At 48.1% G+C, this 57,470-nt stretch carries 55 protein-coding genes and 3 pseudogenes (2 of these 58 cut by a window edge); 31 read left to right on the top strand and 27 right to left on the bottom strand.

Features of this window, described 5'->3' with window-relative positions; all coding sequences use genetic code 11:
• The 3 genes in view from traI to ACQUTD_RS17750 are tightly spaced (at most 50 nt apart) and all read left to right on the top strand, a layout consistent with a single transcriptional unit that may run on beyond the window.
• Positions 1-2,311: the final stretch of a conjugative transfer relaxase/helicase TraI gene (gene traI, locus ACQUTD_RS17760; RefSeq protein ID WP_473277389.1), read on the top strand. 3,182 nt of this gene lie to the left of the window's left edge; 2,311 of the gene's 5,493 nt are visible here — the last part of the coding sequence; its start codon lies beyond the left edge, outside the window; its stop codon occupies positions 2,309-2,311.
• 15 nt (positions 2,312-2,326) lie between these two features.
• Positions 2,327-3,112 (top strand): thioredoxin domain-containing protein, encoded by a 786-nt coding sequence (locus ACQUTD_RS17755; RefSeq protein WP_088222280.1) that lies wholly within the window; start codon positions 2,327-2,329, stop codon positions 3,110-3,112.
• Positions 3,113-3,162: 50 nt separating this feature from the next.
• A complete protein-coding gene (locus ACQUTD_RS17750; RefSeq protein ID WP_140419640.1) occupies positions 3,163-3,417 on the top strand; it encodes a hypothetical protein in 255 nt (84 codons plus the stop codon).
• A 54-nt stretch (positions 3,418-3,471) separates the two neighbouring features.
• On the opposite strand, the gene ACQUTD_RS17745 is transcribed toward ACQUTD_RS17750, so the two are convergent.
• Positions 3,472-4,467 carry a tyrosine-type recombinase/integrase gene (locus ACQUTD_RS17745; RefSeq protein WP_212817371.1) on the bottom strand — a complete coding sequence of 332 codons (996 nt, stop codon included), beginning with the start codon at positions 4,465-4,467 and terminating at the stop codon, positions 3,472-3,474.
• A gap of 223 nt (positions 4,468-4,690) precedes the next feature.
• Between ACQUTD_RS17745 and ACQUTD_RS17740 the strand changes: the two genes are divergently transcribed.
• Positions 4,691-5,811, top strand: a protein-coding gene (locus ACQUTD_RS17740; RefSeq protein ID WP_088222278.1) for an IS3 family transposase whose coding sequence is annotated in 2 segments (ribosomal slippage) — positions 4,691-4,949 and positions 4,949-5,811 — 1,122 coding nt in all. Because the reading frame shifts where the segments join, the coding sequence is not laid out codon by codon here.
• Between the two features lie 745 nt (positions 5,812-6,556).
• Here the strand turns inward: ACQUTD_RS17740 and ACQUTD_RS17735 are convergent.
• The 3 genes and pseudogenes from ACQUTD_RS17735 to ACQUTD_RS17725 all read right to left on the bottom strand — a co-directional run bounded on the left by ACQUTD_RS17735 (position 6,557) and on the right by ACQUTD_RS17725 (position 10,441).
• Positions 6,557-6,988 (bottom strand): annotated as a pseudogene (locus ACQUTD_RS17735) (DUF488 domain-containing protein).
• A 203-nt stretch (positions 6,989-7,191) separates the two neighbouring features.
• Positions 7,192-9,843: an excinuclease ABC subunit UvrA gene (locus tag ACQUTD_RS17730; protein WP_212817374.1), complete on the bottom strand. Its 2,652-nt coding sequence runs from the start codon at positions 9,841-9,843 to the stop codon at positions 7,192-7,194.
• A 169-nt stretch (positions 9,844-10,012) separates the two neighbouring features.
• Positions 10,013-10,441 carry an NAD(P)/FAD-dependent oxidoreductase gene (locus ACQUTD_RS17725; RefSeq protein ID WP_254915065.1) on the bottom strand — a complete coding sequence of 143 codons (429 nt, stop codon included), beginning with the start codon at positions 10,439-10,441 and terminating at the stop codon, positions 10,013-10,015.
• A gap of 122 nt (positions 10,442-10,563) precedes the next feature.
• Between ACQUTD_RS17725 and ACQUTD_RS17720 the strand changes: the two are divergent.
• A pseudogene (locus ACQUTD_RS17720) lies at positions 10,564-11,234 on the top strand (IS3 family transposase); the annotation flags it as partial.
• Between the two features lie 149 nt (positions 11,235-11,383).
• On the opposite strand, the gene ACQUTD_RS17715 reads toward ACQUTD_RS17720, so the two are convergent.
• Both ACQUTD_RS17715 and ACQUTD_RS17710 read right to left on the bottom strand, forming a co-directional pair.
• Entirely contained in the window at positions 11,384-12,517 is a 1,134-nt protein-coding gene (locus ACQUTD_RS17715) for a glutathione-independent formaldehyde dehydrogenase (RefSeq protein WP_088222276.1), read from the bottom strand.
• 369 nt (positions 12,518-12,886) lie between these two features.
• Positions 12,887-14,034 (bottom strand): IS3 family transposase gene (locus ACQUTD_RS17710; protein ID WP_473385720.1). Its coding sequence is split into 2 segments (ribosomal slippage): positions 12,887-13,797 and positions 13,797-14,034, totalling 1,149 coding nucleotides; the frame shifts between segments, so codons are not numbered across the junction.
• Between the two features lie 812 nt (positions 14,035-14,846).
• On the opposite strand from ACQUTD_RS17710, the gene ACQUTD_RS17705 reads away from it, so the two are divergent.
• The 16 genes and pseudogenes from ACQUTD_RS17705 to ACQUTD_RS17630 all read left to right on the top strand — a co-directional run.
• Complete coding sequence (locus ACQUTD_RS17705) at positions 14,847-15,962, top strand: tyrosine-type recombinase/integrase (RefSeq protein WP_106672367.1); 1,116 nt, start codon at positions 14,847-14,849, stop codon at positions 15,960-15,962.
• Between the two features lie 13 nt (positions 15,963-15,975).
• Positions 15,976-16,395, top strand: coding sequence for a type IV pilus biogenesis protein PilM (gene pilM, locus ACQUTD_RS17700; protein ID WP_473277375.1), 420 nt, complete (start codon positions 15,976-15,978; stop codon positions 16,393-16,395).
• Between the two features lie 3 nt (positions 16,396-16,398).
• Positions 16,399-17,013, top strand: coding sequence for a prepilin peptidase (locus tag ACQUTD_RS17695; protein WP_106672364.1), 615 nt, complete (start codon positions 16,399-16,401; stop codon positions 17,011-17,013).
• Entirely contained in the window at positions 16,989-17,477 is a 489-nt protein-coding gene (locus ACQUTD_RS17690) for a lytic transglycosylase domain-containing protein (RefSeq protein ID WP_106672362.1), read from the top strand. The genes ACQUTD_RS17695 and ACQUTD_RS17690 overlap by 25 nt, the downstream gene beginning before the upstream one ends.
• Positions 17,478-17,486: 9 nt before the next feature.
• On the top strand, positions 17,487-17,954 hold the full coding sequence (locus ACQUTD_RS17685; RefSeq protein WP_106672360.1) for a thermonuclease family protein: 468 nt from the start codon (positions 17,487-17,489) through the stop codon (positions 17,952-17,954).
• A gap of 85 nt (positions 17,955-18,039) precedes the next feature.
• On the top strand, positions 18,040-18,456 hold the full coding sequence (locus ACQUTD_RS17680) for a hypothetical protein (protein WP_106672358.1): 417 nt from the start codon (positions 18,040-18,042) through the stop codon (positions 18,454-18,456).
• 5 nt (positions 18,457-18,461) lie between these two features.
• Complete coding sequence (locus ACQUTD_RS17675; RefSeq protein WP_106672356.1) at positions 18,462-19,049, top strand: DUF6012 family protein; 588 nt, start codon at positions 18,462-18,464, stop codon at positions 19,047-19,049.
• Between the two features lie 9 nt (positions 19,050-19,058).
• Positions 19,059-19,439, top strand: coding sequence for a hypothetical protein (locus tag ACQUTD_RS17670; protein ID WP_473277374.1), 381 nt, complete (start codon positions 19,059-19,061; stop codon positions 19,437-19,439).
• Positions 19,440-19,534: 95 nt separating this feature from the next.
• On the top strand, positions 19,535-19,840 hold the full coding sequence (locus ACQUTD_RS17665) for a hypothetical protein (protein ID WP_473277373.1): 306 nt from the start codon (positions 19,535-19,537) through the stop codon (positions 19,838-19,840).
• A 328-nt stretch (positions 19,841-20,168) separates the two neighbouring features.
• Positions 20,169-20,597, top strand: coding sequence for a translesion error-prone DNA polymerase V autoproteolytic subunit (gene umuD, locus ACQUTD_RS17660; protein WP_106672351.1), 429 nt, complete (start codon positions 20,169-20,171; stop codon positions 20,595-20,597).
• Positions 20,597-21,868 carry a Y-family DNA polymerase gene (locus tag ACQUTD_RS17655; protein ID WP_106672349.1) on the top strand — a complete coding sequence of 424 codons (1,272 nt, stop codon included), beginning with the start codon at positions 20,597-20,599 and terminating at the stop codon, positions 21,866-21,868. The genes umuD and ACQUTD_RS17655 overlap by 1 nt, the downstream gene beginning before the upstream one ends.
• Positions 21,869-22,195: 327 nt before the next feature.
• The gene (locus tag ACQUTD_RS17650) at positions 22,196-24,112 is read left to right on the top strand and encodes a ParB/RepB/Spo0J family partition protein (protein ID WP_106672348.1); all 1,917 of its coding nucleotides are present in this window, start codon (positions 22,196-22,198) and stop codon (positions 24,110-24,112) included.
• Between the two features lie 120 nt (positions 24,113-24,232).
• A complete protein-coding gene (locus ACQUTD_RS17645) occupies positions 24,233-24,679 on the top strand; it encodes a hypothetical protein (protein WP_045336810.1) in 447 nt (148 codons plus the stop codon).
• Positions 24,680-24,768: 89 nt separating this feature from the next.
• Positions 24,769-25,101, top strand: coding sequence for a type II toxin-antitoxin system RelE/ParE family toxin (locus tag ACQUTD_RS17640; RefSeq protein WP_045336808.1), 333 nt, complete (start codon positions 24,769-24,771; stop codon positions 25,099-25,101).
• On the top strand, positions 25,098-25,454 hold the full coding sequence (locus ACQUTD_RS17635; protein WP_106672346.1) for a helix-turn-helix domain-containing transcriptional regulator: 357 nt from the start codon (positions 25,098-25,100) through the stop codon (positions 25,452-25,454). Before ACQUTD_RS17640 ends, ACQUTD_RS17635 begins: the two co-directional genes overlap by 4 nt.
• A gap of 63 nt (positions 25,455-25,517) precedes the next feature.
• Positions 25,518-25,733, top strand: a pseudogene (locus ACQUTD_RS17630) (hypothetical protein); the annotation flags it as partial.
• Positions 25,734-25,773: 40 nt separating this feature from the next.
• On the opposite strand, the gene tnpC reads toward ACQUTD_RS17630, so the two are convergent.
• The 18 genes from tnpC to ACQUTD_RS17540 all read right to left on the bottom strand — a co-directional run bounded on the left by tnpC (position 25,774) and on the right by ACQUTD_RS17540 (position 44,851).
• Positions 25,774-27,309 (bottom strand): IS66 family transposase, encoded by a 1,536-nt coding sequence (gene tnpC / locus ACQUTD_RS17625; protein WP_001000409.1) that lies wholly within the window; start codon positions 27,307-27,309, stop codon positions 25,774-25,776.
• Positions 27,310-27,358: 49 nt separating this feature from the next.
• Positions 27,359-27,706 (bottom strand): IS66 family insertion sequence element accessory protein TnpB, encoded by a 348-nt coding sequence (gene tnpB, locus ACQUTD_RS17620; RefSeq protein WP_000609174.1) that lies wholly within the window; start codon positions 27,704-27,706, stop codon positions 27,359-27,361.
• Positions 27,703-28,035, bottom strand: coding sequence for a transposase (locus ACQUTD_RS17615; protein WP_050586387.1), 333 nt, complete (start codon positions 28,033-28,035; stop codon positions 27,703-27,705). The genes tnpB and ACQUTD_RS17615 overlap by 4 nt, the downstream gene beginning before the upstream one ends.
• 337 nt (positions 28,036-28,372) lie before the next feature.
• On the bottom strand, positions 28,373-29,053 hold the full coding sequence (locus ACQUTD_RS17610) for an SOS response-associated peptidase family protein (RefSeq protein WP_447840856.1): 681 nt from the start codon (positions 29,051-29,053) through the stop codon (positions 28,373-28,375).
• 74 nt (positions 29,054-29,127) lie between these two features.
• On the bottom strand, positions 29,128-30,198 hold the full coding sequence (locus ACQUTD_RS17605; RefSeq protein WP_473277372.1) for a hypothetical protein: 1,071 nt from the start codon (positions 30,196-30,198) through the stop codon (positions 29,128-29,130).
• 345 nt (positions 30,199-30,543) lie between these two features.
• Positions 30,544-30,942, bottom strand: coding sequence for a hypothetical protein (locus tag ACQUTD_RS17600; RefSeq protein WP_473277371.1), 399 nt, complete (start codon positions 30,940-30,942; stop codon positions 30,544-30,546).
• 204 nt (positions 30,943-31,146) lie between these two features.
• Complete coding sequence (locus ACQUTD_RS17595) at positions 31,147-31,734, bottom strand: hypothetical protein (protein WP_045336795.1); 588 nt, start codon at positions 31,732-31,734, stop codon at positions 31,147-31,149.
• Between the two features lie 82 nt (positions 31,735-31,816).
• Entirely contained in the window at positions 31,817-34,555 is a 2,739-nt protein-coding gene (locus ACQUTD_RS17590) for a DotA/TraY family protein (RefSeq protein WP_473277370.1), read from the bottom strand.
• 2 nt (positions 34,556-34,557) lie between these two features.
• Complete coding sequence (traW, locus tag ACQUTD_RS17585; RefSeq protein WP_045409097.1) at positions 34,558-35,772, bottom strand: conjugal transfer protein TraW; 1,215 nt, start codon at positions 35,770-35,772, stop codon at positions 34,558-34,560.
• Position 35,773: 1 nt separating this feature from the next.
• Positions 35,774-38,806: a hypothetical protein gene (locus tag ACQUTD_RS17580; protein ID WP_045409095.1), complete on the bottom strand. Its 3,033-nt coding sequence runs from the start codon at positions 38,804-38,806 to the stop codon at positions 35,774-35,776.
• Position 38,807: 1 nt separating this feature from the next.
• Positions 38,808-39,236, bottom strand: coding sequence for a hypothetical protein (locus ACQUTD_RS17575; protein ID WP_106672342.1), 429 nt, complete (start codon positions 39,234-39,236; stop codon positions 38,808-38,810).
• 43 nt (positions 39,237-39,279) lie between these two features.
• The gene (locus ACQUTD_RS17570; protein WP_106672340.1) at positions 39,280-39,639 is read right to left on the bottom strand and encodes a hypothetical protein; all 360 of its coding nucleotides are present in this window, start codon (positions 39,637-39,639) and stop codon (positions 39,280-39,282) included.
• Positions 39,640-39,660: 21 nt separating this feature from the next.
• Positions 39,661-40,176, bottom strand: coding sequence for a conjugal transfer protein TraQ (traQ, locus tag ACQUTD_RS17565; protein ID WP_106672339.1), 516 nt, complete (start codon positions 40,174-40,176; stop codon positions 39,661-39,663).
• Positions 40,176-40,889: a hypothetical protein gene (locus ACQUTD_RS17560; protein WP_473277369.1), complete on the bottom strand. Its 714-nt coding sequence runs from the start codon at positions 40,887-40,889 to the stop codon at positions 40,176-40,178. The genes traQ and ACQUTD_RS17560 overlap by 1 nt, the downstream gene beginning before the upstream one ends.
• A 43-nt stretch (positions 40,890-40,932) precedes the next feature.
• Positions 40,933-42,243, bottom strand: coding sequence for a DotG/IcmE/VirB10 family type IV secretion system protein (locus tag ACQUTD_RS17555; protein WP_106672336.1), 1,311 nt, complete (start codon positions 42,241-42,243; stop codon positions 40,933-40,935).
• Between the two features lie 3 nt (positions 42,244-42,246).
• Entirely contained in the window at positions 42,247-43,365 is a 1,119-nt protein-coding gene (locus ACQUTD_RS17550; protein WP_106672335.1) for a DotH/IcmK family type IV secretion protein, read from the bottom strand.
• Positions 43,366-43,389: 24 nt separating this feature from the next.
• A complete protein-coding gene (locus ACQUTD_RS17545; protein ID WP_047722390.1) occupies positions 43,390-44,103 on the bottom strand; it encodes a DotI/IcmL/TraM family protein in 714 nt (237 codons plus the stop codon).
• A gap of 352 nt (positions 44,104-44,455) precedes the next feature.
• Entirely contained in the window at positions 44,456-44,851 is a 396-nt protein-coding gene (locus tag ACQUTD_RS17540; protein WP_106672333.1) for a hypothetical protein, read from the bottom strand.
• A 118-nt stretch (positions 44,852-44,969) separates the two neighbouring features.
• Here ACQUTD_RS17540 and ACQUTD_RS17535 point away from each other — a divergent pair, with 118 nt between their 5' ends.
• From ACQUTD_RS17535 to ACQUTD_RS17525, 3 genes are all read left to right on the top strand, one after another.
• Entirely contained in the window at positions 44,970-45,233 is a 264-nt protein-coding gene (locus ACQUTD_RS17535; protein ID WP_045336782.1) for a hypothetical protein, read from the top strand.
• Between the two features lie 303 nt (positions 45,234-45,536).
• On the top strand, positions 45,537-46,760 hold the full coding sequence (locus ACQUTD_RS17530) for a replication initiation protein (RefSeq protein WP_106672331.1): 1,224 nt from the start codon (positions 45,537-45,539) through the stop codon (positions 46,758-46,760).
• A gap of 85 nt (positions 46,761-46,845) precedes the next feature.
• Positions 46,846-47,517 (top strand): hypothetical protein, encoded by a 672-nt coding sequence (locus ACQUTD_RS17525; protein WP_473277368.1) that lies wholly within the window; start codon positions 46,846-46,848, stop codon positions 47,515-47,517.
• Positions 47,518-49,651: 2,134 nt separating this feature from the next.
• On the opposite strand, the gene ACQUTD_RS17520 is transcribed toward ACQUTD_RS17525, so the two are convergent.
• The 3 genes from ACQUTD_RS17520 to ACQUTD_RS17510 all read right to left on the bottom strand — a co-directional run bounded on the left by ACQUTD_RS17520 (position 49,652) and on the right by ACQUTD_RS17510 (position 51,373).
• Positions 49,652-50,443, bottom strand: a complete 792-nt coding sequence (locus tag ACQUTD_RS17520; protein WP_106672328.1) for a tyrosine-type recombinase/integrase — start codon at positions 50,441-50,443, stop codon at positions 49,652-49,654.
• Between the two features lie 435 nt (positions 50,444-50,878).
• Positions 50,879-51,151, bottom strand: a complete 273-nt coding sequence (locus ACQUTD_RS17515; protein ID WP_045336777.1) for a hypothetical protein — start codon at positions 51,149-51,151, stop codon at positions 50,879-50,881.
• A 21-nt stretch (positions 51,152-51,172) separates the two neighbouring features.
• Positions 51,173-51,373: a hypothetical protein gene (locus ACQUTD_RS17510; RefSeq protein WP_045336775.1), complete on the bottom strand. Its 201-nt coding sequence runs from the start codon at positions 51,371-51,373 to the stop codon at positions 51,173-51,175.
• Positions 51,374-51,793: 420 nt separating this feature from the next.
• On the opposite strand from ACQUTD_RS17510, the gene ACQUTD_RS17505 reads away from it, so the two are divergent.
• From ACQUTD_RS17505 to ACQUTD_RS17475, 7 genes are all read left to right on the top strand, one after another.
• Positions 51,794-53,128: an FRG domain-containing protein gene (locus tag ACQUTD_RS17505; RefSeq protein WP_045336774.1), complete on the top strand. Its 1,335-nt coding sequence runs from the start codon at positions 51,794-51,796 to the stop codon at positions 53,126-53,128.
• A 12-nt stretch (positions 53,129-53,140) separates the two neighbouring features.
• Entirely contained in the window at positions 53,141-53,494 is a 354-nt protein-coding gene (locus ACQUTD_RS17500; protein WP_045336772.1) for a hypothetical protein, read from the top strand.
• Complete coding sequence (locus ACQUTD_RS17495) at positions 53,491-54,060, top strand: hypothetical protein (protein ID WP_473277367.1); 570 nt, start codon at positions 53,491-53,493, stop codon at positions 54,058-54,060. Before ACQUTD_RS17500 ends, ACQUTD_RS17495 begins: the two co-directional genes overlap by 4 nt.
• 346 nt (positions 54,061-54,406) lie before the next feature.
• A complete protein-coding gene (locus ACQUTD_RS17490; RefSeq protein WP_473277366.1) occupies positions 54,407-54,913 on the top strand; it encodes a hypothetical protein in 507 nt (168 codons plus the stop codon).
• Between the two features lie 21 nt (positions 54,914-54,934).
• Complete coding sequence (locus ACQUTD_RS17485; RefSeq protein ID WP_045336767.1) at positions 54,935-56,359, top strand: hypothetical protein; 1,425 nt, start codon at positions 54,935-54,937, stop codon at positions 56,357-56,359.
• A 263-nt stretch (positions 56,360-56,622) separates the two neighbouring features.
• Positions 56,623-57,057, top strand: coding sequence for an antirestriction protein (locus ACQUTD_RS17480; protein ID WP_191229395.1), 435 nt, complete (start codon positions 56,623-56,625; stop codon positions 57,055-57,057).
• A 72-nt stretch (positions 57,058-57,129) separates the two neighbouring features.
• Positions 57,130-57,470, top strand: partial view of a DGQHR domain-containing protein gene (locus ACQUTD_RS17475; protein WP_106672322.1) — the 5' portion only. 739 nt of this gene lie beyond the right edge of the window; the window shows 341 of its 1,080 coding nt (coding positions 1-341); its start codon is at positions 57,130-57,132; the stop codon falls past the right edge of the window.

Genomic DNA, 57,470 nt, shown 5'->3' with positions numbered 1-57,470 from the left:
CGCCATTGACAGCCTGCCCGCTGACGGGCGGCCGGTACTGAGCGGACTTGCGCCCACGCATCAGGCTGTAAAAGAGCTGAAGGACACGGGAATGCCGGCGCAGACGGTGAAGTCTTTTCTGGTAGAGCATGACCAGCAGGTTAACGCCGGCCAGAAACCTGACTACCGCGAACGCGTCTTTCTTATCGATGAATCCTCCATGATCGGCAACCAGGATACCGCTGCCGCGTACCTTGCGATTCAGGCCGGCGGCGGGCGCGCTGTCTCGATGGGGGATATTGCCCAGTTTGAGGCAGTGGACGCCGGCGCGCCCTTTAAACTGGTGCAGGAGCGCAGCCCGATGGATGTGGCCATTATGAAGGAGATCGTCCGTCAGAAAGATGTCCAGCTGAAAGGGGCGGTACACGACATCATTGATAACCGTATAGATGCTGCACTCAGGCGTATTGAGGCGCAGCCGGCCGGTAAAATCCCGCGTATGGCCGGGGCCACGCTTCCCGATTCCGGTATTGTCACCACAGAGGATGCCGTGGGCGACATTGTCCGCGACTGGACAGAGCGCACCCCGCAGGCCCGGCAGAATACGTTAATCATCACCCAACTTAACGCCGACCGGCAGGCCGTGAATGCCGGCATCCATGCGGTGTTAGCAGAGCGCGGGGAACTGGGAGAGAAAAGCATCACCGTCCCGGTGCTGGAAAAGATTTCCCACACCCGTCATGAGTTTAATAAAACAGCTGCGTGGCAGGCCGGCATGGTGGTGAAACGGGGCGACCGGTATCAGGATGTGGTTGCCGTGGACAAAAACGGCTCACTGGTCACGGTCAGGGATGAGGACGGCAGACTCGGTATGGTGTCCCCCCGCGAGCTTATTACCGGCGACGTGGAGCTGTTTACCCGCAGCACGATGACGGTAAACGCCGGCGATGAGCTTCGCTTTACCGCCACCGACCGGGAACGTGGCCAGACCGGTAATCAGCGGTTTACCGTACAGTCCGTGAACGATAACGGTGACATTGTCATGAAGGGCGCGGCCGGAACGAAGGTCATCAATCCCGCGCAGGTGCGTGCAGAGCAGCATATCGATTATGCCTGGGCGGTGACGGGCTACGGCGCACAGGGGGCAAGCAGCGAGTACGTGATCGCGCTGGAAGGCACGGAGGGCGGGCGTAAGTACCTCGCATCACAGCGGGCTTTCTACATTTCTGCCTCCCGTGCAAAAGAGCATGTGCAGATCTACACCGACGAAAGGAGCAAATGGGTGGCCGCCATGAAACAACCCGAAAAGGAGGTGAAAACCGCGCATGATGCCCTGCAGCCTGAGACACAGCGCCAGCAGGCTAAAGCCATCTGGGCGATGGGGCAGCCGGTCACAAAAACCGCCATCGGACGGGCCTGGGCACGCCATCAGTCAATGGCTGAACACAGCCTGACGGCCAGAATCATCCCGGCCACCCGGCGTTTTCCGGAGCCGGCGCTGGCATTACCGCTTTATGACAACAATGGCAAAGGGGCCGGACTGGCCCTGATCTCTCTGGTTGCCAGCCCTGAAGGGCGGATGACCCAGGGTGATATACGCATGGTGGCCACGGAAGGTGCCAGCGCGGCCGTACTCCAGCGCAGTCAGACCGGTAACACCCATGTTGTCAGGCATCTCAGCGACGCCCTGATGGCCGTGCGTGAGCATCCGAAAGACGGGGTGGTGTGGCAGACCGGTGAGGAAAAACCCTCTGCGCACCTGATGAAAGTCAGCCGGGGGGTACATCAGGAGGAGGATGCAGCCCGCATCAGAGCGGTGTCAGGCCTCTCAACGGACATCACGCTGCCCGTCACACGGGACAATCCGCAGCGTGAGGCGGATCAGCTGTCTGTGCTTCGGGCCGCAGAGGCGCTGCGCAGGGCGGCGGAACAGGAAAGAGCCGGCGCGGTTGTGGACCCAGAGAAGCTGCAGCATGCCGTTTATAAACCAGAGTCTGTCACGCTGCCCGCCGAAGAAAGCATTATCCTGCCGGCAGACCTGCCGCAGGCGGACACAAATCCGCTGTTCACGCCGGACAGCAGCACGCTGCGCAAACTCGCACATGACCTGACCGGCGGCACGGAGGCGCGGATCCCTGCCGGGATGACGCGCGGCGAGAACGGCACGGCACCGGAACGGGCAGCTGCTGAACGTGCCAGTGCCTCGAAGGTGGTGAATGACCTGGCGGCCGCCGAACGGGATATGGTACGCCAGCCTGTCGAAGGTGAACGGGGCCGTGCTATCGAGCATGAAGAATACGCCCATACCCGCACGATCCAGAAAGAACGTTAACAGGAGAATATCCACATGGTTTTAAGGCACAAAGTTCTGTCCTTACTAGTTACAACATGCATTTTATTTTCGGAAAACACGCTGTCTGCGACCCCGCCGGCTCCGTTCACAGCAGAACAGGAAGCCCGGATAGGACAGATCGCAGGCGAGTACCTGCTGGCTCACCCGGAAATACTGGTGCAGGTCAGCCAGAAGCTTCAGCAGCAACAGCATGCCCGCGCGCAGCTGCGCTTCGCCATCAAGGTTATGGAACACCAGGGCGAACTGCTTAACGATCCGGATACACCTTCAACGGGGCCTGACGACGCAGCTGTTGCGGTCGTTGAGTTCTTTGATTACCAGTGCATCATCTGCACGCAGCAGGCACCGGTGATAGAGCAGATTATGGGGGCCAGCCCGGATGTGCGTTTTATATTTAAGGAATGGCCCATCTTTGCTCAGAAATGGCCGGCATCAGAAAATGCTGCGTTGCAGGGGATCAGCATATGGAAAGAGCACGGCAGCAAAGCCTACATGGTCTATCACAACGGGCTGTACCGCACCGGTCACAATGAAGGGAAGCTGACGGCTGCGGATATTACTGCCGTTACAGCGTCTGCGGGGGTGAAGGTGCAATCCGCAGGTGATCATCATGATGTTCTGGTCAGGACAGATGCGCTGGCTCAGGCACTGGACCTGACCGGAACGCCCGGCATCATCGTCATGCCGGTAAAAAATGCGACGCCTGACCGCATTACGGTATTCCCCGGCATGGCAACAGCGGCGCAGCTGCAGGCTGCAATTGCAAAAGCCAGACAATAGCGTTCATTCTTGACACTATATGGACAGATTCACAAAACAAGATGTTGGCTATGAGTGAAAAGCGGAATTTAGTTGATGGCGCGCAACTTACCTTTACAGGCACATTGAAAAATTACGATACCAGGCGTATCAAAAGAATTGGCACTTTTGCCATTCAGTTAGGAATTGGAAGCATGGCGGACAGAAGACCACTCAATCCTGGCGTAGTCGTTCCTAAACCAGGCGGAGGCACACAGCCCCGCGATCGTAACAATGATGGAAGAGTTCGAGAGAAACGCTCGGATGCGGGTAAACCGCGCAAATAATGACCAGCCGCCTTCGGGCGGCTTTTTCTATAATGACCTCATTATCAGCTGCATTTACAGCTGATCCAGATTTAATTTGTCACGCGCCCTGCGCAGACGCTCCTCTCCCCGCCGGTCATATTTCTGGGTTGTGGTTACGCTGGCATGACCCATCGCGTCCTTGACCGTGATCAGATCCTCCCCATTTTCCAGCATGGCAGTGGCAAAAGTCCTTCTCAGGTCATGCGGCGCGCACTTATCAATGCCTGCCTGATGCTGACGCACCTGAAGGATATGATATACCGCCTGGTCAGTCAGGCGATCGCTCGTCACATCGTCATGCCGCCGTATCCGGGTGAAAAGCGCACCGGGTGATTCGCCACGTACCTGGTCTGTCCAGAGATAGAGTCGCTGCCAGGCCCCTTCCGGTACATAAGCCAGCCGTTCCTTATTACCTTTCCCGAGTACCCTCATGGCACGCTCCGCAGGCAGCAGATCCTCATAGCTCAGGGCTACGGCTTCCGAGCGGCGCAGACCGCAACCGAGAATGATGCCCAGCAGGGCGGCGTCACGCAGACCTGCGCTGCCCCTGTCACTGGCGCAGACATCAAAAAGCGCCCGGATCTCCTCCCGTCTCAGGGCCCGGCCACGCGGCAGTACACTCCCGCGAACCTGACGAACAGCGAGAATATGCTGGTAACTTTCCACATCCATCAGCCTGAGCATCCAGGCTTCCCGTGCAACCCCCTTTAATGCCGAAAGGTACGTGTTAACTGTGGCCACGGCCCGGCCAGCGTCACGCAGCAGTTCCAGCAGACCGATGATATGGTGCCGGCGCAGCGATCCCCAGCTGCAGTCCGTCAGTGAGCTGGCACCGAGCATACGGGCCACAATATCCAGGAAGGAAGCCATGGTCTGCCGGCTGCGCAGCGAATTAAGCGACAAAAGGTACGCCTGAGCCGGATTCACTGGAGTGACGTTGTCACTGGTGATCAGCCCGGTACGGCTTTCACCGGAAAATGAATGTCCCGACACCAGGGGTATCAGACTGTGGCCGTCATCTTGCTGCATGTATGCCTTTTCCGTCGTAAAGAGTCCCTGACGCGCTGTGTGAAAAACTCGTCCAGATGATGCCGACAAGCGTACAACGTAAGCTTTACTTTTTCAAAGGTACATTTTAATAAGTAGGGTAATAGAGATATAGGTTAGTAATAGTGACCTGCTGACCTGCTCCCCGTTGATTAATACACCGCGATGTTAGTAATGTCTTCATAAGCCACATGAGGACATCCCCATGAAGAAGCGTTTTTCCGAAGAACAGATCATCAGTATTCTCCGAGAGGCCGAAGCCGGGGTTTCTGCCCGTGAGCTCTGCCGCAAGCACGCCATTTCCGACGCCACCTTTTACACCTGGCGTAAGAAGTATGGCGGTATGGAGGTGCCCGAGGTTAAGCGCCTGAAGTCGCTTGAGGAAGAGAACGCCCGCCTCAAGAAGCTGCTCGCTGAAGCCATGCTGGATAAGGAGGCGCTTCAGGTGGCTCTGGGGCGAAAGTACTGACGACAGACCAGAAGCGGGAAGCTGTGGTGTTGATGTGTGATGCGACCGGTCTGTCGCAACGTCGTGCCTGCAGGCTTACAGGTTTGTCCCTGTCGACCTGCCGCTATGAGGCTCAGCGACCGGCTGCTGATGCGCATTTATCAGGGCGTATCACTGAGCTGGCACTGGAGCGCAGGCGTTTTGGCTACCGACGCATCTGGCAGTTACTGCGCCGTGAAGGCCTTCATGTTAATCACAAGCGCGTGTACCGCCTTTACCACCTTAACGGGCTGGGCGTAAAACGCAGACGACGTCGTAAAGGGCTGGCAACAGAACGTCTGCCGCTGCTCCGCCCGGAGGCGCCCAACCTGACCTGGTCGATGGATTTTGTCATGGACGCGCTGGCCACCGGTCGCAGGATCAAGTGCCTGACCTGCGTGGACGACTTCACGAAGGAGTGTCTGACGATTACCGCCGCATTCGGGATTTCAGGCGTTCAGGTCACGCGAATTCTGGACAGCATTGCACTGTTTCGCGGCTATCCGGCGACGATAAGAACGGACCAGGGGCCGGAGTTTACCTGCAGAGCACTTGACCAGTGGGCTTATGAGCATGGGGTGGAGCTGCGGCTTATCCAGCCGGGCAAGCCAACACAGAACGGATTTATTGAAAGTTTTAACGGACGATTCAGGGATGAGTGCCTCAATGAGCACTGGTTCAGCGATATAGTTCACGCCAGGAAAACGATTAATGACTGGCGGCAGGATTATAACGAGTGTCGTCCACATTCATCGCCGAACTACCAGACTCCGGCTGAATTTGCAGCGGACTGGCGAAACGGGAAATACGAAGAAAAACCAACCGACATTACTAACTGAAGGTTGTATCTAATCCTGGGGGCAGGTCACCGGTACTGAAGGAAAATGGCATTGCGTTAAGGGATTACTTATATAAAAGGATGTTACGGAATAATCCTGATTTACAGGAAGACTTTAATATGGGCAGTGGCGCGTTACTCTGGCTCCGGTCATTGAGCTGATTTGCCACAAACATGTGAGCCTGAATATTAAGGCCGCGAACTACAGTATTGTCGGTGACAATTTACTCCATTCCATTAGCAAAGTGCTTTCCGTCCCGATGAATAACTCACTCATCGGTGCCTATTTGTCGCGTACCAGCATCTGGACAACATATTTATCGGATCCGAGAAAAGGCTTTATGATGAGCGCCGTACCACGCCCGGCCGCTGGCTGGGCTGACGCGCTTTTAACGTCAGCAAAAAAATAAAAGAAAGCGAGGAGTTCACGTCTTTTTATCTGACGGTCGAAGCCGGACAGGCCCTGCCTGATTACCGATCGGAACAGTACGTGGCGCTCCGTGTCTTTGTCCCTGAACTGGGCTATAGCTTATCCGGCATGCCCGGGGCCGGTTACCTGTATATTTCCGTGAAACGCGAAGATACGCATGCGGAAGGACAGGATCCTAGTTATAGTTATGTCTCATCAACCCTCCATAATGTCGTCAGTGAAGGCGACACGGTAGACCTGAGCGCGCCGGCGGGTCACTTCTTTTTATTGAACCCCAAATAGTTAAAAAAAAACAGATACGTAAGTGCGAGCATTACTATAAATGGATGATACTGACATCAGACCATTTTCCTGCCAGATATTCTGCAACAAGTCTTCTGTAGCAGTGATGAGGCTTATGTTCACTGCATAGTAAACATGCATCAGAAAATTGCTTTTTGATGAGATGTTCAATCTGTCTTTGTGTTATCAAATTGATAAAATCAGCCGCATAGGTGTCGCAGCATCCATTGTTTAATTTATACTGCTCAAACATTTCCCGTGTCGGGGCAAGATCAGGCTAGTGTTCATAATCCATTCCACACAATGTACGGGCGAAGTATTTCAGATCGTCCCGTTTTGCGAAACCAGCCAGCTGAGAGCGATTAGTGAGGCGAACATCCATAATACGTTTCGCTCCTGAGTTTTTTAGTCGGGTAAAAAAGTGTTCCGCAGAAGATTGTGTGAAGCCAATGGTGAATATTCTCATCAGATTATCTTTTACCTGTTCACAACAGTGTTAATAAGCGCCGTATGAAAATCATGATCCCGGCACACTATTTTGTTATCCATTACTGACAAATTTCTCGTTAGTCCAAGTATCACAATAAATATAATATACCTGCGGGAGATTACTGATACAGAACACGCCGGGAATGTGCCGCCATTGACGCAATGACGACACAGCCCTTTTTAACCGTTCCGTGAGAGTTCCCTGGCAATATACTGTGCGGTACGGCTTTCTTTGACCTGCGATACCTGTTCGGGAGTTCCTGCGGCAACCAGGCGTCCTCCCTCATGTCCCGCTCCAGGACCGATGTCGATAACCTGGTCTGCCTGAGTAACCGCCCGCATATCGTGTTCAATCATTATCACCGTATTTTCTGCATCAACAAGCCGCTGCAGCTGCACAAGGAGGCGGTCGGCGTCTGAAGCATGCAGGCCGGTTGTCGGTTCATCTAGGATATACAACGTGTGGCCACGTTGGCTACGTTGTAGTTCGGTTGCCAGCTTGATCCTTTGCGCCTCCCCTCCGGATAACTCGGTTGCTGGTTGTCCCAGACGCAGGTAGCCCAGACCAATTTCACTCAGCAGACGGAGGGGACGAGCCACTGGTTCTTCATTCGCAAAGAACTGACTGGCTTCATCCACCGTCATATGCAGGACCTCCGCGATATTTTTGTCCTGCCAGCAGATCCTGAGAGTATCCCGGTTATACCGCGCGCCATGGCAGGTCGGGCACGGTGCATACACGCTCGGCATAAACAACAGCTCCACGCTGACGAATCCTTCACCTTCACAGGTTGCACAGCGGCCTTTTGCCACATTGAAAGAGAATTGACCCGCATCGTAATGATGGAGTTTGGCGTCAGTCGTTCCGGCAAAGAGCTTACGAACAGGATCAAACAACCCGGTATATGTCGCCAGGTTTGAACGGGGGGTCCTGCCTATCGGTTTCTGGTCAACCTGAACCAGACGCTTTACCAGTCCGGTATCACCGGTCAGGGTACCGTACGTTTTCTCCGTTACGGATGGCCCCTCAGCGTCGCTGGCTTCGGAAAGCACGTCTTCTGGCTCACCGCCAAGTGAAGAAAGCACCAGTTCCGGTAAGGCCTGGGCAATCAGACTGGATTTACCGGAGCCAGAGACTCCCGTCACGGCTGTCAGCACACCCAGAGGAATATCAACATCGATCCACTTAAGATTGTGGCGATGGATCCCCTGCAGTTTCAGCCACCCGGATGGGATACGGGCAAAAGATTGTGGTGGCCGGACTTCATCAAATAAATAACGCGCGGTACGAGATTGGGTGACGGCTTTCAGATCTTCAGGAATTCCACTGTAGAGAACATGTCCTCCCTGTTCACCAGCCGACGGTCCCACATCAACAAGCCATTGCGCCCGTCGCATCAGGTTAAGATCATGTTCAACGACAAACACCGAGTTGCCGGCATCACGAAGGTTCTCAAGCGCATCGTAAAGCGCTTTACTGTCTGAGGGGTGCAGACCCGCAGACGGTTCATCAAGAACATAGACCACACCAAACAGCATCGAACTGAGTTGCGTGGCAAGACGCAGTCGCTGAAGCTCTCCGGCAGATAGAGTTGGGGTTGCTCTGTCCAGCGTAAGATAACCCAGCCCCAGCTTCTGCAACTGATACAACCGGGCCATGACACCACCGGTCAGCCGTTGTGCCGCCAGTCGTTTCTCTTCCGATAACGCCGATGTCCGGCGGACATCGGGTGTCACGGAATGGACCGCTTTTCCGGATGCAGCACGCTCTGTCCGATCCCGACGGGTGATATCCCTGTCGGCATCTGCGCCGGCGTGGTTGGCACTGAAATCCCCCCGGGAGATTGGAAGGAGCAATTCCGCCAGCTGGTCTAAGGGCATCTGCATAAATTCACCAATGTCCACACCGGCAAAGGTGACGGACAATGATTCTGACTTCAGTCTTTTCCCGTGACAGACCGGACACAGCTTGCCTTCCATAAAACGGGAGACTCGTTTTCTCATCAACGCGCTTTGCGTGCTGGCGAAGGTATGTAGCACATAACGACGTGCCCCGGTGAAGGTCCCCATATAACCCGGCGTCATTTTTTTCCTGACGGCTTCGCGCGTATCTTCCGGACTCAGTCCCGGGAAAACCGGTACCGTGGGGGTGTCTTCGGTAAAAAGGATCCACTGACGGTCTTCCGCTGGCAGATTTTTCCAGGGAGTGTCGATGTCATACCCCAGCGTCACCAGAATATCCCGCAGATTCTGTCCGTGCCAGGCCGGGGGCCAGGAAGCAATAGCCCTTTCACGGATACTAAGTGAGGGATCGGGCACCATCAGTGTTTCAGTTACCTCATAGATATGGCCCAGACCATGGCAAGAAGGGCATGCCCCCTGCGGCGTGTTGGGAGAAAAATCCTCGGCATACAGCATCGGTTGTCCGGCAGGATAAGCGCCCGCCCGTGAGTACATCATTCGCACCAGACTGGATAAGGTGGTCACGCTGCCGACAGAGGAGCGCGCGTTACTGGCACCGCGTTGTTGCTGAAGCGCAACGGCTGGCGGCAGTCCGTCAATGGCATCCACATCCGGAACCCCGACCTGATCAATGAGGCGACGAGCGTAAGGGGCAACCGATTCAAAGTAGCGCCGTTGCGCCTCAGCATAAATGGTGCCAAAGGCCAGTGAAGACTTACCCGAGCCTGACACACCCGAAAAAACAACCAATGCGTTGCGCGGAATGGAAACATCCACGTCTTTAAGGTTGTTCTCGCGAGCACCGCGAATCACAACTGAATTGCTGTCGTCAGTAAGGATGGGATGATAACCGAAAAGTTTCTTTGCCATAGAATTTCCTGTGTTAGGTGTGTCCGCTCTTAATAAGGCCACCTCTTGTGACGGTATCTGGTGTGCCGGACCGCTCGATCAGAAAGCCCGTCGAAAAAAGCGTTTGTGTGACCGGAAACAGATTGCTGAAGCTGGGCCCGGTGGTACCATGTGGGACACCGCTGAAGTTTCAGCGGTACCCTGCGGATCCGCCTTCTGTATGAGAACTGGCTGGCGGCGTACCCGGGACCGGAGATTTGGCTCCCGTGATAATGCGGGCTCCCCGGTACGCGACGCTGTGGTTCCAGACCCAGCTGATGGAGACACTCAGGCGGTTTCGGGTACCAATTAAAAAATACAGATGAATAATCTTCCCGAACCACCACGCCAGTGCTCCCCGGAGTTTGAACCGTCCCATATCGACCACTGCCAGCCCGCGACCGATGGTGGCCAAGTTACCCTGATGCCGGTATCGGAAAGGTTTGATGGCAGCGTTGTCATTGTTTAAACGGGATCTAATCAGTTTCGCCACGTACTGACCTTCCTGTTTGGCGGCCGGCGCAATGCCGGGGATCACCTTACCGTCCTGACCGGTCACAGCGGCTGTATCACCAATCACAAAGATGTCCGGGTGTCGGGGGAGCGCGAGGTCAGCGCCCACAATAACCCGGCCGGCCCGATCTGGACTGACCCCGCCCCGGGAGACGATCCTGCCCTATAGTTTGAGTATAGGAGGAGCGTATGGGCACACCACGATTTACACCTGAATTTAAGGAAGAAGCCGTCCGTCAGATAACGGAACGCGGTTATTCCGTCGCCGAAGTATCTGACTGTCTGGGCGTCTCTGCACACAGCCTCTACAAGTGGCTACGGGCTATCAAACCTGATAACAGCGAGCAGCATGCCCGGGATTTACTGGAAGCTAAAAGCGAGATCCTGAAACTCCGGGCGCAGCTAAAACGCACCGAAGAAGAACGGGATATCCTGAAAAAGGCCGCGCGGTACTTTGCAAGGGAGCCCGACTGAAGTACCGCTTTATCAATGAACACCGAATTGTATGGGGTGTGATGACGATGTGTCGGGTACTGAATGTCGCCCGGGCCGGGTTCTATGCGTGGCTGCATAACCCTGTCTCGGCGCGTGATAAAGATAAGCAGCGCCTGCTGATGCTTATCCGCGACTCATATTCCCTGAGCGGAGGCGTATACGGTTACCGGCGGGTTCATGACGATCTGAACGAAATCGGGGAAACCTGTGGTAAAAACCGGGTGGGTCGGATCATGCAACTGAACCGGATTAAAGCTGTGCGCGGCTATAAAGCGCCACGTCGTATCGCTGGCAGGCCTTCAGTCGTTGCTCCTAATCGCGTGCAGCGGCAGTTCACCGTTGTCCGGGCCAACCCGGTCTGGGTCAAGATGTTTAAGCCTGGCAGTCATGGGTTGATGTTCAAGCGAAGCAGCGTTGAGGAGCCCAGCCTATGAAAAAGACTAAACGTGGGTGAGCCAACCGGTTAAGCCCTGAGCAATCGGCACAAGGCTTTCTGTAAGGGCTGTCCACGCCTTCAGGGTTTGAGGACCACTTTCGTCCAGCCGGGGGTACGGCTGTCGAAATTTTTATAGCCCTCAGGCGCTTCGTCCAGGCTCAGACGATGCGAAATAATCTGGCCAGGGCTGGCTTTGCCGTGGTGAATCAGTCGTGCAAGCTGTCGGTTGTAGGCCTTCACGTTTGCCTGTCCGGTGCGGATTGACTGGCCCTTGAACCAGAAACTGCCAAAATCGAAAGGCATCTTGCCTTCTTTAGCCAGATCGGTTGCAGCAGAAGGATCCTGCGGGACAAATACGCCAACCACGCCGATTCCGCCCGTGGCTTTAGTTGACGCGACAAGGCTGTTCATGGTTGCACTGTTATCTTCATGACCATGCTTATTACAGCACTGGTATCCCACGCATTCACACCCGCAGTCGGTGCCCCTGCCGTCGGTCAGATCCAGTATTTTCTGTACGGCCTCATCTCCGGCAGCATGAACGGGTGTTGCACCAAGTTGCTCGGCGAGGGCAAGACGGTCACTGTGGGTATCCACAACAAACACCTGCGATGCGCCTTTTATCAGCGCTGAGTGAGCCGCCATCAACCCAACCGGACCCGCCCCATAAATAGCGACGCTTTCGCCCGCTCGCAATCCCGCCAGTTCGGTCGCGTGCCAGCCTGTCGGAAAGATGTCCGAGAGCATCACATAATCTTCCTCTTTTTCTGAGGCATCCTCCGGCAGCACCAGACAATTGAAATCGGCAAAGGGGACCCGCAGCAGTTCTGCCTGCCCGCCGTCCCAGGGGCCCATTTCAGCAAAACCATAGGCGGCGCCAACGCTTCCCGGATTAGCCGTCAGGCAAAAACCGGTCAGGCCTTTTTCGCAATTTTCACAGAAGCCGCAGCCGACGTTAAACGGCATACAGACGCGGTCTCCCACCTTGACCCGCTCAACGCCTTTGCCGACTTCAACGACCTCTCCCATGTTTTCATGGCCGAAAATGCGCCCTTCTTCAAAACTGGTGCGGCCTTCGTACATGTGCAGATCCGAACCACAGATATTCGTGGTAGTGATGCGGATAAGCGCGTCACCGGGGCGCTCAATTTTTGCGTCAGGAACATTTTTTACCGTTACGTTAAACGGGCCGTTATAAATGATTGCTCTCATAATTACACCTCTGGATTGAATCGATTAATAATAATCATGCTGGTTTTAAATCTCGTTGCGCTTATTTTTTCCACGCAAGATAAGATCATTTTAAACATAGCATGAATTTTTAACATGGCTCACTTTATACCGATGCGCTTGCGTGTAATTTATTATGACCTACGATTAATAACGCAACTCGCACATGATGACTGATGTATCATGTTAATGATTACTCATGAAGAGGAAATATTATGACTCAGCATAGAGGCGGTTCAGGTAATTTCGCAGAAGACAAACAGAAAGCGGCTTTGTTGAATAAATCAGATTTCGGGTAAGTCTCACCGTAGCGGGTTGTGTTTTCAGGCAATATGAATCGCCACGGATAATCTAGACACTTACGAGCCGTTGATAATACTGGTTTTCATATTCTGTAGGTGACATCTGATCGCTGGAACCATGCCGACGTTTACTGTTATAAAACATTTCGATGTAATCAAAAATATCGCTGCGGGCTTCTTCCCGCGTTCCGTAGATCTTTTTCTTTATCCGTTCGCGTTGCAACAACTGGAAAAAGCTTTCTGCAACCGCATTATCATGGCAGTTACCGCGACGGCTCATGCTGCCCTCCAGGCCGTGTGATTTCAGGAACGACTGCCACTCATGGCTTGTGTACTGACTGCCCTGATCCGAATGAACCAGCACCTGTTTTTGGGGATTACGCCGCCATACAGCCATCAGCAGTGCGTTCAGGACAATGTCCTTTGTCATCCGGGATTGCATGGACCAGCCGATAATTTTGCGTGAGAACAGATCAACAACCACGGCAAGATACAGCCAGCCTTCGTGGGTCCTGATGTAGGTTATGTCCGTTACCCAACGCTCATCCGGAGCATCCGGATTGAACTGTCGCTGGAGCCTGTTGGGCGACACGATACTGGCCTCGCCTTTACGTGCCCTCGGGCTCCGGTATCCGACCTGAGCCTTTATCCCGACACGTTTCATCAGTCGCCAGACTCTGTTCACTCCGCACTGTTGCCCGCTGTCCCGCAGATCCAGATGGATTTTGCGATAACCATAGACGCATCCCGATTCCAGCCAGAACTGTTTAATCTGTCCTGTCAGTCTCAGGTCTGCCTGATGGCGTTGTGAATGCGGCTGCTGAAGCCAGGCGTAAAAACCACTGGGATGAACATCCAGCACCCGACAGAGCAGGCGAACAGGCCAGCAACAGGTGTTGTCACGGATAAAGGCGTACCTCAGTCGGACAGCTTTGCGAAGTACGCCGCGGCTTTTTTTAATATGTCCCGTTCGTCGGTAACCCGCTTCAGCTCTTTCTGGAGACGGCGGATCTCGGCCTGAGCATCTGACTGTTCTTTATTAGCGGAAGAATCCGGACCGTACTTCTTTATCCAGGCGTAAAGGCTGTGGGTGGTGATATCGAGACGTGTTGCAACGCTGGCAACAGAATAACCGCGATCAACAACCTGTTTGACTGCTTCAGTTTTAAACTCTTCGGGATAACGCTTACCGCTCATGGGCACCTCTCTTTAAGCCATCTTAAATGACTCTGAGGTGTCTGTTAAACCCGTGGCGATTCAGTATCAGGCCTGATGAGCGCCGGAGATAACGGAACATGTAAGATCAGGCCATCAGGAAATGACTGGTTTTTAGATATGGTAGGTTACAACGGTTCAAGTACCCAAACCTGCTGGGTGAGCTGTTTGGATTGATAAAACAGGCCTTGCAGCCGACATACGAGCAAGGCTTGTTATCTACCAATCTAAGCACATGATTGTCTCTGAGCCGTCTTTGACCGCGATCTGCCAACTGCCATCACCTAGCAACTGAACGCCTCTCCATGAATCATCCCGGTCGTTCTCGTTGCCATACTGTGAGGTGCAAAAATCATGAATACCAACGTTGCTGTAGTTAAAGGAACTACCATAGTGTGTAAGAGTAAAAGTCGATAACTTTGGCTTTCCTGCTGCCGCGCTCCACACACCGGATTGACAATTTTATTCTATAGCGCAGTTTACTATCGCTTGAAAGCAAGCTTGACCTTGAGAGTTGTTCGGTGTTGTAAGGTAAAAACGGTTCTGAGCAGGATCTAAAGCCATTGAGTCAGGCGAGTTATGATTAGATCCTTTTGACCATCCACGGAGGGCATAGGAGCCACCAATCGCCGTTTGACCAGCAGGACAATAGGCAAACACTGCCGTTGAATTGGCGCATGTTGTCTCTCCCAAAACAGTGTTCATTTTGATTTTTGCCGAACCTATCCAGACACCGGATTGACAATTTTGTAAACAGCTATAAAGTGCCTCCTTTTTTTAGGAAAATTTGGGAAATGTCTAAAAAAGGAGCGATTACTCTTAGTAGGGTGCTGGATAAATACATCAATATAGTGTCTTGCGAAAAGAAGGGATGGATGCAGGAGCTATATAGGGCTAATGTCATAAAAAAATATGAGTTGGCAAGTAAAAAGATGTGTGAAATAACTTCGGTCGATATATCTCATTATCGCGATGAGAGATTGGCAACATTCAATGAAAAAATGAAGAGGCAAATATCACCCAATACAGTTCGGTTAGAGCTTGCTTTATTGTCCTCTGTATTTAAATTAGCTCAGGTTGAATGGGGATACTGTAATAACAATCCTGTCCTTGCTGTAAGAAAACCAAAAATTGGGAAAGGCCGTGAAAGAAGATTGTCAAAGAAAGAAGAAAAAATAATATCAAATGATTTTGAAACATATGATTATGAACTTTATGTTATTTTTCATATCGCGATTGAATCCGCTATGAGGCAAGGTGAGATCCTTAGTCTGGATTGGAAAAATATAAATCTAAGCGTTGGTACCGCTCATCTGCCTGAAACCAAAAATGGTACATGGAGGGATGTGCCTCTTTCGAAGAAAGCTCGAGAGCTTTTACTAACTCTAGAACCTCAAGCCAGAGGTCGTGTCTTTAAATTCACTTCAAATTCATTAAAATCAAAATGGAGGAAGCGCATAAAGGAACTTGGAATTGTAGACTTAAGGTTTCATGATTTACGTCACGAAGCTATCAGCCGACTTGCTGAGCTCGGAACATTAAATCTACTTGAATTGGCATCAATTACCGGTCATAAATCACTTGCTATGCTTAAACGCTATACCCATCTACAGGCTTATCAGTTGGTGAAAAAAATTGACGCCAAAGGTAAAAGAGTTAATAGAATTGCGTCTTATTTTGTACCCTACCCCGCGCAAGTAATTAGCATATCAGAGGGGTATAAGGTCTCCTTTATTGATTTTGACGAAGTTGTGGCTCATGGGCAAAGTAAACAAGAGGCAATTTCAAACGCATCAATGTCATTGTTGAAAATTTTAGCTCTTGCAGCGCAGTCAGGAAGGAGGATACCGGGCCCTGGCCAGCTGGGGCGAATTGATGAAAGTGTAGTTCTAATTAATCCTTTAATGTGAAAGAGAGGACGAAATGAAAGCAATGCTAGTCGTGGCTTTTATGGTGTTACTGGTTTCTTTTTATCAAAATTCAAATACTTCAAATGAAAGTTTTAATGAGTCACTGCGAGCGAATGCTGCAAAATCCTTTTTAGTCTATACGGAAGCATTCGACAGCTACTATTCATCCAATAGTACTGGAAATGGGGATGTAACAGTTAAAGTTAGTTTGCCAGCCTGGACACCAGTCAATGGCGATATCAGAATGTATATTAATAATGGATATGGATACGTATTCATGCCATCTGAAGGTGGTGTTTTATCTGAGCTAAAGAAAGCTACTGATAATAGTGCGCTCCTGGGTGTGAGTGACGGGACATCCATAAAGACTAATGCTGGTACTCTTCCAAAACCAGCTTTTATACCTTCAGGATATATTGTTTATGTGAGATGAAACATGATTCATTATTTATTATTGATACCGCTAACTTCCTTTGTTGTTTGTGTTTGCTTTCCTTTCTCCTATACAAGAGCAAAACGAAAAGCGATAGAGAGTTGCACTGAGTTGCAAAATGACAAAGAAGAAATTACAAGTTTTCCTATTTTTGCATTAGGTTTATTCTCGATCGTCGGTTTAGTCTTTTATCTTTCATCTGATATTATTCTCCTTATATTTTCTGGACTCCTTGCAATAGCAGCTTACACTGATGTTTGTAAGCGATGGATTCCTGATTTAATCATTTATCTTTTAGTCATTGTTTCGGTATACTCGCTACACACTAAAGATGTATTTACCTCATTAATTGCTATGGCTTTTTATATGGCACCAGTTGTTATCTTAAGTTTGTATGGCTATATAGTGAAAAAAGAAACATGGATAGCTTCAGGTGATTATTATGTGTTTCCTTCTATAGGATTATTGCTTTCGCCTGAATACGCAGCGGTAATAATGTTAATTACGCTCTTCTTTATGTTGTTTTTCATGCAATGGGTTAAGCAGATACCCCTTGTGACTGTTGCTTACTTCACTTTTACAGGGTTTAACGTATGTTCACTATTAGGTTTTCTTTGATTGGTCTTTGTTTCATTTCCTTTTTAAGTTTTGCTGCTAATAGTCCTCCTGCATCTGGAGGATTCCATCATTGCTTTGTTAAGGCATCGGAACGCTTTCAGATAGATCACAGATTACTTATAGCGATTGCTGAAGTAGAGAGCAGTATGAATCCCAGGGCTATTGGTTTAAATAAACGTGGAGGAAAGGTTGTTAGTGAAGATGTGGGATTAATGCAAATAAATTCGTCCTGGTTTCCAACTTTGTCTGTTATGGGTATCACACGCAATGATTTAATGGATAACCCGTGTCAAAATATATATGTAGGAGCGTGGATTCTTGCAAAGAACATAGCATCTAACGGTGTGAACTGGGAATCTGTAGGCGCTTATAACGCGGGATTTAAAGGCGCTAATGCACCGTTCAGACTTAAATATGCTAAAAAGGTGTACGCGCGCTATCTCGTTTTAACCGGTGAAGGTTGATAATTTCAAATGAAACTATTTTTATTGTTTGTTTCACTTCTCTATATATATCCCCACGTATCAAGTGCGACTCAATTTGAGGGGAGTGTGGTCCGGGTGCTTGACGGGGACACAATCGAAGTCTTACGCGAGCAGAATCCTGTCAGAGTGAGGTTATTGAATATTGATGCACCTGAAAAGAAGCAGCCTTTTGGTCGCTGGTCAACGAATCAACTTAAGACACTTGTTGCAGGAAATCCCGTTAAGGTGACGTATCAAAATACCGATCGTTACGGGCGGGTTCTGGGTATGGTTGAAACAAAGTTTATCAATGTTAATCGCACTATGGTGATTTATGGTGCTGCATGGGTTTACGACAAGTACAACACAGATAAATCACTTCCAGACCTGCAAAAAGAAGCGCAGGAACAAAAGCGCGGCCTGTGGGCTGACAGTGATCCTCTTCCTCCGTGGGAATGGCGAATTAAAAACAACTGACGCGCTTTGCTTGTCCACCCCCTCCACTGCCTTAAATAAATTTAAGGTAGTGTCACGTTTAATAAGAAAATTGGAATTTTAAACTATGTTAACTGATAAAGAGAAACATGCCCTTAATAACTGTTTGCTTGATGATCATATCCTTCTTGAAGTTGAATTAAACGTTGTCACAGCAGAAAGCGCCGTACTTAGAGAACGATTCAATAGTGGTGGTAAGTTAACATTTTCTGAATTTACGGCGTTGCCATGTTCTGAGTCACTTGCTGTAAAGAAAATAACAGATATGAATGATATTCAGTGGCTAACAGCTTACGCTATTGTCAATGGGCGTGATTTACAACCTCTGTTTGAAACAGATGAATTTGAGTACCTAACTCTTTTCATTGATAGCGAGAATGTCACCTCTCAGTTTAAAGAATGGTTGATAGCTTATGATTTGATGGATGTCTTTCAGACAAGTAATGCAACGGGTGTCACCATTAGTTTTCCTGAGAGGCGATAAAGTTTATGTATATACATATAGTTCCGACTCTTTTTCACCTTATGTTAAACAAGTGTCACCTTGAATCAATAACTATTCCTGAACTGGATTTCAAACTTGAAGGCGATGCACTGTCGACTGGCCGGCCACACCCTAATAAAAATATTTGGGTAGGGATGATAAAAGGCAGAAAGGCTATCAATGGGCTTTTACTGAATACTGATAAACACCTCAAATCCTTTACCGCTGACTATCTGTGGGATATAGAAAACTTGGGGATGATTAAGCATCGAGTGACGACCTATATTGAAGATGATGAGTTTGATATGGTTTCACAAGATATAATGTTAAATGGTGGTTTTGATGAATGGAAAAGTCGAGTTCATTCCGCCTATGAAAATCTGGCTCCGGTAAGAATCCAGCCGAAGATGGAGTCCTTCTTAAATAAACCTGGTAAAGAAACACATGATGTGTGGAAGGAATACAGCTGGGGAGATTTTCTTTTGTCCAGAGAGGAAAGCCTGTTACTGCATACCATTCAATCAGAACGGTTGAATAGTGATTGCTCTATGTTCAGGCGACTGCCTTCGTCAGATCAGGCGATTATTATATAGGTGATTGTAATGGATTTCAGTAAAATTGATTTTACTCATGATTGTTTTGTTGATTTACACGTAGGTAATTACGGCTCTTTGTCTGGTCTGTTTTTTTCTGGTAAAACCGATTTAGCTACGCTTGAACAACTTTTTACTGATTCTCACGACTGGCAAAAATCTTTTCAGCGAGAAGGAAGACAATATGTGAAGGGTTTTGTTGATCCGGGTAACGTGCAATTCATTACTTTTATGCAGCATACTTTCGCAAAACAAAAAGAACTCGACGAAAAGTTTTTTCGTGAGCATGGTTTTTATGAACAATCGCATGACTTCTTTGATGTATGGTTTGATAACGATGTCAGTGATGTGCAAATAAGTTTCCCTTATTCAATCCAGGATGGAACTTGACCCACTAACAGACCTGACGCGTTTCTCTTGTCCAACCCCTCCACCACCTGAAATAAATGTCAGGTAGCAGAGGCGTTTACTCTAAACGGAAAATAATGATGAAAAAAGCACAGGCAAAACATGAGCTGGAAAATTTGCTTTCTAAAATTGAAAACCCTAAAAAGATTCTTGATGAATTAGAAACCGCACAGTGGCATTATATGGATCTGGTCGGTATTACTTCGAGCGGAATTTTCGATAGAAGAACTTTGGATCAAGAGCGAAATGAAAACCCTCACCTTCTTAAAGTAAACGATGGACTACCAGTTTTCGATGATGATCAATGTGCAGAGTTTATGTCGACTAAACATAATCTTTCATTACAGCTTTGCTTGGCATATGTATGGGGCCATAAATGGTGATAGCTAGTAAACGCCACAAAATGTAGCGCCTGAAGAGAGGTGTTAAGCGTTCGGAAATATCGCCTGAAGAGTTTGACCTGATATTGAAGAAATCATGTTTACACCATCACCTCATAGTCTTGCCGCTTTCACGGCAAGACTATAATGGCTACAGCCTCCACTCGTGCTTTGTCCCCCTTCCCTCACCTTCGACGATCCTCAACACCACTCAGTAATGCTTAAGCTGTTAAAAAACAGTCGATTAGGTAAAGTTCCAGATTCTACCCTTGCAAGAATTCCAAAAACTCCAATAATACTGGATATGTGTACAGTATTCTAAGGAGGGCTTATGCTCCAAATCCATTCAGCGGCATTCACACCAGAAAGACTTACACTCCCTCTTTTCCTGGAAAGATGCCAGGCTGGTTTCCCTTCGCCGGCAGCTGATTACACAGAGTCTGAGCTGGACCTGAATGAGTATTGCATACAGAGACGCAGCTCCACTTACTTTGTCCGGGCCATCGGCAACTCGATGCGAGACATTGGACTCCACAGCGGGGATCTGCTCATCGTGGACAAGGCCGAACGACCTCAGCACGGCGATATCGTAATAGCCGAAATCGACGGTGAGTTCACTGTAAAAAAACTGCTACTAACACCCCGACCGGGACTGCAGGCGATGAATCCCTCTTACCCTACTCTCTGGCCAGATCCTGATCATCTTCAGATTTTTGGGGTGGTGACAGCCTTCATCCACAAAACCCGGGGGCGAGACTGATGTTTGCTTTGGCCGACGTGAACAGCTTTTACGCGAGTTGCGAGAAGGTTTTCCGACCGGACCTGAGAAATAGACCTATTGTCGTTCTCAGCAACAATGATGGCTGCGTGATCGCACGCTCGAAAGAGGCAAAGCAGCTGGGGATTCGGATGGGTATTCCTTGGTTCCAGCTGAAAGCAATGCAGTTCCCAGAGCCCGTAATCACCTTCTCCAGCAACTACGAGCTTTACGCCAGCATGAGCAATCGGGTCATGGCACATCTTGAGGAACTTGCCCCTCGCGTCGAGCAATACAGTATCGACGAGATGTTTCTCGATATCCGCGGTATAGACAGCTGCATCGATTATGAGGATTTTGGCCGGCAGCTGCTCGAGCACGTCCGCTCCGGAACGGGGCTGACAATTGGCGTAGGGATGGGCCCGACCAAAACGCTGGCTAAAAGCGCGCAATGGGCGTCGAAAGAGTGGCCACAGTTTGGTGGCGTACTGGCCCTTACTCCCGGCAATCCAAGGAGAACGGAAAAACTACTCTCGCTGCAGCCGGTGGAGGAAATCTGGGGCGTCGGCCGCCGCATCGGAAAAAAACTGAATACGTATGGCGTTAAAACTGCGCTAGAACTGGCGCGCATGAACCCGACATTTGTACGCAAGAACTTTACCGTGGTGCTGGAGCGTACAGTGCGCGAGCTGAACGGTGAGGCCTGTATATCTCTTGAAGAGGCACCGCCCGCAAAGCAGCAGATAGTCTGCAGTCGCTCATTTGGAGAGCGCATCACGTCCTACGAATCGCTGCGGCAGGCTATTTGCCAATACGCCGAACGCGCGGCCGAAAAGCTGCGTGGAGAGAAACAGTTCTGCCGGCACGTATCGGTATTTATAAAAACCTCTCCTTTCGCAGTTAACGAGGTGTATTACGGCAATGTGGCCAGCGAAAAGCTTCTGCTGCCAACCCGCGATACCCGCGACATTATTAACGCTGCAGTGAAGGCCCTCGGCCGTATCTGGCTAGATGGACGTCGTTATGCAAAAGCAGGCGTGATGTTGAACGACTTCACTCCAAGTGGTGTGTCCCAGTTGAATCTTTTTGATGAGGTACAGCCACGGGAGCACAGCGACGCGCTGATGAAGGTTCTGGATGGGATCAACCATTCTGGGAAAGGCAAAGTCTGGTTTGCCGGGCGAGGCATTGCCCCAGAGTGGCAGATGAAGCGAGAAATGCTGTCACCAGCCTATACGACCAGATGGAACGAAATTCCGATTGCAAAGTTATAAAAGATTAAATCCGTCTGGTATGGGGGGGCCTCCCTGTGGGCGACCACCCCCAAAAAATAGGTTATTTCTAAAATCTCAGTAAACAACTAAATCGGAACCCAGAGGGTCCCCCGATTTAGTTATTGACTGAATAAAGGAATATATATAACTGCTCTGAATTATTCAGTGTGTTATTCCATTGAAATAAATATTAATTATTGTGCTGTATTTGGTTGTTTTTAATGTTTTATCCTGGCATAATATCATTATTGAAATGACAAATGAACGTCCATTGTGGATTCATTGTTGTTCACTTCCGGCACTGGCCATTCTCAAAGGAGAGCTAACATGTTAAATAATACCGCTTCCACTACCAGCAATATCAATACTGTTTCTTCTACTGTACCATATAAAAAACTGCGTCAGACATCACTTAATGCCCGCAAACATAATGTTGATACGTTAAATTTTAAACGCGGTATTATTAGTCTTGCGAGATCAATAGCAGCGCGTAATCTTTTACAAAACTTAATTGTGTTCAGCGATGACGAAGTTGAGCAGGACTGTTGGTTTGTCGCCGCAGGTCAGCGTAGACTTATGGCTCTTGATTACCTCCATCGTGTTGGTGCAATTGACGATGATTATCCTGTACGCGTTGATTTCATTGATAAAGCTGATGCGCTTGTAGTCTCAGTCTCCGAAAACAATGACCGCGTTGATATGCATCTGTCAGACCTGATCGTATCCGTCAACGAACTTGCTAATAATGGTGATTCAGTAGAAGTGATTGCTGCCAAGTTTGGCTATAAAGCCTACTATGTCAGGAAGTTGATGAAGCTAGCTAACATGGCTCCTGAGTTAATGCAGTTACTGAGGAATAATAAAATTTCATTAAATCAGTTAATTGCTTTGAGCATTACTGACGACCACGACCTCCAGTTAAAAGCATGGGAAAATTGTTCTTATGATAAGAGTCCGAAGGACTTGCGCCGTCTGGCTTTGAATGAAGAGGAACCTGTTAGCGATAACAAGTATATCAAAGTCGTTGGTATAGATGCTTACCGTGATGCAGGTGGTGAAATTAAACATGATCTCTTCACGCAGCATGAAAGTCATGGTGGTTATATTTTGAATCCGTCCCTTGTTCAGGAGCTGGCACTTAATAAATTGCAAGTGCTCGCTGAGCAAGTCGCTAATAATGAGGGATGGAGCTGGTACGGTAGTCAGGAGCGTCTTGAGAGTTGGGGGGATGATTCAAAACGTTATGAGTTCCCGCGACCTCAGCTTGAAGATTACGCATTTACTACAGAACAGCAGAATCAGTTAGATGCTATTTACGATAAGCTCGAAAATGTTAAATTTGCAATGGAAGAGGCCGAAGAACTCATAGGTGAAGAAAAATGGGAAGCCCTTCGTCCTTTATCAAAAGAGCGTAATGAGCTTGAACAGCAGAAGACCGAAATACTGGATGCGGCCGAGTTCACCCAGGAATACAAATCACAGCGTGGCGTCATTGTTTCAATTGGCTATCATGGCGATATTGTTTTTACGCGTGGGTTGATGAAGCTTGTTGATAAAGCCAGTAAAGAAAACAAAGCCGTAAAAGTAAACACTGATGGTACGGTCGTTCCTGTCACACAAGTTTCAGCTGCGCTGGCCAGATCACTGTCATGTGAACGCACTTTGGCAGTCCAGGCAGCTTTGCTACAAAAGCCGGAAATTGCATTGGCTCTGACCGTTCAGAAGCTTGCTCTGTCAGTTTTCAGCGCTGGTTATCATCAGAATCCAGCTTGCTTCACCATTCAGGAAACAACTCGCACGATGATCGAAGCCGCCCCTGGTTGCGAAGATGGTGAGGCAGTTAAACAGCTTAGAATGGCTAAGGCCAAGTGGTCCGAATCACTCCCTAAAGGTTGGGAGGACGATTTCACACTGTTGACGTCATTAGGAACAGACCAGTTACTCGAGCTACAGGCTTTCTGTGTCGCTGCTACGCTGGACGGTTCCGTATCTCAGTACGAACCCAAGAAGAAAAGTAATCTTCAAAAACTCGAATTTGCAATGAACTTCGATATTCATGAGTACTGGAAACCTTCAGCTCAAAACTTATGGAGTCGTCTCAAGAAAGAAGGAATGATCGACCAACTTACTCAGGCTGGCGTCAGCGTTAATAAAGACGAGTTTATGGCTTTCAAAAAAGGTGATGCAGCTAAGCGCGCTGAGCAACTGATCGAAGGAATTAAATGGGTTCCTGATTTTATGTGATTATCGAGGGGGGGGGGGCATGCATTTGCCGCCCTCTTTTCGCCGGGATTCACCAGCTGGGCCGATGATTGGCACGGTATAACGCTGGAAGATGGCATTGAAGTGGAGGAAGAATAGTTCATGCGAGATTTTTCAAAACTGGCTGCCAGTTTCCGCATGCAAATAGCAAAGCAGTGGTCAATCCGGTGCGGGTTATCACCGGCTCTAGCCATTGAGCAGGTTGTTAATGAGGCTGTTTGTGTCGGGTTACTTAATGAGCCTCGTATGCTCCCGGGAAACACGTTTACAGACTGGGCCAGTACAGGAAAGTCACCTGCATGGGCGGCACAAGCAATGCTGAATCTGCTTCTTAAGTCTGGCTGGGTTCCCGGAACTGAAAGTGAGTGGGCTGGCGTTGCAGCTATCCAGGTCCGTTCCGGGAAGTCATTGCCTGATGAAGGTTATGTTGAAAAGCTGTGTAAGCTCTCCCCTGCTTTGGATCGGCTGACTGCAGCTGGCTGGATACATGCCGCACTACTCGAGAACGAAATTTTCGTATACGAAAAAAAGGCGGGACCAAAGCGCTAAAAGAAAGTGACTCTTTTAAGTTACACTCACTTGATTTTATGTCTCTTATAAGTGACAATGGAGTGAATCAGGGAGTAAGGGGAAACGGGATGTATAAATCTCAGTTCTACCAGGATACAAATGGCGATAAACCATTTAGTGATTGGTTAACAAAGCTCAAGAAAAAAGACCGTATCGCTGCGTCGAAGATAGACACCAGAATTGACCGGGCCGAAGCGGGTAACTTTGGAGATCATAAATTTGAAAGGGATGGCGTCTGGGAGTTACGAATTGATTATGGCCCAGGCTACCGAGTTTACTACTCGATAGAAGACGGTGAAATCATCCTGTTATACGTCGGCGGAACGAAAAAAACGCAGGACGCCGATTTAGATAAAGCAGTTGAATACCTCAAAGACTTTAAAGCGAGGGCGAAAAAATGACAGCAGCGAGTAAAAAGGAGATCGCCAACAAGGCGGTCGCAATCGAACCGGCAGTAGACCGTGACAAACTCATGATTGAAGAGTTACGCGCCGATCCTGATTATGCTGAGCTCTACCTAAAGACCGCGCTCGAAGAGATCAACGAAGAAGGCGGTTTAGGCGGATTTCTCATTGCGTTACGCCGTGTGTTAGAAGCGCGAGGCGGTATAAGCGAAGCAGCCAAGAAGACAGGGTTAGCCCGGCAAAGTATATACCGTGCATTATCTGAAAAGGGCAATCCTACCATTACGACTTTAGCGCAACTCGCTTCTGTGGCAGGTTTAAAGCTGACCCTAAGTAAAGCCCCTCATTGAAATACTGTAAATTTTAATCGGTTAAGTTCCGCTGCCGTTACGGCGTCTATAGAAGGGCATCTGATGGAAAGCTTACGTGAATATTTTCCAGCACAAACAGTAATGATCCGGCAGTCGCTGGATATGTTTGGCGTCAAACGTAATGAGGACGGTACGCTTCTTTTTCCTCGTCACTCCGATAATAATTTCCCCATTGCGCGTATCCGCAAGCGGCTGGCTGCTTTCGGCTGGCGAGGAGAACGGCTGAACAATGAAGTAGCGCGTATAGTTGCAGGTCCGTAAGCGTGCAGTGAGAACCGTATTGACGAAGTGAAGCTGGTCAGGCAGGCAGAGTAACCCGCCACGGGAGCAGAGCACCCACCCGGTTCACAGGCCAGTCGGCGATGACATCAAGTACATAATGCAGATAGCGTTCCGGATCCACGCCGTTTAATTTGCACGTCCCGATAAGACTGTACAGTGACGCACCGCGCTCACCACCATGATCCGAGCCGAAGAACAGCCAGTTTTTTCTCCCCAGACTGACCCGTCGTAGGGCGTTTTCGGCAATGTTATTATCCACCTCCACCCAGCCATCTTCTGCATAGCGGATCAGCGCCGGCCACTGGTTCAGCGCATACCCGAACGCCTTCGCCAGTTCTGAGTGCCTTGAGAGGGTTTTCTGTTTCTCCCGCAGCCACCCCTCCAGTGACGCCAGCAGCGGCAGCACTTTTTGGTGCCGGACTGCCTGCCGTTCCTCTGCTCTTTTACCTCTGATCTCCGACTCGATGGCATACAGCTCGCCGATCCGTTTCAGCGCCTCCTCCGTCAGGACTGACGGGGTACGGACGTGAACATCGTGGATTTTTCGGCGGGCATGGGCCCAGCACGCGGCTTCCTTTATATGGCCGTCGCGGTAGAGCTCGTTGAACCCGGCGTAGGCATCAGCCTGCAGTACGCCACTGAAGCCTGCAAGATGGGTCTGAGGGTGGATACCTTTTCTGTCCGGGCTGTAAGCGAACCACACTGCGGGGGCCAGCGCTGATCCGGCGTTGCGGTCGTCTCGAACGTACGTCCATAAGCGCCCGGTCTTCGTCTTCTTATTGCCCGGCAACAGCACCGGGACAGGCGTATCGTCAGCATGGAGTTTGCCGTCGGTCAGGACATAGTGCTGAAGGGCTTCATCCAGCGGTGCCAGCAGACGACAACACGCATCCACCCAGCCCGACAGTACAGAACGACTCAACACTACACCCTGGCGGGCATAGATCTCCGACTGGCGATACAGCGGTGTGTGCTCTGCATACTTTGAGGTCAGCACTCGGGCCAGCAGCCCCGGTCCGGCGATCCCCCGTTCGATGGGGCGCGAAGGAGCCGGGGCCTGAACGATGCGATCGCACCGACGGCAGGCATGCTTTTCACGGACTGTCCGGATAACCCGGAAGGCGCTGCGCATCAGCTCCAGCTGTTCGGCGGCATCCTCACCCAGGTAACTCAGCGAACCACCGCACTCCGGGCAACACGGCTCAGTCGGCAGCAGCCGCTTCTCATCCCGTGGGAGTGACTCAGGGAACGGTTTGCGGGTGCGGGTCTGACGCAGCGGGCGCTGCACTGCCGGGTCATCCACCCGGCCGGTCAGCGTATCGCTTTCCTGCTGCAGCAGGTTCAGGTCAGCTTCCATTTGCGCGATACGGCGGGATACCTTTTCGGAACGACTGCCGAAGTTCATCCGGCGCAGCTTATCCAGTTGCGCCTGCAGATGGTCTATTTCGCGTTCCCGGTTGCTCAGCTTTTCCTGCAGGGCGTGGATCAACGCTTCCTGTTCGGCCAGGCGCTGTTTCAGCAGAAGGATGTCGTCAGAAGAGGTATCGTTCATAAGCCTGTATTTTACCAGGCTTATTCTGCGACAACCAGGATAAAGAGCGCTACAACATGGTCAGGGATGTCAGTAACCGCTTTGGCTGTCGCCAGTCGATACCTTCCATCAGCATCGCCAGTTGCGCCGGCGTCAGGAACACTTTGCCATCGCGGGCTGAGGGCCAGGCGAAGCGACCACGTTCCAGTCGCTTTGTCAGCAGGCACAGACCATCGCCGGTGGACCAGAGCAGTTTTACCTGACTGCCGCTGCGTCCCCGGAAGATGAAGACGTGGCCGGACATCGGGTCATCTTTCAGCGCGGTCTGCACCTTTGCGGCGAGGCCATTGAAGCCGTTGCGCATATCGGTGATACCGGCAACCAGCCAGATTTTTGTGCCTGCGGGAAGATTTATCATACCGGCCCCCGCATCAGTTCGCGCAGGACAGTGCTCATGAGTTCAGCAGAGGGATGAGTCAGTGTTATTTCTCCTCCCCGACATTTTATGTGGCAGGTAGCGGGAGGAGAGCAGGATGGTAGTTCGAAGGTTGGGAGAGAAGAGCCCGCCTGAAGCTGCACGGGTATCAGGGCAGGAAGCGACGATGAGTTTTTTCGGGGCCGACAGACCCGCCCTTCACGCTGCCAGAGCCTTATCCATTTAAAGAGCAGGTTATCATTGACGTCATGTTTCCGGGCCAGTGCGGCAATACTGCCTTCTTCTTCAAGAGCCAGCCTGACCAGTTCCATTTTGAATTCAGGGGAATAGTGTTTCCGGGGAAGTCTTTCTTTAGCGCGCATGAGGTGTCCACCTGCAAAATAAGTGGGTGCTTAAGTTACAGGATCCTGGATTCGGGACCAGACGGTACTCAGACGACGCTTACGCAGGTCCTGGTGACAAATCTATTCAAACAGGTAACCACATTATTTTCCCTTACGGATGGGAAAAGAAGCAACTGACACGGGAGATGCGGAGAATGTTTCCCCGTAAAAGTGGTCGCCGGGTGTTGATTATGCTTGATGAATTGCATCAGATGTTCAAATCGCGGGATTAGTTTGCATGCATCATCTGGAGGGGCTATCTACTTCAATTTGAGCTGGGGACTGGCTCGATCAGCTCACGCCCCTGGTTCTTAACATTACCCACGGCGCGTGAAACTGCGTGCCAGGTAAAATCTTCTGCGGGCACTACGCCATCATTTGCGATACCTACAGCGGCTTTTCCGTCATGATCCTGCCGAAGCCACTCTTGTGCTGCTTCATATGTAAGGACCAGAGGGCGCCGATCATGTATATCAACAAGCCCTTTGTCTGCAGCTGCAGTCACTATTAAAAAACCTTCCTGCTCATCACCACGTTCAAAGGGTGTACTTCCAATAGCTGCCATCATGATCGGTTTTCTGTCTACGCGGTGAATGAAGTAAGGTTGCTTTTTGTCCCCTTCTCTCTTCCATTCAAACCAACCGTCGGCAAAGCAAATTGCTCGGCCATTTTCCCAAAGAGAACGGAACATGCGGCTTGATGCCGCGGTTTCAACGCGAGCATTAATTAATGGCGGTTTATCCCACCATGGCGGTGCGTAACCCCACAAAACAGGATCAATATGCAACGCTCCACCACGTTGGTTGAGTATTAGAACCTTCGTCCCAGGCGCGACATTGTATCGAGCTATAGGCGCTGGGTCGAAAGGGATATCCTTGTCGACGTCGCCGGTAAGCACGCTAAGATATTCTTCACGGCTAAGCGATTGAGAAAAGCGGCCACACATACGAACCTCCAGTCAGTACTCAATTATAGGCCATTTAAGTACCCACTGACCCCGTAAGAGGTGGCAACGCCTGGTTAAGAGGTCTTCAACTGGTAATCCTTATTGATAACCCCTACGGAGCTCCCCGGATTGATGACTGCCGGTCGGACCCAGATCACTCGTTCCTTTAGTCGCCTTATATGACCTCTCCTTAGATGGGTACGCCTTGGGGTTCCTGCCGCAGCATCAGTTGCACCGGCGCTGGATTTTGAGTGACTCGTTCTTTCATCTGAGATCTGAAGAACCTTGTATTCGAACTTAGGCTTAGGTTCTGGCTTAAGCTTCTTACGCGCGGATGGAGGGAGTTTCCTCGATGTATCCGGGGTGGTTGCAATGACAGGTTCGACGATGACGTTAGCGCAGTTAAGAAGGCTACAGGCACCTATGTAAGCAAAAACTTCATCCCGTGTATTCAGAATGATATCTGCGAATAGTTTATCCCGTCCCCCCATGGCTCTCTCCATTTCACTCGCGAACTCCGGCAATGCGATGAATGGCTCAACGATAAACTGTGTGAGGTTTTTCTCTTGTAGTTGGCCAGCGGATTTAAGTTGTTCTGTGGCCAGAACAGAAGCTGGTAGTGACTGGAGCTTTGCTTCACTTAGCTTCTCAAGATGGTTATCGTATGGAACGAATGAGCCGCCCTGGCATAAAACCCACGATTTATCGCGGTCGTTAAAGTAGATAGAGAAAACTAATACACCACCCTGCGGAAAGCTTTCCAGCAGTCTATCCAGGTTAGGTACAGGACAAAGATGTTTATGCTCATCTGAATAATCGATGCACAAGGCAATGCGTTTGGTTGAAAGTGTATTGGGGAAATCTTTGTATTCCTTTAATGGAGTATCTTTTACCCAGGGGATTTCAAAGGTTACTACCGGATATGGAAGTCGTGCTAAATCGAGATGTGTTTGGCTGAAACTTTCGACGTCTATAAAGTCAGCGCAGTTAGGTAATATAAATTTTGTGCTTTTTGAAATAAGGTCTATTACTTTCCGCATTACATACGCTGATAAGGGAAATATTCGCGAAACATTCCGTTCTGTTTCATTAAGAAACTTTATCGCTTCTTGGCTGTAATTAAGTAATTCAATGTTCCCATTCATAAACAATTCCATTTTACAGTTTAGGATAAGCTAATCGCGGTTTCATATGATGTCCAGTGAGCAGCTGGTACTAAATTACCAAATGATACAGTTACTGTCAGGACCACTAGAAGGTTTTTTGATATTAGATATGGCGGAAATGTCTGGTAATGGTGGCTTCGTTGGCCAGGTACGTGGAAAGGCTATGATTGGCTCAGCATGGGGGTAGCCTCCTTGCGGGTTCTACCCCCCATAAAAAGGGTTTTTCAAGGTATCGCCGTCAACCACTAAATCGGAACCCGGAGGGACCCCCGATTTACCAATTGACTGCATGAACGGCAACCTGGTGATAGTGCGTCACGCTATTTAATTAATGGCTGTGATGCGGCCATCAACAATGAGGTACTTAACAGCTGGCATCAGGCCCTTCTCTCCAACTTTCCCGATCGTCGTTTCAAGGTCATTCCCACACCACCACTGAAAGCGAATTTCGGTTCCTTCTCCGGCCGCGACGGATGATCCAGGTCCTGCGGTCACTGTTGAATCTGAACCAGTGATTACGTTGCAAAAAGCGCCAGTATCAATGCTGCTGTTGTCTCCTGCGATAACAACGCAGTTGTTTCTGCACTGTATGTAAGATTCAGCCCCTGCAGTTATGTTGCAGTTGTCAGCAATGAATACGGTGAGGTGGAAGCCGGCCTTGATGTGGATGTCATTGGAGAAGGTGAAGTTGCGGTGATCACCGCAGGTGATTTGTGTTTGCATAGGTTTCAGTCCCAAATATTAGTGCATTAAGCGCGCCAAAACTGGTTCCAAGCAGGATTGGTGGCGAACTGAACATGGTTTGGAACCCGGATGCACTACCGGCCGCTACAAGTAGCGCCACGCCCAGCCCGCCATTGCTGGGGACTGTACTATGCATCACGGGGTTCCAAGCCCGACCGTCGATTGTGCGACGGATTTACGACATTATAAGTTTACTGCTTTGAAATTCAAACAATGATCATCAGCAACGGCAACTTTGCTGAGTGCCAAAGCTTGAGAATCTTGAATCTTTGAAGCTAGGGTTAGCGCTACGTAAACAACAGCTGTGCATACAATAAATGACAGCAGGAAATGTCCATTTATCATCAAGGTCGTTGCAACCGCTATATAGGCCATCGCAGTGGCAATGCTCAGTGCAGTAACCTTTGCCAGTACACTGTTTCCATACTTAATGGAGGAGCCTATGATGCCAGCGATTAACACTAATCCTACGAGCGCCCCGATAATCGGTATGGCGCAAATCACAGATGTAATCATGAAAATGAGGCTTAGTTTTTTCGTGAAACCGGACTTGGTCAGATTTACGTCTGTTTCGTATAGTATTTCAGTGGAAATATTAAATACACGAACCATGCGACCGTTTGTATAAACAATTCTCACTGTATCGCCGAGAGATAGCCCTGATGTAATTTCATCATTTAGCTCAATGTATTCACACTTGTCACCCACTTTTAAGGTGACAGCATTACCTGTAATTCTTTCCACTACGCCAGTTTTTAAATTATTTTTCATTTTAACGGCCTCAGGGTATTTAACTACTTATAAAATAGCACATATCTTAAGAAGGGGCAATAAATACCCCTTTTAATGATTATTATTTTATACTGTTTTTTGGTGCGCCACCGTTAGAATTGCCTGAAGGATTTGATCGCGGTTGTCTACTCCCTGAATTAAGTCCACTTTCAGTTTTATTAGCCAGAACGTTAACTGAATGTGCAGCTTTGTCAGACATATCTCTGCCGAGACTTTGACTCATATGTCCTCCTACCCAGTTGATAACTTGATCAGGTACAACATTAATCAATGAGAAGGAAGAACCCACGAGAGCAATAGCTGTTCCACAATATAAAACTAAATATCCGATAAGAGTTGCTATTCCTGTTATTGAATCAAACTGAGCATTAGCCATTGCGGCGGGCATGAATTTGTTTAGTAACGTTCCGCCAATGATGACGATACCTCCGCCTAATAAAAACCCTCCAACCATTAATGTTGGTCTGAACATTAGATTCAAAATGAAAATGTAGCCGTGGGTAGTTTTTTGCCCCATGCCTTCACCATTGCCTAGCAAATGGGCAAAGGCCCATAAAGCTGAAGCATAAATGGCCTCGCCTATTATGACGAAATAATTTACGCACGCTGCAAGCCATATTAAGAACGGCATCAGCGGAATGTAAATTGCTAATGTTATCCCGCATCCAATTAACATTATAAAGCTAAGGTTAATATAAACACCCAGAGACTCAGCTAACGACTCAATTGCTTTACCTACACCTGAGAATTTGTTAATAACATTTCCAAGAAGTGATTCGTTTGCTCCAGCCATAAATGCTTTGATTGCGGCGAAGCTCAGTATTCCTGCCTCTGAACTTGTTATGACGTAATCGCCAAGGTTTTTCATAGCAATGACTGGGTTCACTTGTCCGGAGTCATTTTGTGACAAATTGATCAGTTTGGTTGTAAGAGACTGACCTGCTGTATTAAATACGTATCCAAGAAAACTTGATGCGTCAGTAATGTTGTTAGCTTCGTATGATGATTTTGCTGTTAGAACTCCAGCACTTGAATTGTCAGTTACGGAGCGCTGTGCCTGATATGCGCTCATGACGAGTCGATACTCATCATCCACTGCAGGGCCTTGCCCCGTTGATGCACCAAATGCCGAGCCTTTAGCGGCTGCTGTATTCCCAATACGATTATTCGCAACGGCTAAAGTTTGATACCAGCTTCCTAACGACATCCATCCTTCAGTCTTGATGGTGTCCCCGACCTGGCTGGTGAGGTTTTTCAGTTGGCTATTAATATTTGATGACCTGATGGCCGCTGTTACCTTGTTCTCGTAAATCTGACTGGCGTTCTGGATGATAGCTTCCGCGTTTACCAGATTGGCGTTTTCGTTCTGCTGGCGGGCCAGCACACCGTCTACGAATTGTTGTGCGCCATCACGCAGAGCTCGTTGCATCTCATTAAGGCCGGTAGCGTGAGCTTCACGAATCGCATTAATGTCAACATCAGCTGAAATGCCAAGCTTTGCCAGTAATGACTGATCTTCTTCCACGGCGATAGTCGCTCCACCGCACGTATAGCTACGGGACTTGAGAATGAAACCATTGTCACCGGCCAAGCCAGACTGGTTGATATAGTCGCCTGCTGAAGAAAAACCGCCAACAGAATTGAGGTTATCGAGGCTGGCATTGATGCCGAACATGCAGAGGTTCGCCTCAAAAAGAGAACGTGATAATTCGACAGTTGAAGGCGCTGCAGGTTGCAGTACAAACGACTGACCATTCATAAACGCATCTACTGTGAGGTCTGTGGCAATATTCGCTCCGCCCACACCAACTTTTGCCGCGGCGTAAAGCATTAGCAGTGCGCTCAGACTCCACCCATTAGGTAGTGGAGTTAAGAGTGAAAATGCCGCCAGGACGCGGATAGGCATCCATACTGATGCCTGGTCCTTATCCAGAAATACACCATCATGCGCTGTCTGGCTGGTCTTCCTCAGAATGATATAACCGCCCATGGCAGTGCCGACTATGAGGAGAGTAGAGCTGAAGACTTTGAGGACCTGAGAGACCAGGCTGTCCCCTCCGTCCTCGAGTATACCGTTCAAAGGGTCATTAACGATCTGGCCAAAAAGCTTCACCATTGCCTGCCGGCTAATGTCGGTACCGCGATCGGCAGCCGTTGTAAGATCATCTAGATTCTCCGCATGGCCAGCTATAGGTGCGCCCAGGGAAACAACAAGCAGAGCCGTCAGAAGAGTTCTGCTTATCTGTGATTTCAGGCGCGGATTAAGCGTATCGCGCACCCAGTTTGTTTCAGCCCGAAAATCAGCAAATCCCCCCTTCTCGCTTTTGCTTAAACGCCGGTTGTCAATTTGCCAGATACGGAACTGTGCCGGCACGGCAAACAACATCATTGATGCTGAGAAAATTAACATACCCATGCCAAACAGCATGGAAGTACGAATCAGGGTAAACGTGCCTCCCAGAAAAATTAAATATGCCAGCGCCAGGATCATTCGCTTCCGAATGACCAGCATCTGTCGCACTTCTGCGAGACTGTACTGTTGTCCACGGATGGCCGCATTTCTTTCAGCAAGCTGTACAGCCTCTTCAAACGACAGTTCTGCACTGTCTTCCTGTTGGTCCTCCGTCCGGGCCTGGCCTTTGCGCGCGGCAAGCTTTTGCCGTATGTCGGCATGGAGATCACCGATAACGGCGCGGCTGTCATCGTGAGTTCGCTGCAGCCGCTTTATGGTGTAGACAAGCGGAAGTAACGGTACCCAGATTGGAGAGGATACGGCTTTGCCAATAGTTTTCAATTTCATGATTACTCTCCACCCATGCGTGCACCGATCGCCTGATACTGCTTATCGAGTAACGGACCATATTCAGCCCGGACCTGTGAAGCGAGCTGCTGTCCGGCCACGACATTACCAGCCTGAATTTCATTACGCAGTTCCAGAAGCAGTGAATTCTGGAGGGCATTTACTCGGATGATTTCCCGCTGAAGATTTTCCCCGTCCATCTCCTGCAGGTCCTTTTGATATGCAGTATTTGCATATCTGCGACCCACTTCGAATTGAAGGAATTCGGCTTTCGACATTTTCCCCGTTGAACGGGCTACGTCTGACGCGGTTTCGTCGAAATAGGATTTCGCGCTTGGTGACTGAAGGGCTTCCTGCAGCAGCTCTTTCGTTTCATCAAGTGGCTGGCGTTCAGCAAGCATACGTTCCTGAGGGTCAGCCGCAGCGCTGATGGAAGCATTCATTTGGGTTGTGACGCCCAGGTACACTTTCCCGGCCGCACTGCTTGCTTCAGCTTTTGTCAGGTCTTTGCTTATCGAGCGGCGCGTCGAGTTCTGGATATACATCCGGGCAACGTCGGTCTGCTCCTGAGAAAAGGTAAGATCAGGTTTTTTCCCATCCTTACCTGCCCCTGTCATAAGAGAATCAACACGCTTGTCTGCACCGGGCATACTGGTATTTACTGCCGGGCAGGCATCAGAGCCGCCGTATGCCGCATAATCAATCGCGTCACAGTATTTAGCGTGAACGGCTGCAGAGCGAGAAGCGTCAGCTGTCGGGTTTACTGCTGGTTTATTTACGGCATTATTGATACTTGCGTTAGCCACCCCGCCCCCACCAGGGCGCAAAGAGCCCTTCGCTGCACTGCTGCCGGAAGATACAGAAGTGGCACCACCCGATGCGGATTCACTACAAATACTGCTGGAAACCTCCAGATCGTGCTTCGTTTTATTGATGCGCTCCTGACGGCTTTTTTCCGTCTGAAATTCCCGATCGGCTTTTGCTGCAGCTTCGACGGTCGTTGCCACTTTGCTGCCGTTCTGATTGATCGAAGAGCCAATTTGAGTCAGTAGAGTACCCATTTGCGTCTGAAACGAGCTAATCTGCAGTGCAATTGCATTGAAACCTGTTTTTACAACAGTAATCAGCGCTGCATCAGTAACGGGATAGACAGCCCACGCCCCGGCACTGACACCGCAGCCGATAACCAGAACCAGTAATTTTTTTCGAAAATTCATCTTATGCTCCCTCCCGGATTTCTTTTGATAACTCTTCGATCAGGTATCCTGCTACGGTCTGGTTTTCCTGATTAAGTCCTCGTTCCTTGATGCGTTCCTGGTAGCTCGCGGAGCTACCAGAAGGGAAACGTTTAACCAGATGCGATCGCGCAACGTCTGTACCAAAACGTTTATAAAGCTCATCACGAATGATTGTGTCTTTCTGGCTGGTACTGAAGGCCCATAACTCCGTAGCGCTCGCGGTGTTATTCAGGATGTGGCAGACGTTGCCAAGCTGAGTCTTGAAGAAAGCAAGGAAGTTAGCGCCGTTCGGCCCGGGGCCGCGACATTCACGGCGCAAGCGAATGATTGTTTCAGGCGTGACCTTAAATTCTTCCTGAAGGATTTTTTCATCACTTGAACTGCCGCCACGCAGAACAAAGACATCAGTAGCTGCTTCGCGGATCAGTGGGTGATGGTCTTTGAGGTATTGTGATACCAGCTCGATGACAAGGCCCAATTTTCGCCCCTGGCGCCCATCAACAACAAACTGATTTGACGTGAAGGGATCGTCGCTAAAGTTGTGCGTTTCATCGGCGGCGATCATTCGTTTCTCAGCCCGGTTGGCCAGGATGCGCGCTTCATGATGCGCCTTATAACGGTCGGGGCAGTATGGCATGAATGTTTCGGTATCGAGGAAGAAGCTACGGGTACCGAGATGCCGCGCCAGCATATAGAAAAGGCCAGCATGTTCTTTTTTGGTAGCCAGCACCTTTCCGAGTTCCACAGACAGAATTCGGGTTTCAGGAGATATTTCAAAACGCGTGCGGCCAGCGAACATGGGGAAGGTTGTCGCTACGTCACGTAAATGACGTATTACATACTGCTGGATAGTTTCGCTGGTTTCATTGACTCTTAATTCCGGGTACAGGTTACTGAGTTGCTCTGATGCCGCAATACTCGACAACATGGTGAACTCCGGTACAGCGAAGCGCTGGGCAGACGCTGCCAGTTGAGGATGGCCAGCGTCGAAAAGCATATCAACCACTTCCCACCAGGTGACCGTTTCCCACCAACGTTCATCTCGTTCGGATGTCTGACGGATCTCAGCAAGTGCCGTGTCCACTTTAAGATCCCGGCCAGTCTCGTAATGGAACTGAGATTCAGGATTTTCAGTAGCTTTGTACGCCATGTCGATGAGCTGGGAGACGAAGCCTTCGACCCCTTCAGGGATCTGCAAAGAAGTGACGCCCTCTTCATTTGTTTTCCGCTGCGCGCAAAGACGCTTAATAAAGTTATTTATGAATTCCCTTTCGTGAGCCAGGGGCTGACGAAGCCCGAGCTGTGTGTCGAAAATATTGGTGCAGTATTCACGACTGTTTTCGAGCTCAATGGCCATCACTTCGTTTTTGCGATGCTCGGGTAGTTCGTCTTTTATGAGATAGATCGTGCCAAACGAACTTTTACCAACATCAAGCATCAACATTAGAGGCAGGCTGGAGTAGCCCGGAGCGACTGCGAATGCGAAGTTTGTCACGTTCATCTTCAGGGATTTACCTGAACCTGGCGTGCCTGATGAGATTCGAATCCAAGTGTCCTGCAGATCGGAATAGGAATGGAGTGGAATGATTTTCCCGTCCGGAGTACACATCGGAAGCCAGCCGTTAATGAATGGTGAGGCTGGCCGGGCAAGTGGCAGCATTTCAGCTGCTTCCCTCAGTGGCGGTGTCATTACTGTGGAGGGATTTCCTTTAGAAAAACCGGGTACTGTGGCAGTCCAGTAAGCTACCGGATCGCCGGTTGCGCCGGACATTGAACAAACCCCCCATCCCTGGATAGCCGAATCCAGCGTGCTGACACGACGTTTTAAGGTATCTGTATCCCGCGCCCAGGTGGAAACATTAAACTGCATGGCCATAACCGGGTCATGCTCATCTGTTTCTTTCAGATAATCGAGAGCCTGTTTAACCTTCTTTGGCTGGCCAAAGAAGCCAACAAGCTGAGTGGTGAAATCCCTGAGTTTGCAGCTATCAAGGCCGCGAGGAGACAGATGGAACGTACAGCGAAATGGCATTGTGCGGTCCATGTTCTGCAGGAGTTCGCTGAACTGGCGAATTTCCTGAGGCGCCAGCTCCATATGCATATTCGCGTGCGCGAATTCGCCCGTGTCGATATACGGGGTACCCTCGATAATGGTCGGGTTCGATACGCATATTTGCCATTTCAGCTTGGTCGGAATGAAATCATCAATGTGCTTCAGGCGGCCACGTGGTGTAGGGCCGTCAGTAATAAGTTTGGGAACCCAGTTCTGTGAGGTGCGCTCTCGTTCAAGCATTATGCGAACGCCTCTGGCCGCCTCATGAACATCGAGTCGGCGCAGCATAATACCGGAGGTTCCGCTCTTATCGCACAGCCTGAAATTATCAATTACACGATCCACGTTTGTGATGTGCAATGTGCGCAGCGATTCGTAGATAGTGTCGAGATCCTGGCCATATTGAGGAATTTGGTTGGATTTGAGCGCCTTACGTTTGCGGGCTTTCTCCCCCATCTCTTCCTTCATCGTCTCCTTGGCAAGTGCAAGAAGACCGGTTTTCATCACAAGGAAATTTTGTTCGAAATGGCAGCGGCTTGCATTTTTGGAGATGCGCGAACGGATGATATCCTCAACCTTAAGACCCATTCTGCGACTGGCCATAATTTGCGGAGCAACGATACGCGCAAGTTCGTCATAAGCGCGGTCTGGGTCTTCCTCATAGGAAATCCAGAAATCGATACCATATTTATTGCATAAGGGGCGAAGACTCATGCAAAGCTCATTGAGCATTTCAGCAAAATGGTCCTTCCCTACAATCTGGAAAACACCCTGCAGGTCGAAAAAGGTAATAAGCTCACCTTGTTCGGTCGTGAAAATGTAGGGCTTTTCCAGCGAAGTGTCGTTATCGAGATCCCGTTTTGTAAGCGGAACGACAGAATCCCATCCTGAATATTCCGGAAGGGGTTTGTTAAAAGTCGATGAAGCTACTGAGGCTAAAAATCGGGTGAACCCGTCCATTTTATTTTCTCCAGAAGAGGAATTTGTTGATAAAGTTTTGCTTTTTAAAAGTCAGAAGGGACGGGTTGAATACCAGAAAGAGGTTTCTGTTAACTTCTGTCACCTGCTCAATCTGCTCTGGAGTCATACTTTTAAGTGCTCGATAAACTGCTGCCGGACTTGCGCTCTCATAATGTTCCCTGACGATGGCCTGGTGGGATAAAAGCCATTTCATCAAAGCTTGAGCCGCTTTTACTTTTTCCGTATCACTGCTACGCAATTCTTCAAAAATGCCGAACTGCAGATTGCACAGGTTCTTCTGCAGGTGGTTGGGTAGAAAAATGAAGGTGGCTTCATTTGTGATGTGACTAAATAAGCGCCACTTTTCAAAAGGAGAATCCGTTGTGGCAAACTCCCTGAATAATTCGTCAGCTGTCAGTCGTTTGGCCATGTCAAAAATTCCAGGCCCAGGGTTGCCCCTGAGCCATGTAATGTTAAATATTGGATTGGATTTCTACGCCGAGTGAATCAGCCGTTGTTTGTACCCAGAATGTACCGCCACCAAGAATGATGGCAGCAACGAACAAGATAATAATTTGAATAACTTTAACTTGTTGATCGCCCTCCGCTTTCGCCTTAAGTTTGAAGCCTGCAACGACGATACAAACTACGGCTGCAACATAACCCAGAACGATCGCTAAATCCTTGCCGCTCGACAGGACCTCCTTAGCTTTGTTCATGATGTCCTGTAAAGTTGCAGCACTTGCCGGGGCACAAAAAAGTAAATAAGAACTCAGCATCAGAACTGCATACTTCATAATCATTTTGAATTTTGAAATTGAAAGTTTACGCATGAAATATTCCTTGTGTATTTATCAGATGCTGTTGGCAAAAGCCGATAACAGCTGTGCTATTTGAACTAAAAAACCGCCACTAATAATATGAATAATGGCCTGCATCGACAGATCGCCGCTTTTACCTTCGCCGCTGGCTTTTTGTTTCAGCAGGTAAAGTCCCTTCATACCGAAAAGACCGCCCATCATAGAAACAAAGGTAAGAGCAGCATTAATTACACCTGCGAATTTACCTAAGTTGCCCCCTTCATCTACATAAGAAAGCATCCCGAAACTAACATCTCCGAGCCCGGCACTATTGCTGAATGCGCCAATCCAGCTGCCATAGTTTGCGATAAATGCTGCAATGGCCAGTACGCCAAATATCTCCCCTGGAGTAACCGCTGGAGCACCTGGTGCTGTGCCCCGTTTCATTTTCAAACCGAGGGAGATAATCCATACCGTTCCCATTGCTCCGCCAATGGCCCAGAGGAGTGACCAGAAAGGAACCGTGATATTGTTTATAAGATTTATAAACGCAACCGACATCTCTTCCATTATTCAATCACCCCTTTGGCCGTAATGACCTTCCTGAGAACGGGATCTATTTCAATTACGATTGCATTGTTGACTTTATCTCCTTTTTTAACTGAATAGACCGTGTTCCCTTTCTTCACAAAAGCGTATCCATCATAAACAGAGACAAGAGAGACACCTTTAAGCACCGGCAGGACCGCATATTCCGGTTTATTAGTTGAGGTTCGCCCGTTATTTTTGTTCTGATTTTCCTGAAGTTGCTTGTAATCAGCCTGTAACTGTAAATATGCACTTGCCAGAGCTTTATACTTCTCATCCCTGATGGCCGTGTTTTGTTGGGCAGCTTTAAGCTGCGCCTTGAGTTGTTCTATGTCCTCAACATCTTCTACAAGAGGCTCGTGCTCGACCGGTTTTGCTGGAACGGAAGCAGCCGGAACGGTTTCAGCAGCATCGATATTAGATTCGTTAGAAGCTTGATGCGTCTGCTGTTGTCCGGCTGTTTCTGAACTGTCAGCTGTTACCGCCGCCCAGATAAAAAGAATAACGAAAAGCAGCAACACTCCACCAAAACCGTAGATAAGGTAACGGACAAGATTGTTCCCCTTTTTCGGGTTCTTGGCTGGTCTGGTAGCTACCATTTCTTCAGGAACTACCGGATCAGTTTCCGCAATGTCATCAGTCATAAATGCTTCAGTGAAATCATTGGTATCATCGAGACCGTTGTTTTCTTTCATTACAAATAATACCTATTAAATGATAATTTTGGGATAAATTTTTTTAATTGATTTGCACTGAACCAGTTCCGAAAACAGGTCCATTTTCAGAAACGGGATTTGGCGACAGCATGTTGCTCTGCTGTAGTACCTGCCGCTGGCTGTCCATCTGCTGTTGTGCAGCTGGCTGTTGTGGAATCGAAGGGGCGGATTGTTTGCTTTTATCCACTGCGTCAGAGCTCATAACCGGAGACAGGAACATAATCCCGAAAGTCGACTCATCCCGTTTCGCCTGAACAGGCGGAACTCTCGCGTTATCCGCTTCAAGTACTTTTGCCGTTTGTTCAGCAAGACCTCCGATGAAAGTCCCTCTCACCTGATCGGCATCAACCTTGCCGGAACTGTCTGTTACTACCGTGCCATTACTGACATAGGTTGTACTGTTTGACTGGTTCTCATAAAGGCTCCCGACTTTTTGAGTCGCTCTGGCCAATGCTGGAACAAGAATGCGACGAATGTAGTTGTTATTGATCTCTGCGGAGAGCATTGAGCGGCCAGTATCGAGATCTACTGGTTTAGCCTGAACTTTGTAGGTTTCACCCTTGTAGGTCATGAGTGAGAACGTCATATCAATGTCTTCACCTACTAACTTGTACCCGCCGGCGAAGATCGTCGCATTGGCCAGTTCCTTACAAATGAGCGTGGCCCGCACTGCTGAGTTGGTGTTGGTATCAAGCTTGACCAGGGATTTTGCAGGACAGATTTTAAGGGCTTCATAGAGACGGTAAGGTGCTATCGTGGGCGCCACAACAGGGGCTGCCGCGTTCAGTGATGCGTTAGTCGTTACTGTTGGCATGATGCGTTGCGCATATTCAGGTGGAGTTCTGACTGGTGCATCAGACGGTTCAGAGTATGACCACGAGGTAGAAAGCTGCGCCAGAAGCTCCTGTGCTTCCTGACGAGCAATATTGGCAGGTTTCATTCCAGTTGCTACCTGAGAGGTCTCTGGCTCTTTAAACACGGTTTGCTTAACCGGAGCACTGGCTCTTTGCTGAGCTGGCGTATCAATTTTTATGTCGTAGTACGCGGGTATGGAAATCCAGCTTGAACCGCTTTTCGTCGCCTCCTCAGCTTTCCTTGAGTTGAAGGTTTCTATTTGCTTGGTATAAGCCTTGTTCTCGCCGGTAGAAATATCCTGGCGGCTTGTGATTCTTGCCATCTGAGATTTTGACTCTTCAGATGGCTTAGAGCTAACAGAAACAATCCACATAATGGCAATTGCAAAGAGGATGAAGGCAAAAAAACCACCGGCGATATAAGCGTTCCGGGATTTGTCACCACCCACTATGGATTTAATCATTTTCGATTTGGCCATGATCTATAACTCCACTTTGACCGTGATAGTGCTGCCCTGCTCCATCATCGTGATGAATGGAGAGATCTCCATTTCATAGACGTGGGTACCATCTGCAGAGGAAAGCGTCTTGGAAAACTGGGTGCGAGACTCAAGTACAGAACGGACATACAGCTTGTCAGCTCGGCGCCATACTGAGACTCGTTTGTTGTCTGTTTTAAGCTTGCTGGCGTCTTTAGGTGGTATACCATCCAGCAGTGACTGCAGCTCAGGATCGGAGAGCGCGATTTTGTTAACAGTGGTGATTGTATTAACTGGTGCAAGGGGACCGCGACGCGGGATTCGAATGTTAACCCTGCTGTCATATTTATACACTTTGTCAGCTGATGAGGGTTCTGCGTTTGCCAGCACTAAAGCAACAGGTACTGGTAAATCTTTCAATATCACACCGACATCACCATTCCCGTATGTGACCAGGGGCTGAATAGTTACAAAAGGCTTATCTTCAAAGCCACTGACATAGAATCGTTTTGCACCGCTGTGGTTTATTGGCGGATACTCAAGTGGCCATGGAGCACCGGTGATATCTTCAAACACAATATAAGTCGGCCGCCCAGGAGCGACACGAACAACAGGTGTCGCATCCCCCGGAGAAAGACTGATCGTTTGAGAGGTGATCTGAGGAACTGCATTTATAACAGGAGTGTTCAGACTGGCGCTCATCTCATCCCTTGCGGACAAAGCTTCCCGAATATCCTCCGGGGACAGATTTCCGGGGCGAATACCTTCCATCAAGGCCTGCTTGGTTGACATCATCTCCTGCTGATTACCGCTACGACCCGAACGTGAGGTCGTGCCTCCTGTCGATTGAGAATCAGCCTGTGTAGGCTCGAAAGACGTCTGATCCGGGAAACGCCGCGAAGATGCGGCGTTATCAGGTGCGGTATTGTTCAAAGTGGCACGCATTTGTGCCTGGTCACCGGTACCCTTTTCTACCCCAGGACCATCAGGAAAAGGGACCGCTGAATCGGTAGGGTCCACTGAAGCCACGATTGACACATTGCCAGATGACGAAACAGCCGCATTCAATGGCTGACAAATGAGTCCCAGTAGCGTGGCCACGAATGCTATCTTGTAATTCATTATTACCACCCTTGGTTACTTAGCTCAGTTAACGGCCGAATCTTTAACAGGCCGGGTAATTCCCTGTGAAATAGCCACACCTGCTGGGTTTACTTTTGGTTCGACTGCTTTAACGGTTGTCTGCAGCGTGAAATTCATAGGCCTTGTAACTGAGCTTTGACCAACGAATCTGATCGTGATGGGGTATTCAAGTTTCCAGTAGGCCACTTTTGATTTGCTGATGCCTTTAGCTGTAATAACTGCGGGGCCGAATTCAGTCCGAATATTAACTCGGTACTTCTTCATGATGTCGAAAATTCCTGCCTCCTTCATCGCCTGAAGAATATTCGCCAGCCCTTCATCAACGAAGCCAGAACGTCCTCTTTCAATATCCTGTTTATACGTATCGAAGTTGAGATTCATAATCAGATAGAGAGAGTCACGCGCTACTAGTTTTACGCCGTCGTCGGTGATGATTGGGCGATCCAGAGCAACAAGTGGTGTAATTCCACCTTCTGGATTTGTAGCAAAATACTCACGTTTCTGCGTAAGGATTACCATGAACATGATCGCAACCAGTACGACCAGACCGAGATTTGTCACGGTATTTATCAACGATGCCTTGGATAAACGACGACATGAGAGAACGGACTCGCGTGCCTCATCAAGAAGCCTCTGAATATCTGAGATTTCTTCCGCTGTTCTCGTTAATTGATGCTGTTCAGTGGGGCTTTTTTTCGAATTTTGTGAATCATCCATTTGGGATATCTCGCGGCCGCAAAAGTTACATGTAGTGCGTATTATATGTAATTATCGCGAAAAAGGAACCCTGGTATTTTCTATCAATAAATTTCTTTGAATCTATATCTGACGCCCCGTATCGGGTTGTCCAACACCTCCCCTGCTCTGTATTTCATGCAGAGCAAGGTATGTGTTTCAGGGGGGGATGGTTCTTCTGGTGCTGTTTCCAGCGGCTACATGATGCGCTTGTTGTGCATTTCCCGAAAGGAAGTTTTGATCTCTAAGTGCAATTTTGGGGGGGATGGAGGGAATGCTTAAAAATGTTCGGGATCCTGTACCACATTTCATGCTATATGTACTGCGTGAAATTTTAGACCTTTTTAGCGGACCCTGTCCCTTTTCCGGTCTTAATACGATCAAAATTATGCTTTCTGGCGTAGTCGTTGATGGCAGTAATCAGTACTTCATGCTCGGTCAGTGACAGTGACTCAGCCAGCGCTTTTGCTCTTTCACTCAGGTGTGAACTGAGCCAGAAGCTGACTTTTGGTGGGTTGTTTTTTCTGCCGACGAGAATGAAGTCCTCTTTAGCCGGAGGAGCAGCCAGAAATTGTTCAACGGCTTGATCGTAGATTTCACCCACCGGGATATTCAGAGAGCGGGCCATTAGTTTGGCCGCGATATGATATTTACCTGGAATTATTGCACGGCGAAGTATCCGGTTGTTACGGAGTGAAGCGAGTTGATTTTTGGCTACCGAACTGTTCATTTTGCGCTCATTTTCTACCAGATCGAAAAGATCGGGAATTTGCTAAAAATACCTTGCGATACGGGCATTGTATACTGATAATAAATGATTAGTAAATGTCGCAAAGGAAGGTAAAATCATGCAGTTAAAGGTTTTTACTGAACTGGCGATCTCAGGTGGCGTTTCTGGCGTAATTATCTCAACGGATCGATCCGATGAGAGAAAGCGAAAGGTTGTGGATGTTGTGACTGTCTTCAATCAGACGGTCAGGCTTTCAACGGCGAACAAGATGCCCCGCTATTTCAGAAATACAGCTCATGCGCTGGAAACATTGTCCTCGCAAACCGGAGAACTCAAGAAAGTAAAAGTTAAGATAATCGACGAAGATGAAGTCCAGGGCTGAAAAGACAAAGGACTTTGTGCTGGTAACACAAAGTCCCTGTATTTAAGTCTTGTACAACTAGTTTGTCGAGCCGATTCGAGAGGAAGTAAGATAGACGCGTGGTAGGCGCTGGTAACGTCCGCTACAAATCAACAACAACAATGCTCTGGTAGGCACGTGTTGTCATCTTACTTCCTCTTTTGAAGGCTCGCAAGTTTTCTGCGCACCTTAAAAAGGATTTATGATGATTTTTTCGTCTAAAACGTGCTGTACGGTCTGCCCGCCTCTGGCGACTATCATTTTATGCGTACTGGATGTAACGCCATGAGCGTTCAGCCAGCTGCGTGGTCCCGCTCCTCTTCAGCTCGACGGTTGCTGAGCGAAGCGCCGTTCCTGCCGAGATGCAGTGACAACAAAACTGCCGCTATTGTCCGACCGGTGGCGTATGCCATTCGCTATCCCTATATGCAGGTTAACCGCAGTGGAATGGTGTCCTGGTTGATCTTCGATCTGGACCATTCGAATGCGAACATCTGGGACGATCAGGGACTGCCGGCACCAAACTTCATCGTCAGAAACCGTGAAAACGGTCATGCTCACCTCTACTACGCAATAATCCCAGTCTGCACAACAGAGAATGCACGCAGCCGTCCCCTGCAGTACATGAAAGCCATCTATCGTGCTATGGCCATAAAGCTCGATGCAGACGTCGCCTATTCCGGGCCTGTGGCCAAGACACCTTTCCACCCCTGGTGGGACACTACTGAGATTCATGATCGCGAGTTCGAGCTGGGTGAACTTGCTGACTATGTTGAATTACCCCAGAGGAGCTGGAGCAAGGGCCCGGACCTCGACAGCGTGGCACATTCCCGTCACTGCACCTTGTTTGAAGAGCTGCGTTATTACGCCTACTCAATTGTGGCCAGAATGCGTGAATCCTCGAGCTATCAGCGCTTCCAGCAGGAGGTCGCAGCCTATGCGCATAACCATAACAATTTCCGCGCCAGGGGCTTCAGTGCCAACCTTTCCCTTTCACAGGTCAATGCCACTGTAAAAAGCGTGTCACGGTGGACGTGGGATTTCTACACCGGTAATTCACGATGCCATCGTGGTGTGATGGGGCTGGATAAATCGCTCCCCATCGAGGAAAGACAAAGACTGTCAGCAACCAGGACGCATGAGAAACGTCGCAGTAGTACGGAAGGAAAGATTCGCCTGGCCGTGGCCAGACTGACGGAACTTGGTACTTCAATCACCCTGACTGCAATCGCAGCGGCTACTTCACTCAGCCGACAGACGGTCGCGCGATATCAGCATGTCATATCCATGAAGTTGGCCAGCAAACGGGATGTCATCCCTCTTCGGGAGGCTGTTGCCGGGCATGACCAGAACGTTAATTATGGTGTACATCAGATAACTGCCCCCAGCTTTTGTTTAGTATCCGTAACTGCCAAAGGTATAGATCCTGGTCTTGAGGGAGGTGATTCTGGGCAATCCAGCCAGATTTGGGTGCGTTCTGAAAGATGTGCAGATGATGACAGTAGTTGATCTGTTAATTGTTAATCCGAGATAGCATAAATTCCATTCAATACGTATAGCGTGATAACACTTCACAGCCTGTAAGGAATTACTTATGTCTACTCCTGTAACACCGGCAGATTACTTTCAGCCTGTTCTTGCTTCTGCACGTTTGCAAAATGAGCTTAGTGACGAATTAACTGCTTCAGATCTCCGGCTTAAAGTAGCAGAGAATCTTCGAATAAATTTCCTTCGTATTTTTCAGCCGAACACCATGACTAACATCCCGGAGCCGGCATCAATCACAACGTCTCCAGATAATGTTGAAAGGGTCGAATCTCTTTTATCTCAGCTTCATGATAGATATGCAGATTTACTTAATAAGCCTCACGTCTTTAATTATTACCTCGAGGAAGATGATCTGGCGGTAGCGGATAAATTCAGAAGCGGTGAGGCACTGCGATTTCTAACGGAAACACTTACACCGTATCTCGCGGATCTCGCAGAACGAGGTATCTGTACTGAGGACGTTCTTCAGGAGAAGTACAACGAGTTTTTGGGGATCTCTCCGGCAAACGGTACAATCGCAGCGGAAGAATTCTGGGACTCACCTGTCGTTATGTTTTATACCAGCCATATGGCATATAAAGATGCCGCGGAAAGACTGCGTATGGAGAACGAAGACACACCCGTTTCATGGTTTGAAGAACAACTAAATAGTGAGGATAATCAGTTGGATATGATAAAAGAACCTGATAGTTCAAATCTTCAAAAACCTTCAGTTTGACACCACATGTTCTCCTGGCCAGACTGGTCAGGAGAATTTATGGACTCCAAAATTTTCGTATACGAAATTCTTCGACTTGCCCTGGCCATCATCATCATCTTCGGTAAGTTCGGAAGCCCAATAAAAAAATAGAAAAGCCGGGCAACCCATCAACAAACCACCCCCGTGGAAAGGTCTTTGAGCAGCACCGGCATGTTGGCAGTATAACGGATAATACAGCTGATGCTGAATCTAAAATTAAAAAATTCAGATTACTGCAATGTGCTAAAAGTCATTTGGTCTGTCAGTTTACAGATGATATCTATCATTTGAACCAAATCAATGGACCTTAAAAACCACTTTTATATGGCGTTAACTCTGCAAATCCTGTTTAAATTTCCATTTTCACGAATAATCTGTAGTGCAGAATATTGCTCTGATTTTGGATAATGACAGTAAGCAGAGGAATCCATAATTACAAACGGAGTAATCTTGTACAGATAATTGGTCAGCGGCAGACCCGGTACATTTAGATAATCCCTGTATTCGGTATTAATGACTGGTAATGATGTTGTAGGTTTTAACGCATGAGATAGCCGATTCGTACAGGATTTAAGGTGTAACCAGAATTACGACTTAATCGTTTTTTCACCACGACATAAAATACACTTTTCACTTACTTTTGTGATTTACCACCAACTGGCTGGAGGATACAAATCGGGGGGATTTTTCGTATACGAAAAAGATGAACTTCGCTCTAACTTATAAGCCACTACATTAATGGCCATCTACCCTGCTCTGGATTCGGATGTTAAACTTTTCGTATACGAAAAACGCAGACGAGCCCCCGGCTTAACCTGGCGGTATGACCTCGGAAGAGTATTGGACGAACGAGAATATTGCGCCTAATAAATTTTCGTAGACGAAAAAAAACGTATCGCGCTTTAAAAGATTAACTGAAAACTGCTTCCCCCTTTTCCTCCCTTGCTTATATGCCTCAAAAGTTTCGTGTACGAAAAGTCATGGTCTGCCCGCCTCCCTTCCCTTCAAAAATCAATTCACTGGCTCATGTCAAATGGATAAGGGCCTGCAAATTTTCGTGTACGAAAATTCCAGGCGGTAACGGCGTGACCTGGCCGAATGATATCGGAAGTAACTCAGGTTTGCGGACAGATTCCAAGCTATACATATTTCACTAACATAGAATGATGTAGCACAGCTGAAGGAGAGCGGTAACCTGATCGCCCTCCTCTCCTCACCTGTTTATGCACCTTAAAGTTTTCGTACACGAAATTCAGGTTCTGCACACCTCCCTTCCTTTCAAAAAATCACGTGACTGGTACATACCAGATGAATAAGTATCAGCAAAATTTTCGTGTACGAATATTCAACGCGATCATAGCTCAACCTGGCCGAATGAAGTGGCAGCTCCTTCGATAGCCAAGCAGATTGCCGACTATGCTATGTTCACTGCCGAAGAACGGTGTTGTACTGCCGGAAGTGAACGGTGACCAGATTGCCCTTCTCAGCTTTCTTCCATTGAACACTGGAATTTCGTGTACGAAAATCCAGGTTCAGGTAGTTTTTACTTGTCGTTACAACTGTCTTACTGGTTCGGAGTAGGGACGTCGGCAGAAGATAAGTTTGCGTACGATAAAACGGTGAAGCCCTTCCCGGTGCTTAAGGGAATGCATCGGGAGATTAGCGAGATATTTTCGTCTACGAAAATCAGTAAGACATAATTTCATCCGGTCCGGATGATGCTAAAACGTCCGTGAGCCTGGGGTTAAAAAAGGACCAAACCTCAAAGTTTTCGTATACGAAAAATTGCTCAGGGTATCAGGGCGCCAGGTGCATTCATAACGTCATTTTTCGTCTTGAGGTATGCCTCTGCCTTGTATATTTTACCGGCAACTTAAAACCAGGTGTACGGGACATTATCGTTCAAACGCGTATCAGGAATCGACAATACAAAAAATTTTCGTATACGAAAAAGTACAAAGAATAACACAGAGCCAGCCCGGCGCATGAGTATGGGCTACGGACAACATCAGGCGAGATATAATCCAGAACCGGCCAGGGGGTATGAGTTGAAAAGCAGGGGAGTATAGCGGCAACGGACCAAAAATTTCGTATACGAAAATTTTGATCGCCGCTACCCGGAAAGAAGTGAGGTGTCCGTACTGCCAAGACGTAATGCCTCAACGGCCGTCTGACTGTCGAAACTGAAGGTGATGTGATTGCCGGCTGCAATGTCGAGAGTGAAGATACGGGTATATACCTGCGTACTCTCAGCGCACTTGTGACCCATCAGTTCCTGCAGCTCACGCTGATGCACGCGGTTATAGAGCAGGTGTACAGCAAAGCTGTGACGGAGCGTTTTCGGGTTAATGACCGGAAGCGTAAAGGTGACGCCATCCTGAGCAGCGCGGTCAACGGCACGCTTCAGCCACCGGCCAACCGTATCATGCGACTCCGGCCAGAGTGGCGCAGATTTTGCAGTAGGGAAGGTGGCAAAGAACTGGCGCATGAGTTTCGCATACGACGGATCGAACAACGGCACCGAGCGTTTAACAGCTTCATCCTTCGAAGGCCTGCCGCGGCCGCGGCTTCTCTGCTTCAGCGTTCTGAGGGTAACGAAAGGCTGAACTGCATTCATGTCAAAATCCTGGCGGGAGAGGGCGAGACCCTCGTTTGGCCGGGCGCCGGTGTTCCAGAGCGTGGAGAAATACGCCAGCTGCCGGAGATCTTCCATATACCAGAGGAGGGCAGAGACTTCCGGCGCGAGAAGATACATCGGGCCCGCGCCGCTGGCGATCACCATCCTGCGAAGGGTGATTGCCCGGTTCCAATCTGTCTGATGCCAGAGTGACGCGTTGTTCTGGTCCCCGATCACCACATGGCCTGAAAAATCGCGCAGCGCGCTACGTGAATTCTGCTGAGTCATAGCCCTGAATTTTCCTCAGAATTTAAAATCCGCACGCACCAAAATTTTCGTATACGAAATTTTTTTCGCAGGTTCAGGTACGGATAACTGTGTCTCTGTACAGTATTGTGCATCATCATTCTGGCCGCTGCACGGAAAATAAATACCTGACGGCAGATCCTCTTTGCGTAACTTTTTGCCATTATTCGAGTTTTAACGCATAAAAAAGATCCTGCGTCCCTGATTAATTCAGGTGTACGCGGCAGCGGGCCACTTTATGTTGTGGTCTGAGGTAAGGGCAGGGGGCATATCCAGGAAATTCAGGAAAACACGGGGCAGGGGAGGGCGTGCGGATCTATAACACTTTTGACGCAGAACAAGTAAAGAAAGAAGGCGTGGTGGGGAAAAGGCAAATATCACTGTACCAGCTAATATTTGCCTTTCATGTTAAGGGTTTCAGGTTCCTTCAGGAACAAAATCACCTCCGGAACTGCGTTCTGTACTGCTGGCTGCACATTCAGTAATCACTGCCTGTGCCGTTTTCTTCCGGAGAACTTTTTTCTTCAGCTGGGGCACTGCCTCACATAACGCCTTGATATGGTGAGGTTCAAGCTCCATACCTTCTTTTTTGAAGGTATCGCTGATTTTCTTGTTCCCTGCTTTACCCTGCTTCATCTCCTGAATGCGGGCGATGTTGCCGGTGAGCGTGTTGTTATCAAAAAATCCCATTTTTTACCTCTTATCAAAGGGTTAGCCGGTCTTGGATGCAATGTGTGACGCGTTGGCCAGAGTCTGACGCAGCAGCTCTTCCACTCCCCCGACAGCCTTCAGGCGTTTCTCGCGTGCGGCGCCACCAGAAATTTGTGTGCCGTCAGCCAGTGTGAGCGGCGAACACCACGGATCACGTTTAGCAGTTACCTGCTTTGGTTGAAATTTAACTACTTTACCCATCTGGGAATTCCTCTAACGGAGTGAGATTTAACATACATGTGAACCTGGGGTTCGTCATCAGTATTGGGCGAAAGGATTGCTTTGTCCATCCTGTGGATTTAAACAGCCCGTTATTGGCGTGTGGATAAAAAAATGAAAAAAAACTCGAAACTGACTGTGATGGTGGGAATTAGTGGCATTCCAGGCGCTAAAAATGGCATATTTTAAGTGCCTTTGAGACGGCGGTGGGTTTGTGTGGGACAAAATAAGGAAATTTGATTGTTTTAGCCTATCGGTTGGCAAGATTTGATTAAAACAAACATCCAAATATTTGTGACTTATGAGAGACAAACAACCATGGACAACCGTTGTGACTTTAAGACAAAATGAAGGCATAAAAAAAAATACTCAAATTTTCGTCAGTAAAATCAGGAGATTGCGATGTTTAACTTAATCATGGCCGGAGAGCCGGACGTTTTTGACCGCTGGCCGTGCATGAATCCTGAGCTTAAAGAGGGCAACGACAGCTTCTCGATGTCCCGCATACTGGAAGGCACCCCAACCAGTATCTACAGCAAATTAATACCTGTAAGACCAGAAACCCTAAAAGCACTCGCCCGGCTACCGGTATTGTTTATGACCGAAACCTATATGAAAGATGATGATAATGATAAAAACAGGTACATCAGGATCAGGCTTGGGGAAATAAGCAATTTACATAAAGATGGGGATGATATTTTATTTTCGTTTAAGATTAACCATGATTTTGGAGAAATAGAAAACCCCAAAACTGCATTATATAAGCAGGTGCTTGAACTTGGATCTTTCGGGTTGAGTCGTACCCACTGGGCTGTAAAAGATAAAAATTTGAATACTGTTCTGGAATGGCTTGGTTTAAACATTAAAACAGCCCGGTCGATTGGAAAAATAAATTTAAAAAAACAAACTTACCAGGTCATTTCGGATATCAGAGGATATCTCGAGTTTATTAAAGAAAACACTCAGGAAGGTCTCGTAACCTTTTATCGCGGACACTCTAAAAGTGCATATGAGCTTGTGCCATCTCTTTACAGAAAAAATGAAAACGGTACTCACAGACATCTGGCATCAGAGGCTGACTTAGTTCGAGAAATACTGACAGCAAGACCAAATGACTTCAGGGAAGATAATTATACGATAGATAAGCTTGTACGTATGCAGCATTACGGCTTGCCTACAAGACTCTTGGATATCACATCCAACCCACTGATAGCACTCTATTTTGCGTGCTGTTCTAACCCTGACGACAATGGCCAGGTAATATCTTTCTCAACAGAGAGAAAGAAAATAAAATATTTTGACTCTGATACAGTGAGCTGCATAGCAAACTTGTCGCTTTTATCATATGAAGAGCTTGGGAAATTATCAGCAATTGTCGACAGAAAAGATTCTTCAGAGATATCGGAACTCACTGATAAACTTGCAGACCTCATACAGAATGAAAAATCCTCCTTCAGAAACAAAATAATTTCGGATGATCTAAAAAAGGTCATTTTCCTTAAGGCTAAAATCAATAATGAACGTATACAGTCTCAGGCAGGTGCGTTTTTATTGTTCGGACTAGATCCGGTTTTACCTGAAACAGATGCTGACTTCCCTCTTAACAGAGTTGAAGTAGCCAATAAAAACAACATTCTTGTTGAGCTGGCACAGCTTAATATATCCGAAAGTACCGTCTACCCTAGTATGGAGAAAACGGCAGCGGAAATTACTAAAAGGTATTTATCATTATCATAAAGGAATTAGACAATGGCAAAGAAACCAAAAACTGCTAAAAACTCAGCCAAACAGGCACATAGAGGAAGGTTTCAGGCTCAGGGACAAAAGCTTGAATCATCAGTTGCCTGGGCTGTTCCAATACCTCCTTCAACAGAAGAGGGAAATAAAATGCTTCAGGACTTAGAATCCAAACTGCAGGCCGAGGAAGCCAAGCTTCGCCAAACAGCATTTAATGACGCAAGGAACTATATTCAGGCAGCTTACGTCGCAGGTGGAGCATATGCACCAATAAATAAAACCTTCCCTGTACGGAGCACCCGAAAAGAAAGAGTCGATTTGGAGGTCAATGGCGGGTTAGCTTTTAAAGTGGAGAAGCAAGCATGAACGATAATTTCAGTGAATCGGTAAGAAGGCTTGAAGATAAATTAGCCGCTCACAATTTCTGGCATCAAAAAATAAATGAAGTTTTACGTGATCGTGCAATATCGATGGAATATGACAGGGAAATATTAAAATTAGTTTCTCATCCTCAGGTTGCACGGGTACTAAGGTACCCTACCGAGCATCGTGGAATGAATCGAGTCATAGACTTAAAAAGAAGATGGGATGAAACCGATGGTAATCCAATATTTTATGGATATTTCCCCCGCGTACGTAGGGCTATTAGAATAATACAGTCGCCGCCTATAGATGAAACTAATCAGTTGAGCGCCTGGGTCGAGAAATCATTTACTGATTATACAAAGGAAGTGCCACGTTTTCACCCTTTTCACCCAAAAGATACGGAGGAACTTGTCCTTTATATTGAACTAAACGCAACAACTTTTCACTATGCAATGTTAATTATTTATTTCTGGGTAACGCGTCGCGTGGTACGTGGTAATACACAGGAAATTCTTATTCAGCAAATTTATGATACAAAGATTCGTGGTGAACATTCACTGGACTAAATTAAAAAAAGCGTTTCCGACAGATACTAAAGCTTAAATAGGCTCCTACTGGAGCCTTTTTCACACCTTCTGCATCTGAACAGCCTGGTTTCTCGAACCGATACTTTATCTGGAAACTTTCACCATTAGTAACACTCGTCTGACTAAATAGTCGGACTTAAAAAGGTGTGCGGGTTGTTGCTGCAGGCTGCTGAGCGTGTGCCAGGCAAGCTATCTCCTTTGATCAGACGAGTCAACCCACCTCTAATCAGGGTGTTTTTTGCACCACGAGGACGTGACCACTGCCCATAAATTACATATAATACGTATTGAGTGAAAGTTAATCTTATTTTTTGATGGAGAGGTTATGGAAACGCAAGCTAAGGTTATGAATGAGTTATTCAATAGAGTTACACAAGGGGCTCTGAATGACAGAAGTGAGCAGGAAGCCCGATTCGATAAGATACTGGGTAACATTGATGATAATGACGTACTGGTACTTACAAGTGACCCTTTCATTGTAAATAAATTAAAGGGAAACGATCCTGATAGCGCAGAAAACAAAGAATCAATAAAGTTCATTGAAAAAGAAAACAAGAGCAAAGTTTTCCTCGCTTCAGGTAAAAATTACAAAGCCTGGATGAACGAGAATAAGGAAAGAATGATTGAGCTGTTTTCCTTGGAAGACGCCTCTTCATTCGTAGCCGAATTAGCGATTCCGAAGGATGACCGTAATGCATATTACGATATTGTCGACAAAGCCCTCGAAGCGATTCGCCAGAAAACCGATGTTATGAATGCTATCAAAGAAAACTGCGCATACTCTGGAACCACTGAACCCCGAGCTGCTGCCAGATCGCAAATGAATCCATAACTATCACGCCCGGAGAAAAAAATGACTATTGATAATTCTATAGAACTGGCAAAGATTGAAGGTCAGATTGACGTTATCAGAGCCCTTTATGAGACCAAACTGATCACAGCCGAGGAGTGCGAATCGCGCCTGGGTAATGCCGTTGGTCAGTTTAGTGCTTTATATGATGCCGGAGCTGTCGACAGTAAATTTAATTACGTTCTTGCGTTATCTATCTCCAGTGCAGTAGATGAACTGAGCCTTAAATGTTATGAAAACCGGCCAGATGCTGAAGTTTGGTGGACAATGCGTAACGAGGCTAAACCCGGTGAGTTGCTTCCTGATGTTGAGGAAGTATTAGCCAGGTCCAAGAAAATCCAGGATGATGCAAAACTTAACGAAATACGTAAAGACAAGGAACTACGTGTCCTTGTGGAAGGCTGGCACACGTGTGTTGATGATGATGGTTACTCTACCTACAATGCTGAAATCGAGTTCGAGATAGGTGAGGGTGCCAATACGATTCAGGAAGCTTTAGCTTTAGTTGAGAAGTTTCAAAAAGAAACTGTTGAAACTAATCAGAACCATTTCGATGGGCACGATCCCTTGCCCGGGTACTACAGTCCCAGGTTATTTACTGTCTATAACCCAATAGGAGACCCTCTCTTTGCCGGGTTCTGGCAGTATGATAAACAGGCATACGTTGTTCCCGAACCTCTGACTGATGCTGCGTATCATGAACTTCATGATAAAAAGGCCCGTCTGAACAAAGAGCTCCCGGAAAATCAGCGTGCGGATAATTACGATACTTGCCGGCAAATAAGGGACGAGATAGTACAAATCGAGCTGAAGCTTGTAACATCTGATTTCTGGACAACGGTTAATGATTTTCCCGGTGATGCTGTTATTGGTGATTTCACCGAGTCCGTTAGAAATTTTAATGCTCAATCCGTCTCTGTTTCTGTACAATCATCAGCTCCGGTAGTACATGTTGTTTATGAAGAATTAAGTGATTCTTGCTTTATTGAAGACAGTTTGGATGAAGCAATAAAGCAAATGAATTTTTTAACCAAAGTCCATAAGTCATCAGGTCACAATTATGAAGTCTCAGTTTATGAAGTTCCTGGTGATGATAAAATTCGCAGTATGGATTCTCATGGACTAAAAGAATATTTAGATAAGTCTGAAAGCGCTAAACTATTATTTACGAATAATGAAAAGCTATTAAGTAATGCGAAAGACTATCAAAATATTGATGATGTTGTTACCGAATATAATGATAGTGATGGAGCATCAAATACCTCAGCTCCGACATTGCAATCCGCTAGTATTAAAGAGTTCTTCCAGCCTATTATGGTTTTGAATGAAGATACTCCTGCCACTGGTACAGCCCTTCTGGAGGAAGAGGTCATGGAGGCCGAGCCAGGTATTCACGAACGCGCCCACAACAGGATCAGGTTTAATTAAATACGCTTATCATGGGGGTTGGCATCCTGTGGACACCAACCCCCCTATATAAGGTTAATTACAGGTAGTGGCTTCAACAACTAAATCGGAACCCACAAGTGGGGCCCCACGATTTACTTATTGACGCATCAGCATCAGAGTCGTTAAATATTTTATTTTTTATCATTGTCGCCCTGGTCAAAAGGGTGCTGTTTTGATATTATATTCACATGGAAAAATGTTTTCCACCGGACGCCCGCCGTAATTCGGGATCGAGTTATCTTATGCAAATCTTAACTACTCATGTTGGCACTACTGCCATGTCCCATGCGACTGCATTAGCTTTCGGACGCTTTTCGAAATATGCTCCTCAAGTTATTATGAATCTTATCGAAGATAATTTATTTTCGGTGTGGAATACTACATTTAATTATTGTGAACTAAATAACCATTATGGTTATTATGTTCCTGCTGAACTGGCACTTTATACTGTTATGTCCCCCAATCAGCAAAGTTTCGTTGATGTTAATGAAACCGAGTTTGGGATTATTATCACTCAGCTTTTCCTTGTGATTATTCTTAGGGCTGCGAAAGTAAACGATATTGAAGTTGAGCGAATGATGGCTCATTTCGAAATCCTTCATGATTACGCGAAAATGGTTTGTACAAGTGATGCGTATGCATTATATGAGTCGCTGGTTTCTTTTTATAAATCTTAATTTATAACATTTTTTTAGTTTAAAAGGCCGTTTATATCTCAACGGCCTCTGTAAGCTACAGAAGGAAATACCATGAATAACGTAAATCTGAATAATCTGAATACTTTCACTTACCCTTGTCTTATTGGTAACCAGGGCGGGCGTATTGTTATCACCCTCAGTATCAATTTTGAAGAACTGATGCGTGTAATTGCAGCTGACAATTCAACTCATACTTTAAAACGTGCGCAGCGCGAACTTAACACCCGCAGGGCCGGTGCTTTTGCCAGTTACGTTTCATCGGCACTGCAGGAGAGCAAGGACTACATTATACCTCCACTGATTGGAAATATTGCCGGAGACGTCGTGGTCACCCCATCACCGGAATATTCAGGGTTTGGTACGATCACTATACCCATGAGTGCAAAAATCAG

It is taken from the genome of Enterobacter sp. K510, from assembly GCF_055804875.1.
This window is presented reverse-complemented; position numbering and strand designations above follow the sequence as displayed.

What these genes read in the sequence shown, in the direction of transcription:
- ACQUTD_RS17755 (WP_088222280.1), top strand. Translation starts at nt 2,327, where the DNA reads ATGGTTTTAAGGCACAAAGTTCTGTCCTTACTAGTTACAACATGCATT.
- ACQUTD_RS17750 (WP_140419640.1), top strand. Translation starts at nt 3,163, where the DNA reads ATGAGTGAAAAGCGGAATTTAGTTGATGGCGCGCAACTTACCTTTACA.
- ACQUTD_RS17745 (WP_212817371.1), bottom strand. Translation starts at nt 4,467, where the DNA reads ATGCAGCAAGATGACGGCCACAGTCTGATACCCCTGGTGTCGGGACAT.
- ACQUTD_RS17730 (WP_212817374.1), bottom strand. Translation starts at nt 9,843, where the DNA reads ATGGCAAAGAAACTTTTCGGTTATCATCCCATCCTTACTGACGACAGC.
- ACQUTD_RS17715 (WP_088222276.1), bottom strand. Translation starts at nt 12,517, where the DNA reads ATGAGAGCAATCATTTATAACGGCCCGTTTAACGTAACGGTAAAAAAT.
- ACQUTD_RS17705 (WP_106672367.1), top strand. Translation starts at nt 14,847, where the DNA reads ATGTCTAAAAAAGGAGCGATTACTCTTAGTAGGGTGCTGGATAAATAC.
- pilM (WP_473277375.1), top strand. Translation starts at nt 15,976, where the DNA reads ATGAAAGCAATGCTAGTCGTGGCTTTTATGGTGTTACTGGTTTCTTTT.
- ACQUTD_RS17695 (WP_106672364.1), top strand. Translation starts at nt 16,399, where the DNA reads ATGATTCATTATTTATTATTGATACCGCTAACTTCCTTTGTTGTTTGT.
- ACQUTD_RS17690 (WP_106672362.1), top strand. Translation starts at nt 16,989, where the DNA reads ATGTTCACTATTAGGTTTTCTTTGATTGGTCTTTGTTTCATTTCCTTT.
- ACQUTD_RS17685 (WP_106672360.1), top strand. Translation starts at nt 17,487, where the DNA reads ATGAAACTATTTTTATTGTTTGTTTCACTTCTCTATATATATCCCCAC.
- ACQUTD_RS17680 (WP_106672358.1), top strand. Translation starts at nt 18,040, where the DNA reads ATGTTAACTGATAAAGAGAAACATGCCCTTAATAACTGTTTGCTTGAT.
- ACQUTD_RS17675 (WP_106672356.1), top strand. Translation starts at nt 18,462, where the DNA reads ATGTATATACATATAGTTCCGACTCTTTTTCACCTTATGTTAAACAAG.
- ACQUTD_RS17670 (WP_473277374.1), top strand. Translation starts at nt 19,059, where the DNA reads ATGGATTTCAGTAAAATTGATTTTACTCATGATTGTTTTGTTGATTTA.
- ACQUTD_RS17665 (WP_473277373.1), top strand. Translation starts at nt 19,535, where the DNA reads ATGATGAAAAAAGCACAGGCAAAACATGAGCTGGAAAATTTGCTTTCT.
- umuD (WP_106672351.1), top strand. Translation starts at nt 20,169, where the DNA reads ATGCTCCAAATCCATTCAGCGGCATTCACACCAGAAAGACTTACACTC.
- ACQUTD_RS17655 (WP_106672349.1), top strand. Translation starts at nt 20,597, where the DNA reads ATGTTTGCTTTGGCCGACGTGAACAGCTTTTACGCGAGTTGCGAGAAG.
- ACQUTD_RS17650 (WP_106672348.1), top strand. Translation starts at nt 22,196, where the DNA reads ATGTTAAATAATACCGCTTCCACTACCAGCAATATCAATACTGTTTCT.
- ACQUTD_RS17645 (WP_045336810.1), top strand. Translation starts at nt 24,233, where the DNA reads ATGCGAGATTTTTCAAAACTGGCTGCCAGTTTCCGCATGCAAATAGCA.
- ACQUTD_RS17640 (WP_045336808.1), top strand. Translation starts at nt 24,769, where the DNA reads ATGTATAAATCTCAGTTCTACCAGGATACAAATGGCGATAAACCATTT.
- ACQUTD_RS17635 (WP_106672346.1), top strand. Translation starts at nt 25,098, where the DNA reads ATGACAGCAGCGAGTAAAAAGGAGATCGCCAACAAGGCGGTCGCAATC.
- tnpC (WP_001000409.1), bottom strand. Translation starts at nt 27,309, where the DNA reads ATGAACGATACCTCTTCTGACGACATCCTTCTGCTGAAACAGCGCCTG.
- tnpB (WP_000609174.1), bottom strand. Translation starts at nt 27,706, where the DNA reads ATGATAAATCTTCCCGCAGGCACAAAAATCTGGCTGGTTGCCGGTATC.
- ACQUTD_RS17615 (WP_050586387.1), bottom strand. Translation starts at nt 28,035, where the DNA reads ATGGAACTGGTCAGGCTGGCTCTTGAAGAAGAAGGCAGTATTGCCGCA.
- ACQUTD_RS17610 (WP_447840856.1), bottom strand. Translation starts at nt 29,053, where the DNA reads ATGTGTGGCCGCTTTTCTCAATCGCTTAGCCGTGAAGAATATCTTAGC.
- ACQUTD_RS17605 (WP_473277372.1), bottom strand. Translation starts at nt 30,198, where the DNA reads ATGAATGGGAACATTGAATTACTTAATTACAGCCAAGAAGCGATAAAG.
- ACQUTD_RS17600 (WP_473277371.1), bottom strand. Translation starts at nt 30,942, where the DNA reads ATGCAAACACAAATCACCTGCGGTGATCACCGCAACTTCACCTTCTCC.
- ACQUTD_RS17595 (WP_045336795.1), bottom strand. Translation starts at nt 31,734, where the DNA reads ATGAAAAATAATTTAAAAACTGGCGTAGTGGAAAGAATTACAGGTAAT.
- ACQUTD_RS17590 (WP_473277370.1), bottom strand. Translation starts at nt 34,555, where the DNA reads ATGAAATTGAAAACTATTGGCAAAGCCGTATCCTCTCCAATCTGGGTA.
- traW (WP_045409097.1), bottom strand. Translation starts at nt 35,772, where the DNA reads ATGAATTTTCGAAAAAAATTACTGGTTCTGGTTATCGGCTGCGGTGTC.
- ACQUTD_RS17580 (WP_045409095.1), bottom strand. Translation starts at nt 38,806, where the DNA reads ATGGACGGGTTCACCCGATTTTTAGCCTCAGTAGCTTCATCGACTTTT.
- ACQUTD_RS17575 (WP_106672342.1), bottom strand. Translation starts at nt 39,236, where the DNA reads ATGGCCAAACGACTGACAGCTGACGAATTATTCAGGGAGTTTGCCACA.
- ACQUTD_RS17570 (WP_106672340.1), bottom strand. Translation starts at nt 39,639, where the DNA reads ATGCGTAAACTTTCAATTTCAAAATTCAAAATGATTATGAAGTATGCA.
- traQ (WP_106672339.1), bottom strand. Translation starts at nt 40,176, where the DNA reads ATGGAAGAGATGTCGGTTGCGTTTATAAATCTTATAAACAATATCACG.
- ACQUTD_RS17560 (WP_473277369.1), bottom strand. Translation starts at nt 40,889, where the DNA reads ATGAAAGAAAACAACGGTCTCGATGATACCAATGATTTCACTGAAGCA.
- ACQUTD_RS17555 (WP_106672336.1), bottom strand. Translation starts at nt 42,243, where the DNA reads ATGGCCAAATCGAAAATGATTAAATCCATAGTGGGTGGTGACAAATCC.
- ACQUTD_RS17550 (WP_106672335.1), bottom strand. Translation starts at nt 43,365, where the DNA reads ATGAATTACAAGATAGCATTCGTGGCCACGCTACTGGGACTCATTTGT.
- ACQUTD_RS17545 (WP_047722390.1), bottom strand. Translation starts at nt 44,103, where the DNA reads ATGGATGATTCACAAAATTCGAAAAAAAGCCCCACTGAACAGCATCAA.
- ACQUTD_RS17540 (WP_106672333.1), bottom strand. Translation starts at nt 44,851, where the DNA reads ATGAACAGTTCGGTAGCCAAAAATCAACTCGCTTCACTCCGTAACAAC.
- ACQUTD_RS17535 (WP_045336782.1), top strand. Translation starts at nt 44,970, where the DNA reads ATGCAGTTAAAGGTTTTTACTGAACTGGCGATCTCAGGTGGCGTTTCT.
- ACQUTD_RS17530 (WP_106672331.1), top strand. Translation starts at nt 45,537, where the DNA reads ATGAGCGTTCAGCCAGCTGCGTGGTCCCGCTCCTCTTCAGCTCGACGG.
- ACQUTD_RS17525 (WP_473277368.1), top strand. Translation starts at nt 46,846, where the DNA reads ATGTCTACTCCTGTAACACCGGCAGATTACTTTCAGCCTGTTCTTGCT.
- ACQUTD_RS17520 (WP_106672328.1), bottom strand. Translation starts at nt 50,443, where the DNA reads ATGACTCAGCAGAATTCACGTAGCGCGCTGCGCGATTTTTCAGGCCAT.
- ACQUTD_RS17515 (WP_045336777.1), bottom strand. Translation starts at nt 51,151, where the DNA reads ATGGGATTTTTTGATAACAACACGCTCACCGGCAACATCGCCCGCATT.
- ACQUTD_RS17510 (WP_045336775.1), bottom strand. Translation starts at nt 51,373, where the DNA reads ATGGGTAAAGTAGTTAAATTTCAACCAAAGCAGGTAACTGCTAAACGT.
- ACQUTD_RS17505 (WP_045336774.1), top strand. Translation starts at nt 51,794, where the DNA reads ATGTTTAACTTAATCATGGCCGGAGAGCCGGACGTTTTTGACCGCTGG.
- ACQUTD_RS17500 (WP_045336772.1), top strand. Translation starts at nt 53,141, where the DNA reads ATGGCAAAGAAACCAAAAACTGCTAAAAACTCAGCCAAACAGGCACAT.
- ACQUTD_RS17495 (WP_473277367.1), top strand. Translation starts at nt 53,491, where the DNA reads ATGAACGATAATTTCAGTGAATCGGTAAGAAGGCTTGAAGATAAATTA.
- ACQUTD_RS17490 (WP_473277366.1), top strand. Translation starts at nt 54,407, where the DNA reads ATGGAAACGCAAGCTAAGGTTATGAATGAGTTATTCAATAGAGTTACA.
- ACQUTD_RS17485 (WP_045336767.1), top strand. Translation starts at nt 54,935, where the DNA reads ATGACTATTGATAATTCTATAGAACTGGCAAAGATTGAAGGTCAGATT.
- ACQUTD_RS17480 (WP_191229395.1), top strand. Translation starts at nt 56,623, where the DNA reads ATGCAAATCTTAACTACTCATGTTGGCACTACTGCCATGTCCCATGCG.